This is a genomic window from uncultured Brachybacterium sp. (assembly GCF_947500705.1).
Lineage (GTDB): Bacteria > Actinomycetota > Actinomycetes > Actinomycetales > Dermabacteraceae > Brachybacterium.
The window spans coordinates 512,236-567,808 of record NZ_CANMSY010000003.1 but is presented as its reverse complement, the minus strand read 5'-3'; the positions used below and the strand labels follow the sequence as shown (position 1 = coordinate 567,808).

Genomic DNA, 55,573 nt, shown 5'->3' with positions numbered 1-55,573 from the left:
CACGGCCAGGTAGACGCCGACGTCGAAGATCATCGAGGTGGTCAGGTGCACCCCCAGCACGTAGCCGTGCAGGGGTTCGAGGAAGCCGCCCTCGGCGTACCCCAGGAAGCCGGCGCCGAGCGCTGTGGCGACGCCTCCTCCGATGAGGATCAAGGGCAGGCGGGGCGGACCGATCTGACGGTCCCTCGAGGTGGACAGGTACAGCAGGGCCACGATCGCGGAGCCGACCAGGGCGGCGATGAAGCCGCCTCCCGGGGAGTTGTGACCGCGCAGGAACAGCACGGCCGAGATCATCGCGAGGATCGGGGCGGCCACTCGCACCATGAGCTGCAGGGCTGCGGCGTTGCCCCAGGCGGAGCGGATCGCGCGATGCGCGGAGGTGCCCTCCTCGCGCAGGGCCGGACCGTGCTCGACCTCGTCGGCCGCTTCGGCGTCGACCCTCTCCGAGGGGTCGATGAACCGGTGGCGCACGCTGGAGATCACCGCGACGATCGCGACGCCTGCCATCCCCAGCACGGACAGCTCGCCGAGGGTGTCCAGGGCACGGAACTCGACCAGGATCACGTTCACGATGTTGTGCCCGCCCGTGATCTCCTCAGCATTCGCGATGTAGTACTCCGCGACATCGCTGCGACCGCGCCGGCCCATGAACAGGAACATCCCGGCACCGCTCGCGAGGCCCACCAGCACGGCGACGGCCAGTGCGCCGCGCCGACGGGGACGCTGGGTGGCGAGGAAGTTCCGCGGCAGGCGCTGCAGGACGAGCATGATGATGATGATCGTCAGCGACTCGACCAGCAGCTGCGTCAGGGCGACGTCCGGGGCTCCCAGCACCAGGATCTGCACGGTGGCGAGGATGCCGATCGCGGAGAGCGTGACAGCGGCGCCGAGTCGGTCGTGGCGCGTGCACAGGGTGATGACGGCTGCGGTCATCAGCACCAGCAGGACGACGTCGAGGGGCTGATTCATGCCCTCGGTCAGCGGGGCGAGCCCGCCACCCAGGACCGCCAGGGCACCGAGGACGACGGCCGCGAAGGCGACCAGGATCGCGCCCAGGTGGCGCATCGGATCGTCCGAGGCGATCGGCCGCACCAGTACCCGGGCGACACGTTCGGCCAGGGTGTCCACCGCGGTCAGGATGCGGGCGCCATCGATCGGGAAGGGACGAGCCTCGAGAGCGGGCAGCAGGCGCCGACGTCCCAGGGCGAGCAGGGCACCGGCCACGATCACGGCCAGGGTGATGCCCAGCTCCGGGGTGAGGCCGTGCCACAGCGAGAGGTGGGGGTGGTGCTCGCCGCCGAGGGCCGCCTCCATCGCCCGGCCGACCGGGGTGTCCAGCACGCCGACGAAGAACGCGAGGGGCAGGCCCGCGAGGATCGGCAGCGCCGCCGGCCACAGCAGCAGCGCGTCGGGGCGATGCGCGTCGGCCGACCTGATGATGGCGCCCGCCGGGTCGGTGCCGGCAGGGGCGGTGCCAGCGGCGGTCTGGGCGGCGGTGTTCGCGGCGTCGTCCCGCGCCAGCGCCGTCTCGTCGCGGCCGTCGATGAAGGCCCCGAGCACGATCTTCGCGCAGTAGGCGAAGGTCAGGACGCTCGCGCCGGCGATGCCGAGGGATACCACCCAACCGGCCCAGGCGGGGCCCTGGGTGGAGAGGGCACCGGTCAGCAACGACTCCTTGGAGGCGAAGCCGAGCATCGGGGGCAGTCCGGCCATGGACATGCAACCCAGCAGGGTGATCACGAAGGAGCCGGGCATCGCGCGGGCCAGGGCCGGCATCCGGCGCAGCTCCCGGGTGTGGACGGCATGGTCGATCACCCCGACCATCATGAACAGCCCAGACTTGAACAGGGCGTGCGCGATGGTGTGAAGCACCGCCGCGAGGATCGCGGCGTCCGTGCCCACACCGATCAGGGTGACGATCAGACCCAGCTGGCTGACCGTCGAATAGGCCATGAGCTTCTTGAGGTCGGGCTGCTGCAGGGCCAGGAATCCGCCGACGAAGGCGGTGACGAGACCGGCGGTGATCAGCAGGACGTTCCACGCGATCACGTCGTGGAACGCCGGGCTGAAGCGCAGGAGCAGGAAGATGCCCGCCTTCACGACGGCGGCGGCGTGGAGGTAGGCGGAGACCGGGGTCGCCGCGGCCATGGCGTCGGGCAGCCACACGTGGAAGGGGAACTGGGCCGACTTCGTGCACGCCGCGAACGCGACCAGCACGGCGACGAGGGTGGTGAACGCCGGGTCCATCGTCCAGACCTCGGCGGCGAGCACCTCGCTCACCGAGGAGGTGCCCAGGCGCAGGACCATCAGCGAGACCGCGGTCAGCAGCGCGAGGCCGCCGAGGAAGGTGATCAGCAGGGTCCGCATCGAGGCGGCTTGGCCCCCGCGGCCGGAGCGGGCGATCAGGAGGAACGACGCGATCGAGGTCAGTTCCCAGGTCACGAACAGCAGCACGAGATCGTCGGCGAGGACCAGCCCCACCATCGACAGCGTGAACACGGCCATCACCAGCGAGAAGCTGAGCTGGCGGCCGGGGTCGAGGTAGCGGGCCGAGTACGCGAGCACCACCGCGCCGATGATCAGTGCGATCATCGCGAAGACGATGCCGATGCCGTCCGCCTTGAGGGCGAAGTCGATGCCCCATTGCCCGGCCCAAGGGACCGAGAAGGTGGTCTGCGAGTCATCGGCGGAGCCGCTGAACACCGCAGCGGCCGCCGGGACCAGCGCCGCGGCGGCCACGAGGTAGAGCCCGGCGAGGATCCAGCAGGCGGAGCGGCCGAAGGCCCGGTCCAGGACCGGGGTGAGCGCGACAGTCGCGACAAGGATCAGCAAGGTCCATAGCACCGACACCGTCAGCACCCCGGCCCAAAGCGGTCGGAGGCATCATGGCGGGTCATGCTCGAGATCCTAGCGAGTTCTCCTGACCGCCCCAACTCAAGTCCGCTCCCCCTCCGTCGGCGGGAGTTCGCGCGCACGCGCGAGAGAAATAAGCCTCGGCGGCCCGTCGCATGGTCGTCGGCACAGGCTTCGCGTGGCGAACGTCACTGCGGTTCCGATCCGTCCGGGGCGCTTCCTTGCTGCTCATCACGTTCACCAGCGCGCAGCTCGACACGTCGCCGATCTGGATCGACAAGATCGTCATGTCGACGAGCGACACGACCTGCCCGCCGCCGCGGCGGCACCAGCGACAGATGTCGGTGGTGCCGCTCGGGGTGGTCAGCCGGCCTGGCTCATGAAGGCGATGCCCTGCTCCGCCTCGAGACGGTGCAGGAATGCGGCGGTGGCATCACGGTTCATCGGGGACAGCGGGCGATAGGTGCCGTCCCACCAGCCCTTGGTGATGCCCTCGCCCTGCAGCCAGGCGATCTCGGCCGCGTACTGGCTGCTCGCCGGGACGTCCTTGAAGGGACGCTCGGTGGGCCTGGGCACGCTGGGCGATCCTGCGTAGCGGTACACGAATGCCGCCATGGCGTCACGCGCGATGGGCTGGGTGGGGCGGAAGGTGCGGTCGGACCAGCCAGTGGTGATGCCCTGCTGGAAGGCCCAGATGATCTCCGTGTAGTGCGCCTGGCCCTTCCTGACGTCCGTGAACGGCTCGCTGCGCGGGAGGCTCACGTCGGGCGAACCCGCCAGGCGGTAGAGGAATGCGGCCATCGCGTCGCGATTGACCGGCTGCAGCGGGCGGAAGGTGGAGGTGCCGTCCGCCTCCTTCCAGCCCTTGGCGATGCCGTTCTCGAAGGCCCACAGGACCGACTCATAGTGCTCGTCGCCGGGGCCCATGTCGGTGAAGGGGTGCGCGGGCTTCTCGACCTTCGGCAGCACCTGGACGATCGTCGGCTTGGGGCCGGTGCCGTCGAAGTCGGGGAAGAACGAGGTGTGGGCGCCGTAGTCGCCGTTCTCTCCCGGATGCTGCACTGCCACGAACGCGGTGCGGTCCTGATCGCGGATCACGGGGCCGCAGGTCTCGGCATCGCGGGGGACGGCGAGGAACTGCTCGACCCGGCCTCGGGACTCCCCCTCGAGGGTGACGCGGAACAGTCCGTCGTTCTTCCCGATGCTGCCGGGTTGGCCGTCGGTGGAGATCCACAGGTTGCCCACCGAGTCGAAGGCGAGGTTGTCCGGGCAGGAGATCGGGGAGACCTGGTCCTTCGGGAAGCCCGCGAAGTAGGTGGTGTCGATCTGCTCGGGGTCGCCGCACAGCAGCAGGATCTTCCAGCCGAACTCGGTGCCCGTCGGATCGCCCAGCTCAATGGTGAAGTCCGTGGCCGACGACGGCGGCGTGAAGATGCCGAGCTTCCTCGGCTACGTGCGCTCCGCCTTCATCTACCTGGCCCCGGTGCTGCTGGCCATGATGCTGCTGTTCATCGCCGACCCCTGGTGGGCGAAGGCGCTCGGCGTGCTGACGGTCGTGCTGATCCTCGTACGCGTGCTGCGGCACGCCACCGCTCCGCCGCCCCAGGTGCTCGGTCGTGGCGACCGCCGTGATCCCTCAGAGGCCCCCGCACAGGACTGACCCAGTGCGCGGGCGCCCGGAGCACCGATCCACCCGCACCCCTCTGCAGGAGCAGTCCATGACCTCACCCTCCGCCGCCGTCTTCGATCGCGGGACCTTCCGCGTCCGCCATCCCTTCGAGGAATGGGTCACCCGGGCGATACCCGGTGGCGCCCTGCTGCTGGTGGCCACGGTGCTCGCGCTGCTGCTGTCCAACACCGCGGCGTCGGAGCTGTACTTCACGGTCCGCGACACCCACGTCGGGTTCGCCCTCGGTCCGTTCGACCTGGATCTCTCGATCGGGCATTGGGCGTCCGACGGGCTGCTGGCCGTCTTCTTCTTCCTCGCCGGGCTCGAGCTCAAACAGGAGTTCGTGGTCGGTGACCTGCGCTCTCCGTCCAAGGCGCTGGTCCCGATCGCCGCGGCCTTCGGCGGTGTGGCCGTGCCCGCGATCATCTACACCGTCATCAACCTCGCCGGCCCGGAGGGGTCCGGCAGCGGCTGGGCCATCCCGGCGGCCACCGACATCGCCTTCGCGATCGCGATCCTCGCCCTGCTGGGCTCGAGCCTGCCGCCCGCGCTGCGCACCTTCCTGCTGACCCTCGCGATCGTGGACGACCTGATCGCGATCACCATCATCGCGATCTTCTACACCTCGGATCTGCGCCTGTGGATGCTCGCCCTCGCCCTGGTGCCGATGGCCGCCTTCTGGTGGCTGACCAACAAGCGCGAGGCCTGGTTCAAGCAGCACTACTGGACCGCGTGGGTGCTGCTGCTGCCGCTCGCGCTGCTGGCCTGGGCGCTGTTCCTGAACTCCGGCGTCCACGCCACCATCGCCGGCGTGGTGCTCGCCTTCCTGATCCCCACCCGGGGGATCTCGAAGTACGGGAAGCAGCACTCCCTCTCGCACACCCTCGAGCACCGCGTCCGCCCGTTCTCGAGCGCGTTCGCGGTGCCCGTGTTCGCGTTCTTCAGCGCAGGCGTCGCCGTGGGCGGGGTGTCCGGCCTGCTGGACGCCTGGCAGTCCACGGTCGCGCTCGGCATCATCGCGGGCCTCGTGCTCGGCAAGATCCTCGGGATCGTCGGCATCTCGTTCCTGCTCACCACGTTCACCAGCGCACGGCTCGACTCCTCGCTGAAGTGGGTCGACATGATCGGCATGTCAGCGGTGGCCGGCATCGGCTTCACCGTCTCGCTGCTGGTCTCCGAGCTGAGCTTCGAGAGCGGGGATGTGCTGTACGACTGGGCGAAGGTGGGCGTGCTGACCGCCTCGCTGCTCGCCGCGGTGGTCGGCGCGGTGATCCTGATCCCTCGCAACCGGATGTACGCGAAGCAACAGCGGGAGTCGGGCGCCGAACCCGACACCTACGACCGCGGCAGCGACTGGGGCGCCGACGGCTGACCCCCGACCACACCGCCAGCTGGGCCACCACAACATTGTCCCTGGTGAGCTCTGAACGCTTCACAGCCGTTCACACCTCACCAGGAACAGGCTTCCGGCGGCGACTCCGTGCGGAAACGTCACCCGCGGCGGAGTCCCGGCGGTGGCGCCCTGTGGGGGCGGCGCCGGAGCCGGAGGTCAGCCGCGCTTCGGCAGCACCTGGATGACTGAGGGCTTGGGGCCCACGCCGTCGTAGTCGGGGAAGTAGGACAGCTGATCGCCCCACTGGCCGTCCTCGCCCGGGTGCTGCACCGAGACGAAGGCGGTGCGGTCCTCGTCATGGATGATCGGCCCGCAGGTCTCACCGTCGCGGGGGACGGAGAGGAACTGCTCGACGCGACCGCGGGCCTCACCCTCCAGGGTCACCCGGAACAGTCCATCGCCGTAGCCGATGCCCGAGGGGGCGCCGTCGGTCGAGATCCAGAGGTTGCCCACCGAGTCGAAGGCCAGGTTGTCGGGGCAGGAGATCGGCGAGACCTTCTCCACGGGGAAGCCGGAGAAGTAGGTCGTGTCGCCCTGTGCCGGGTCGCCGCAGAGCATCAGCAGATTCCACGCGAAGGAAGTCGAGGTCTGGTCGCCCTGCTCATCGATCTCGACGATGTGGCCGTCGCGGTTCTCGGCGCGCGGATTCATCTCGTCGGCCGGGGCGTTGCCGCCCACACCGCGATTGGAGTTGTTGGTGCAGGCCACGTACACGCGGCGGGAGTGCGCGGACGGCTCCACGTCCTCGCAGCGGTCCATCTTGGTGGGGCCCACCGCATCGGCTGCGAGGCGGGTGTTGACCAGGACCTCCTCGACGGTGAAGCCGGGCACCGCCGACTCCCCGCCGACGACCAGCGGCAGCCATTCGCCGGAGCCGTCGAAGGAGCCGTCGGCCGGGACCTCGCCCGAGCCGTCGATCTCGGCAGAAGGGGAGTTTCCGTCGAACTTCGCCACGAACAGGTCGCCGTTCTCCAGCAGCGTCAGGTTGTGCGCCCGGTCGCCCTCGACGTAGGTGTCGCGGGAGACGAACTTGTAGAGGTAGTCGAAACGCTCGTCGTCACCCGAGTAAGCCACCGCGCGGCCGTCCTCGGCGAGGATCACGTTCGCGCCCTCGTGCTTGAAGCGGCCCAGCGAGGTGTGCTTGCGCGGGGTCGAGGTGGGGTCGAAGGGGTCGACCTCGACGATGTAGCCGAAGCGGTTCGGCTCGTTCTCATAGCCCTCGTTGCGGGAGTCGTAGCGGTCGTACTTCGCCTCCCAGCCGCGGGCGGTGGCCCGGTCTGCCAGGCCGTAGCGCTTCTCAGCCACGGAGGCGCCCGAGGTGCGGAAGTAGCCGTTGAAGTTCTCCTCACCGGAGAGCAGCGTGCCCCACGGGGTGAGACCGCCGGCGCAGTTGCCGAGGGTGCCCAGGACGGTGGTGCCCGAGGGGTCCTCGACCGTCGTGACCAGGTCGCTGCCGGCGGCGGGACCGGTGAGCGTGAACTCGTCGGTCAGCAGGATCCGACGGTTCAGCGCGGCGCCCTGCACGTACTCGTAGGGGAAGTTCTTGTTCTTCCGCTCGAGCTCGACGACGGTGAGGCCATGGGCGGCCATGCCGATCTCGATCCGGTCGTCCTCGTCGGTCTCCGGCGGCAGCATGATGTTCTCGTTCGTGTACTCGTGGTTCACGAACATCACGGCGCGCTTGCCGTGACTGCCCGGGATCTCCTGGATCTCCGTGTAGTCGTTGTTGTAGCCGAACTGCTGCTTCTGCGCCTCGGCGCTCTGCGCATTCCAGTCGAACTCGGGAGCGTCGGCGAACAGCGGATCGCCCCAGCGGATCACCGGGTGCCAGGCGAAGCCCTCGGCGACGGTGAACTCGTCCACGGTGTAGTCCACGGGGGCGATCGCCTCGAAGCGGAGCTTGGAGCCGTTCGGGGCGAGCACGCCGGACGTGCCCTTGCCGTTGTCGGACCCCTCGCCTGCGCCCTTGCCCTTGCCCCTGCCCTTGCCGGGATCAGCGAAAGCGCCCTGAGTGCCGCCCAGAGCGATGGCGAGCGCTGCGGTGGAGCCACCGATCACCGTGCGGCGCGAGAGCGCGGAGGAGGCGATGTCCCGGAACGTCGGGTTGTCGCTGTGGTTGCAGGGGCCGGCGGCGCACTGGCTGGCGCACTTGAGGGCACAGGTCACGGCGGAGCGCTTGCCGCGCGCCGCATCCTTCATCAGCAGGGGGAGGTCGATCAGTGACATGACGGGAGTTCCTTCGCTGTAGTCAGACCGCTGCGCGAGGAGGAGCAGGGCACGGACGACCGTGCACCCGCGGGATGAGGAGATGCCAACCTGCGGGGAACGCTCAGGTGAACTCTTCGATGCGATCCGACGTCGCCACGCGAAAAGCACGAAGCCCGACCCCCTCGAAGGGTCGGGCCTCGTGCAGCGACGGGAGTGTTCGGCGCCAGGTGCGCGTCAGAAACGCGCCGGCGCGACGAATCCCTCGGGCTTGACCAGCACCACCGGCACCGGGGATTCGATCGCGACCCGCTGGGACGTGGATCCCAGCAGGATCTTCCCGATCGGGGTGCGCTTGCGGATCCCGAGCACCACCAGGATCACGTCGTCGTGCTCGATCGCGTCGAGGATGTCGTCCGCCGGATCATCGCGCTTGGGGACGGTGCGCAGCTCGTACTCGAGCCCGGTCTCCGCCAGGCGCTCGTCGAGCGGTCGTGTGTCGGTGACGCCGCGAGCCTTGCGGGGGTCCGGGGCCCGCTCGGAGGCGAGCACCAGCAGCGAGGCGTCGCGTCGCGTCGCCTCCTGGACGGCGAAGGCGAGCGCGGCCTCGCTGGTGGCACTGGGAACGTAGGCCAGCAGAATGGTGGTCATGGATTCTCCCTCGGGGAACACAGGGTGGGGCGGGCGGGGGCTGGAGAGCGGGGCGGGCGGGGGCTGACGAGCGGCGCGGGTGGGGGCTGGAGTGCGGGGCGGGCGGGGGCTGGAGTGCGGGACGGGGGCTGGAACCGGTCAGGGTCGGAGAGTGGCCGGGTACAGGCGCAGGTCAGGGCTTCCCGATGTCATCGGGACGGTGGAAGCGGGTGCGCCGGGCCTTGACCGCGCTGTTGTAGAACCAGGTGACGATGTAGAGCAGCAGACCGATCGCGAGCAGGCCACCCGCGATGACGTAGTTCTGGGCGGGCTGCGCGAGCGGGGTCACCAGCGCGAAGGAGGTGATCGCGCCGATCACCGGGAGCGCCGTCGGCGTGCGGAAGTGCCGTACCCCCACCTTGTCCTTGCGCAGCACCAGCACCGAGACGTTGACCATGCCGAAGACCGCCAGCAGCAGCAGCGCGGTGGTGCCTCCGAGCGCGGCGATCGTCTCCTCGGCGAGCACGTAGCGCACCGAGAGCACCAGGGCGAAGGCCAGCACGGTGGAGAAGATGATGCCGGCCCAGGGGGTGCGACGGCCCCGCAGGACGCCCTTGAGGAAGCCGGGCAGCACGCCCTGCTTCGACATGCCGTAGAGCAGGCGGGAGGCCATCATCATGTTGATCAGCACGGTGTTGGCGACCGCGAAGATCGAGATGAACGCGAAGATCGTGTCGATCGGGATATCCGGTGCGCCGACCTTGACCACTTCGAGCAGCGGGGTCGTGGACTCGGTCAGCTGACCGATCGGCACCACCGCGACCGCGAGGATCGAGATCAGCACATAGATCACGCCGGTGATCGACAGGCCGCCGATGAGGGCCCGGGGGAAGTTCTTCACCGGGTCCACGGTCTCCTCGGCCATGTTCACCGAGTCCTCGAAGCCGACCATCGAGAAGAACGCCAGCGCGGTCGCGCCGATGACGGCCATCATGAAGCTCTTGTCGCCCTGGGTCTCGAAGAGAACCACCTGCGAGAGGTCCGCCTGGCCGCGCCCGAGCGCGTAGAAGCCGACCACGATCACGAGCGCGAGACCGGTCAGCTCGATGAACGTGAGCACCACGTTCGCCTTCACCGACTCGGCGACGCCCCGGAGGTTGATCAGGGCCACCAGCACCAGGAAGACCAGGGCGATCCCCGTGGCGACCGCGCCGGCGGAGTCGCCGAGGGACTCCTCGAGCGCGAAGGCCTTGAGCACGTTCTCCGAGAGGAAGATCGCGCTGGTCGAGGCCGAGGTGATGCCCGAGGACAGCACCGCGAAGGTGACCATGAAGGTCAGGAAGTGGATCCCGAACGCCTTGTGGACATACAGCGCAGCGCCCGCGGCCTGCGGGTACTTGGTGACCATCTCGACATAGGACAGGGCAGAGATCATCGCGATCGCGAAGGCGATGATGATCGGGATCCAGCCGGCGCCGCCGACCTCGCCCGCGACCTTGCCGGTCAACGAATAGACACCGGTGCCGAGGATGTCGCCGACGATGAACAGCAGCAGCAGCTTGGGCGTGATCGCCTTCTTCAGCGTCGGCTCTTCGGTGCTCGACGGATCGGTCCCGCCGACGGCGGCCGACGCGGTTTCACTGGGCTCGCTCATGAGAATTCTCCAGGGAAGGGGACAGGGCCGAACGACGGGCACGAGCCGGGCCCCCGAGGCGGGACCGCGGCTGCGGGGACTCCGCACGACGGTGCAGGAACTCTACCCCCGGTGACCGGCCTCACAGGTCATTGTGCCTCTCTGCGGCGCCGTCATCTCAGCGCGAACGCTCCGGAATCTCCGGACGCTCCGAAGGCTCCGAAAGCTCAGGGACCTCCGCCGCGACCTCCCCTGCCCCTGCCGCACCGGGCGTCACGCCGGTGTCCTCGTCGGCGTCCCGACTGCGGGAATCCAGGCGCAGGGTCTGCACCCACTGCCGGGAGGCGTCGGAGCTGATCGCCATCACGCCGAGGGCCGAGGCCCCCACCCCCACCAGCAGCGAGTGCGAGACCTCCCCGCCCACCGAGGTGGCCAGTGCCAGCCTGCCGAAGGCGTCGGCCGTGAACAACGCCATCAGCGCGATCCGAGCCCAGCGGCTGCGGCGCAGCACCCCGAGCTGGAGCAGCAGCAGGGCTGCGGCGAACAGTGCGGCCGGGATGATCTCCCCCGGGGTGGGCAGCACCAGCGCGGCCTCGGGGAACCGGATCAGCAGGTCCGTGCCGGTCCCCATCGCCACCGCCTGGACGGTGACCAGCAGTGTCTGGAGCAGGGCGAGCACCCCGGTGAAGACCACCGTGGGCGGCGGCAGATGGTGGTCGGCGGCGCGGGCCATGACCTCGTGGAAGTCGTCCACCGTGCCCTGCCACTGGGCGGTCAGCTCGTCGGCGACCTCCACCCGTCGGCCGCCCGAGCTCCCGAGACGGGCGGCCGCCAGGGCGGTCTGGGTCGCGGCCCGAGCTCGGGACTTCATCACCGAGGTGCCGGTGGGGCGATGGCGCGCGAGCATGATCGCGCTGGCCCCGTCGGAGCGCGAGGCGGCTTCTTCCACGTCGATCACCGGCAGATCGCCGTCGGTCTGGAAACGATCGCCCTGGCCGTTGCGGTCGTGATACGCGGTGGAGAAGTCCTGGATCACCTCCACCTCGATCTGCGGATCGGCGTAGCGCACGGTGTCGACGAGGTAGTCGCGCTCGACGTCGATGTTCTCGTCGATGCGATGGGTGATCTGCAGGGTGAAGAAGGAGAAGCCGACGGCGCGGTCGTAGGTGCCCGCGGCGAGCCAGTCCGTGCGGTAGCCGCCGGGCAGCACGAAGTCCGGGGGCATCCGCCAGAAGCGCACATGGTGGCGCTTCTCCGTGGTGCCGCCCACCTCCTGCTGGTAGGTGAAGTCGTGGCGCCTGCCCATCAGATACAGGTTCGACACCGGTGCCGCCGGGTAGGAGCGGCGCAGCAGCGTCGAGCGGACCATCGACCAGGCCGAGGCCAGGGTCCGCTCCTCGGCGAGCACCCAGCCGGCCCTCCGCATCGCCACGTGCAGGTCGCGCTCGGGCCCATCGAAGGCGAGGTTGATCGGGTCCGAGAGCACCCCCTCGGTGGTGCGGGTGCGTCCGAAGAAGTAGTCCGGCAGATAGATCCAGGTCATCAGCTGATGCAGCCGGGGCAGCGTGATGTAGGTCAGCAGGATCCAGAACCCCAGCAGGTACAGCAGCCGCACCGGGGTCAGGGAGAAGCCCTCCACCAGGTACAGGAGGGCGAGCCAGATCGAGACGACGACGCCCGCGGCGATGAACACGTTGTCCAGCAGCGCATAGAGATCCACCCGCCGCCTGCTCGCGGTATGCCCACGGGCGTGGTCGTAGGCAGGCAGCCCTTCGGGCACCGGCCGGTCCAGGGCGACCAGACGTGGCGTGCGCATCGGCGTCACCGCGCCGGCCCCGGACTCCTTGAGCTCATGCGCCCATCGTAGGCGTGGAGCGCGCCCGTCCCCCACCCCAGGCGGGCGGCTCTGAACGTCGCGGCCCCTCGCGCTCCGGGCCTAAGGTGCGGAGAACCCGTTCCTCAGGACCTCAGGAAGGCCCTTCATGCCTGCAGCATCGCCCGCCGTCCCGCTCGTGCCGTTCCACGACGGCCATTCCATCCCCCAGCTCGGCTACGGGGTGTTCAAGGTGGACCCCGCGGCCGCCGCCGAGATGACCGCGAGGGCGCTCACCGCCGGGTACCGCCACATCGACACCGCCAAGGCCTACGACAACGAGGCGGGAGTGGGACGTGCGATCGCCGAGTCCGGGATCGCCCGCGATGACCTCTTCGTCACCACGAAGCTCGCGAACGACTCCCACGCCTTCGACGACGCGATCGCCGCCGGCGAGGCCTCGCTCGAGGAGCTCGGCCTGGACTGCCTAGACCTCTACCTGGTGCACTGGGCGGCCCCCTCACAGGGCCAGTACGTCGAGGCCTGGAAGGCCCTGATCGAGCTGCAGAAGCGCGGCCTGGTCCGCTCCATCGGCGTCTCGAACTTCCCGATCGCGCAGTTGGAGGAGATCATCGAGGCGACCTCCGTGGTCCCCGTCATCCACCAGATCGAGCTCCATCCCTACTTCCAGCAGCGTGAGCTGCGCGCATTCCACGCGGAGCACGGCATCCTCACCCAGGGCTGGGGCCCGCTCGGTCAGGGGAAGTCAGATCTGCTCGAGAACGACGTGGTCACCGGCATCGCCGAGGCGCACGGGGCGACCCCGGCCCAGGTGATCCTGGCCTGGCATCTCGCGAGCGGCTTCATCACCATCCCGAAGTCGGTCACGCCCTCCCGCATCGTGGAGAACCTCGCCGCGGCGGAGCTCGAGCTCACCGCCGACGAGGTCGCCGCGATCGACGGTCTGGACCGCGAGGACGGACGCGGGGGCACGGACCCGGCCACTCGCTGAGCTGAGGCCGCGGATCGGTCGATTCCGTCCCACGAGCAGCACGATTCCGGCTCGGAATCGGCCGATCCTGTCGTGGGACGGCTCGGCCGAGCCGAGCCGTCGCTCAGTAGTAGACGGCGAGCGGGCCCGTCGGCCCGTCGATGACCTGCACCGGGGTGTCGAACACGCGGCTGAGCACCTCGCCGTCCATGATCTCGCCGACGGGACCGGCCTCGACCACGCCGCCGTCCTTCATGGCGATGATGTGGTCCGCGTAGTGCGCGGCAAAGTTGATGTCGTGCAGGACCACCACGATGGTGCGCCCGAGCTCGCGGGCGGCATCACGCAGCCGCGCCATCATCTGCACGCTGTGGCGCATGTCGAGGTTGTTCAGCGGCTCGTCCAGCAGCACGTACTCGGTGTCCTGGGCGAGGACCATCGCGACATAGGCGCGCTGGCGCTGCCCGCCGGAGAGCTCGTCGAGATAGCGGTCCTCGAGCTCGTCGAGGTTCAGGAAGTCGATGGCCTCGGAGATCTTGTGCTCATCCAGTGCCGTCAGGCGCCCCTTGGAGTAGGGGAAGCGGCCGAAGCCCACCAGCTGACGCACGGTGAGCCGGGTGATGAAGTGGTTCTCCTGGCGCAGCACCGAGAGGATCTTGGCGAGGTCCTTCGAGGCGGTCGCGGCGATGTCATAGCCCGCGACCTCGATCGCGCCCTCGTCGATGCCGAGCAGGCGCCCCACCATGGTCAGCAGCGTCGACTTCCCGGCGCCGTTGGGACCCACCAGGGCGGTGACCCCGCCGGAGGGGATCTGCGTGGTGACCGGTCCGATCACCACGTTCCCCGAGGTGGAGGTGTACTGCTTCCGCACTGCGTCGATGGTGATCACAGGCGCCCCTTCCGCATGATGACGATGAGGAACACGGTTCCTCCGACGAGCTCGATGATGATGGACACGACGCCCTGCGCGTAGAACACGTGGTTCATGACGAAGTACGCGCCGGCGAGGACCACGAAGGCGGTCAGCGCCCCGATCGGGAACAGCAGGCGGTGGTCGTGAGTGCCCGCCAGCTGGTAGGCGAGGGTCGCCACGAGGAAGCCGAAGAAGGTCATCGGGCCCACCAGTGCGGTGGAGACGGCCATCAGCACCGAGACCAGCACCAGCATGTAGATGGTCTGGCGGCCGTGGTCGACGCCGACGTTGATGCACACATCGCGGCCCAGCGAGATGACGTTGAGCTTGCGGGCGTTCAGCCAGATCAGCAGGCCCGCCACCGCGATCATCGGGATTGCGAAAGGCAGGTACTCGACGCTCGCATTGGTGACCGAGCCGAAGAGCCGGGCGGTGAGGACGTCGAACTCGCTCGGGGTCAGCAGGCGCTGCATGAAGGTCGAGACCGCCCCCATCCCGCCGCCGATGATGATGCCCACCAGCAGCATCACCTGGATGTTCGCGTACTTGCCGCGCAGCAACCAGCCGTACAGCAGCACCGAGAGCCCCACCATCAGCGCCACCTGCACCAGGAACTGGCCGGTGCCCTGCAGAGCGACCACCCCGGCCACCCCGAGGGTGTAGACGGCGGCGGTCTGGATCACGGCGTAGAGGGATTCGAACCCCATGATCGAAGGGGTGATGATGCGGTTGTTGGTGACGGTCTGGAAGGTGATCGTGGCGATCGCCTGGCAGAACGCGACCACCGCCATCACGATCACGGAGGTGGCGCGCATCTCGGCGATCAGCCAGAAGCCCCGCGAGCCCACCGGCATCGGGTTGTCGATCGCGAGCAGGCCCAGCGCGAAGCCGGCCGCGAGCAGCGTCAGGGCGATGAGCACGATCCAGTAGCGGCGGCGGGACGTCACGTCGCGGAAGGCGCCGGAGCTGCTGCGCGCGCTGCGCGGGGCCCCGATCACCTCGAGATCGGCGACGAGATCCGCCGGGGAGGTGCTGATCGTCGCGCTCGGAGCCTCGGTGTCGACCATGCCCAGTCGGCGATCGCCGTGGGGGTGCGCGAGCGGCCGGGTGGTGGCGGCGCGCAGGGACGAGGAGCGGTGCTGGGACGAGGGGTGGCGCTGAGGCGCGGGAGTCCGCTCAGCCATGTCGACGCTGCTTCATCAGCAGGGCGATGAAGACGACCGCTCCCACGATCCCGAGGATCAGGGAGACAGGCACCTCGAAGGGCATGATGATGGTGCGGCCGATGAGGTCGCAGACGGTGACGATCGCGATGCCGAGCAGGCACACCCAGGGCAGGTTCGAGCGCAGGTCGTCACCGCGGACCATCGAGACCACATTGGGCACGATCAGGCCCAGGAACGGCAGATTGCCCACCACCACGGTGACCACGCCGGTGGCGATCGCGACCAGTCCGGTGCCCAGCAGCAGCACCCGCTGGTAGTTCACGCCGACGTTGGTGGCGATGTCCTCGCCGAGCCCGGCGACGGTGAGCCGGTCGGCCACGATGAAGACCGCGACGCCCACCAGCAGCACGATCCACAGCACCTCGTAGCTGCCGCGCAGCACGGAGGTGAAGGACCCGGCGAACCAGACCCCGAGGTTCTGCAGGGCGTCGAACTGGAGTGCGACGAAGGTGGAGATGGAGCCGACGACGGCACCGAGCATGATGCCGATGATCGGCACGATCAGCGAGCTGCGCAGGGTGACCTTGCGCAGGAACAGGAAGAACACCATCGTCCCCACGAAGGAGAAGATGATCGCGACCGTCATCCGGGTCAGCAGGCCCGCCCCCGGCACGAAGATCATCACCAGGATCAGTCCCAGCCCCGCCCACTCGGTGGTGCCGGTGGTCGAAGGCTCCACGAAGCGGTTCTGCGTCATCAGCTGCATGATCAGCCCGGACATCGCCATTGCCGCACCGGCCAGCACCAGGGCGATGGTGCGGGGGATGCGGGTGATGGCGAACATCTCCGCACCGTTCTCGGCGCCGAACACGTCGTAGACGCCGGTGAAGAGCGAGGCGACCAGCAGCAGCGCGACCGCCACGACGCCGATCACGAGCTTGCCGTCGATCAGCCGTTCACGACCGCGACGCCGCTGCGGGGGCGACACGGTGGTGCGCGAGGGAGTGGACATCAGGTCTCCTGGGAGGAGGGCAGGGGCGGCGCGAGCGCGGGGCTCCGACGGGATGGCCGTGACGCCTCCGGCGACGATACGCGCACACGCCGTGCGGCGGGCGGGACCTTGTCGGTCCTGCCCGCCGCATGGTGATCAGTGCTGGGGAACGTGGCTCAGACCTTGGCCTCGAGCGCGTCGGCCAGCGCGGTGAAGAACTCGGTGTAGGTCTGGATCGACTCGTTGGTGTAGGTGTCCGCGGGCATGTAGACGATGTTGCCCTCCGCCACTGCCGTGACTCCGGCGAGCGCCTCGGAGGTGCTCAGCAGCTCATTGGCGGGCTTGTACTCCGGATCGTCGGCGGAGACGGCCGCGTCGCGGTCCATCACCAGGATCCAGTCCGGGTTCGAGGAGGCGATCGCCTCGACGGAGATGTCATCGCCCTGGTGGTCGTCGCTCGCGCCCTCGACCTCGAGCGCGGGCACCAGGGCGAGCGCCTCGAAGGCCCAGCCCAGGGTGCGGCCCTTGCCGGGGGCGATGTAGCCGATCTCGCCACCGGAGGTGTTCACGGCCATGACGGTGTCCGAGCCGTTGTAGGCGGCGGTGACGCGCTCGATCGCGGCGTCGAGGTCGGTGCCGAGCTGCTCGGCCTCGGCCTGCTTGCCGAAGACCTCGCCGAGGACGGCGACCTGGCGCTTGAGCTCGTCGGCGAAGGGCTGGTCATCGCGAGGATCGAGCTCGAGGATGGTCGCCTCGGGGGCGAACTTCACGAAATCGTCGTGGTAGTCGGCGAAGCGCTGGCCGTTGATGATCAGGGTCGGCTCGGCGGCGACGACCGCTTCGAGGTCGGGCTCGCGATGGTTTCCGAGGTCGATGATCGACTCGTCGTCCTTGAGCGGATTGGTCGCCGGCATCAGGGTGCGGGCGGCGGCGGTGAGGGTGACGCCCCAGTCCGCGAGAGTCTCGAAGGTGCGGTTGTCCGTGGCGACCACGGACTTCGGCGGGGTCTGGACGGTCTGCGGGCCGTTGTTGTCCTCGACCTCGACGGTGCCGGCCTCGGCCCCGTCGTCACTCGCACCGGAGCCGGCTGCGGCATCGGTCTCGCCGGCGGCACCGCCACAGGCGGTGAGGACCAGGCCGAGGGCGCCTGCCGTGGACAGGGCGCCGAAGTGGCGGCGGGTGAAGGAGGTCATGGGAAGGCTCTCTCTCGGCAGATGCGGGAACCGCTGGCGGCAGGACCCCGCGGTGTGGGTTCAACTGAGGGTAGCCTCACCTCCTCGCATTACGCCACTCAAGTATTGCGATATTGATCGGAAGTCACTGTTCCGCTCTGTGACGTCGGTAACACGCTGCGGCCTGCGGCCAGGCCGCTAGGGTGATCCCCGGTGTCGCGCCGTGGGTGGCGCAGGAGGATCACACGGAAGATCACACGGAGGATCACCGCATTCCGAGGGGGACTGCATGAACGACCGTGACGGCGCGCCGGGCCCACAGCTGCCGGACTTCGCCGGTGGTGGGCACAGAGACGGAGCGCCTAAGCTGCCGGACTTCGCCGGCGGCGGGCACGACGGAGGTCGGGGCAGAGGCCCGGACGAAGGGCGGCGTCGTGGGCAGCGGGGAGGGCAGGGCCTCGACGGGCACTCCCCCGTCGGCCACGGCCCCACCGGGACCGAGCGCCCCACCGGGCGCGGCAGCAGGGGCGTCATGCTCGCGGTGCTTCTGGGCGGTGCGGGCTTCCTCGTGGTGGCCATCGCCGTGGTCGCGCTGGTGCTCTCGCAGACGCTCTTCGCCGGCGGCCCCGAGGTGCCCACCGCGGGCGGAGGCACCACCGCCACCGAGTCCGAGGACCCCGAGACGCCCGAGGAGTCCCGCTCGCCCGAAGACGTCGCCACCGAGGAGCAGACGGACGAGGCCGGTGACAGCGAGATCACCTTCGCCGAGCAGCCCACCGTCGACTGCACCGTTCACGACAACGCCGTGGCGACCGAGCAGGTCGAGGGCGTGGTGCGCGGGGGCGGCCTCGAGTTCCCGCACCTCGAGGGCTGGGAGGTGGGCGCGGACTGGAGCGGATCGAGCGCCTATACGACCGACCAGAGCTCCGCCCATCAACCCGTCGAGAGCGGCTGGTTCACGGTCGCCTCCGTCGGCGCGATCGATTATCCCGAGGAGGAGGGCGGCTATCCCGGTGCGCAGGAGACCGCTCGCGCGCTCTTCCAGTGCGGGCTCAGCCGGGAAGAGGTCAAGGAGATCTACGACGACCCGGCAGAGCTGAAGGACTACCGCGAGGAGCAGACCACGGTCGACGGCCACACGGCCTGGATCGTCAGCGCCGATGTGCAGCTCTCAGAGCTCGCCCTGGTCCACACCACCGAGGCCTGGCGGCTGACGGTGATCGTCGTGGACACCCCGGATGGACCGGCCGCATTCGACGGCGGTGCAGCCCTCGGCCACGACCAGCAGTTGGCCGACCTCGAGACGATGATCGAGAGCCTGCAGGTGCTCTGAGCTCCGCGCCCCGCTGCGGGCTGCGGGCTGCGGGCTGCGGGCTGCGGGCTGCGGGCTGCGGAACATGGGACGCCAGACACTCCAGGGCGCACATCCCTTCAGCCTGGTCGGCTGCGGAATGCGCGCCCTGGAGGGTGCCGGCCCCTGTCCGAGGGGCGTCGGGGTCAGTCCTTGGCGGGCTTCCCGTTCTGGGAGAGGACCAGTGCGGCCGCGATCGCGAGCAGCCAGCTGTCCTTCGCCACGGCGGTGCCGTCCTGGCTGGGGCGAACGCCATCGGCCTCGGTCATTCCGGGGGTGCGCAGGTACATCGAGACCATCGAGCCGGAGAAGGCGGCCAGGCCGAGGCCCGCGACCTTGGTGGGCACGAAGGGCAGCAGCAGTGCGGCGCCCACCGCGATCTCGCCGTAGCTGAGGAACTTCGCGAACTGCTCCGGGGTGAGCTTGCCCAGCGGCGGCACGCCCTGCGCGGCCATGCCCTGCATGTGTCCGGCGGTCTGGGGATCCATGCCGAGCTTGCCGATGCCCGAGTTGAGGATGAAGGCGCCGGGGACGGCGCGCAGGATGGCGGTGCTGAGGGCCATGGGGAGAGCCTTTCAGAGAGACTTGTTTTCGTTTTCAACGATAGGCGTGCCGGACGGGACTGTCGAGCCCTCCCGGGCCACAGGCGAGAGACTGTGACGATGCACATTCTGCTCCTCTGCTCCCGATGAGCGCCTCCGTCCTGGCCCTCGTGCTCGTGGCCGCGCTCTGCCACGCGCTGTGGAACCTCGCGGCCAAACGCGTGGACACCGACGGCTTCACCTTCGTGTGGTGCTACGACCTGGCCTCGGTGGTGCTGTGGGCACCGCTGGCGATCTACGCGCTGATCCGGGCGGACCTCGGGGTCACCCCCGCTCTGCTGGTGGCGCCGCTGATCTCCGGAGTGCTCCATATCGCCTATCAGCTCACCCTCCAGACCGGCTATGCCAGGGCGGATCTCGGGGTCGTGTACCCCGTCGCCCGCGGGGTCGGCCCGGTGCTGAGCATGGTGGTCGCGATCCTGGTGCTCGGGGAGCGTCCGGGCTGGGCGGCGGCGCTCGGTGCGCTGACGGTGATCGCCGGGATCGTGGTGGTGGCGACCGGCCACTCGGGCACCAGCCGCCAGGGAGTCCGTGCCGGCGTGGCCTGGGGCGCCATGACCGGCGTCGCGATCGCCGCCTACACCCTGTGGGACAGCATCAGCGTGACCACCTTCGGGCTGCCGCCGGTCACCTATTTCGTGAGCAGCTGCCTGTGGCAGGTGGTGCTGATGACCCCCGCCCTCCTGCGCCGGCACCGCGACCAGCTGAGCCCGGTGCTCCGCACCCGGTGGCGGGAGATCGCGGCGGTCGCCGTGCTGTCACCGCTGGCCTACGTGCTGGTCCTGGAGGCGATGCGCACCGCGCCGGTCTCACTGGTCGCGCCCGCCCGCGAATCGAGCATCGTGGTGGGGTCGCTGCTGGCCTGGTGGCTGTTCAAGGAGCCGAACCCGCTGAGACGGCTGCTGGGCGCGGGGATCGTCCTGTCCGGGATCGTGCTGGTCGCGCTCTGAGCATCGCGGGAGCTCGCGGCTCGTGCCTCACACGGGTCCGCTCCGAGTGCGGCGCGGCAGGAGCTCAGACCCGGGCGATGATCTCCGCGTGGAGCAGGTTGAACCAGCCGGTGGGATCCGCGGCCCAGCGCTGGAACTCCTGGGCGATCTGCTCCCGCTCGGCCGCATCGGCCCAGCCCTCGCGCTCGAGCTGCTGCGCGATCGGGGGCGAGGTGATCCGCCCCGACCAGCTCGCGGCCCAGCTCGCCCGCTCCGGTGCCGTGGCGTACAGCAGGGTCGAGGTGCTCGCGGTGACGTCGGTGAAACCGGCCTCTAGCGCCCAGGCCAGCAGGCGTCGGCCGGCATCCGGGGTGCCGCCGTTCGCCCGGGCGGCGCGCAGGTACAGCTCGAGCCAACGGTCAAGGCCCGGCAGGGCCGGCCACCAGCGGAAGCCTTCGTAGTCGCTGTCGCGCACCGCGACGATCCCGCCCGGGCGGGTGACCCGACGGAACTCGGCGAGGGCCTGCACGGGGCCGGGCACGTGCTGGAGGACCTGATGGGCGTGGACCACGTCGACGGTGCCCACCGCGAAGGGCAGCTCGTGCGCATCGCCGACCACCACCTCGACGCCGCCCAGGCCCTGAGCGTCGAGCTCCGCGCGCGTGATGGCGGCTGCCTCGTCCGAGATCTCCAGGGCGGTCACGTGCTCGGGGCCGACGATCCGGGCGAGGCCCGCGGTGATCGTCCCGGCGCCGCTGCCCACGTCCAGCAGGCGCATGCCTTCGCGCAGATGCGGCAGCAGGTGGGCGGCGGAGTTCTCGGCGGTGCGGTGGCGGTGGCTGTCGAGCACCGCGGCGCCGTAGCCGTGGGTGTAGGCAGGGCGCTCTGAAGGATCTGCGACGGGGTCAGGCATGGTCCTGGACGATACCCGGCAGGATCAGTGCGATCACGGCCGTGCCACCCACCGGTCGCAGCGGGGCGCGACCGGGAGCGGCAGGCCGGGACCTCAGCCCTCGACGCCTGCGGCGCGCCGCGTTGAGCGTCGGTCCCACAGCACCGCCGTGACGACCATCGCGATCCCGACCACCACGCCGATCGCGGTCTCGACCACGCGCGCCTCGAGCGTCGGCCCCACCGGCTGGGGATGGGCCAGCTGCACCATCAGCAGCGCGAGCGGGGTGATGAACAGCAGGGCGAAGGCGTAGTTGCGCATGACGTACAGCTCGGCGATGAACTGCAGCACCACCACCCACACCACCAGCTGCCAGGGCTCGGCGGGGAAGGAGAGCAGGAAGGCCGTGGTGACCACGCCGAGGGTCGTGCCGATCACGCGGTGCAGGCCGCGCTCGATCTGCAGCGCCCGGCCGGGGGCGGCGAGCGGCGCGATCGCGGCGATCTGCGCCCAGTAGGGGAAGGGCAGGCCCGAGGCGAGGCCCAGGACGCCCGCGATCGCGGCGGCCAGCGCGAAGCGGCTGAACTCGGCGCCCAGCTGCGCCCGGGTCCAGGTCTCCCGCGCGGGTCGCGCTTCCGCCCCGGGGTGCCGCTCCCCCGCCCAGTGCCCGAGGAGCCCGAGCCCCACGCACAGGCTCGCGCAGGAGCCGGCGATCAGGAAGGCGACCCAGACGGGCGCGGCCGGCGGCGCCGCGGCCACTGCCGCGACCGCGAACAGCGGGAAGATCGCTCCGCCCGGCTTCAGCCCTCGGGCGAGCACGAAGGTGGCGCTGAACCCGGCGATCACGGCGCCCACCAGCAGCGCCAGCCAGGACTCCGCGAGCGGCGACATCGACTCGCCGAGCTGCGCGAGGGCGGCCCCGAGCGTCACGCAGATCGTGAGCATCGCGCCGGCGAGCGACTGGCGCCGGAACCGCAGCCGGGTGGGCTCGTACTTCGAGTAGATGCCCGTGAACGCGCCGAACCCGACGTACATCGCCCAGTCGACCCGGTCCGTCAGCAGCAGCACGGCCATCGGGATCGCCAGGCCGATCGCGATCCGGAACGCGGGGATGTGGTCCACGCGTCCGGGGGCGAGGCTGACCATCCGCTGGGCTGCGGACTGGATCCGGGCCGGGGCTGAGGGCACGGGACTCCTTCCGGGATATCGCCATCAGCAGCCATGGACGGCGACGGGCAGTGGCGGATCGGCTCTGTGCTGAAGGCGGCGTTCATCCTATTCCCCGCCCCGCTCCCGGCGCCGCGCCCGGCGACCGTCGCTCTCGTGCACTTCCGTGGGAGAATTCACGGCAGTCCTCGCCTTCCCGTCGTCCGATCCCCGTCGGACCCCTCCTCCCCGGAGCTTCCATGTCCTCCCCTGAGCGCATCCCCGCCCCCATCGGTGGCGCCGGCGTCATCGAGACCGCCGGCATCGAGATCATCGCGGAGTCGGAGCGCGTCGCGAAGCCGCGCGATCTGGTCTGGCCCTGGTTCGCGGCGAACGTCTCCGTCTTCGGCATGAGCTACGGCTCCTACCTGCTCGGCTTCGGCATCAGCTTCGTGCAGGCCACCATCGTGGCGATCATCGGCATCATCATCAGCTTCCTGCTGTGCGGGCTGGTCGCGATCGCGGGCAAGCGCGGCAGCGCCCCGACGATGGTGCTCTCGCGCGCCGCCTTCGGCGTGCACGGGCAGAAGGTGCCCGGGATCGTCTCCTGGCTGACCTCGATCGGCTGGGAGACCTCGCTCGCGATCTCCGCGGTGCTCGCCACCGCGACCGTGTTCGACGTGCTGGGCCTCGCCTCCGGGCAGGCGGTCACGGTGATCGCCGCGATCCTGATCGCCGCCCTGATCGTGGGTGCGAGCGTGCTCGGCTATCACACCATCATGAAGATGCAGTCGATCCTGACCTGGGCGACCGGGGCGATGACGATCCTCTTCATGATCCTCACGATCCCCCACATCGACCTCGACGCCGTGCTCTCCGCCCCCTCAGGCTCCCCGCAGGCGATGATCGGCGCGCTGGTGATGGTGATGACCGGCTTCGGCCTGGGCTGGATCAACATCGCCGCCGACTGGTCCCGCTACCAGAAGCGCACAGCCTCTGATGGGTCGATCGTGCTGTGGAACACCGTGGGCGGCGCCGCGGCGCCGGTCGTGCTGGTGATCTTCGGGCTGCTGCTGGCCGGCTCCGACGAGGGCCTGCGCGGCGCGATCGAGGGCGACCCGATTGGTGCGCTGGTGACCATCCTGCCGCTGTGGGCGCTGATCCCCTTCTGGATCGTCGCGGTGCTGACCCTGGTCTCCGGCGCGGTGCTGGGCATCTACTCCTCGGGGCTCACCCTGATCAGCCTCGGGATCCGCATCCCGCGCCCGGCCGCCGCTGCGGTCGACGGGCTGATCCTCACCGCCGGCACCATCTGGGTGGCGTTCTTCGCGACCAGCTTCATCGGCCCGTTCCAGAGCTTCCTGATCACCCTCGGCGTGCCGATCGCGGCCTGGGCGGGAATCCTGATCGCCGACATCCTGACCCGCCGCGCGGACTACGACGAGAAGGCCCTGTTCGACCCCACCGGACGCTACGGCGCCTTCGACTGGACCTCGATCATCACCATGGTCGTCGCCTCGATCCTGGGCTGGGGCCTGGTCGTGAACGGCTTCACCGAGGACGCGCCCTGGAACAACTGGCAGGGCTACCTGCTCGAACCGCTGGGCCTGGGCACCTTCGTGGAGGACCCGGCCGGCTCCTACTGGGACGGCAACTGGGCGTACTCCAACATCGGCGTGCTGCTGGCGCTGGTGCTCGGCTTCGGAGTGACGCTCATCGCGCGGCGCGGGAAGATCCGTCGCCAGGAGCAGCGCTGAGCCGACCGCCCGGCCGTCGGGCGTGGGCAGGGGCGCCGCGAAGGCTCCGCAGGGTCCACGATGGGTCCATGCGCCCGTCCCCCGCCCATCCCGCCCTGCCGTGGCTCGCCGCGCTCGGGGTGATGCTGATGTGGGCCTCGTCCTTCCTGGTCATCCGGGTGGCCGGGCACGACTTCTCCCCCGGCGCGATGGCTCTGCTGCGGGTGGGCTCCGCCGCGATCGCGCTGCTGCCCCTGCTGCTGCTGGGACGGGTGCGTCGCCCCCGCAGCGGGCGCCTGTGGGCCGCGGTGATCGGCTGGGGCATCGCCTGGTTCGCGGTGTATCTCGTGGTGCTCAACGCCGCGGAGCTGTTCCTGGACCCGGCCACCGCGGCAATGCTGGTGAACCTCGCACCGCTGATCGTGGCGGTCGCCTCCGGGCTGCTGCTCGGGGAGGGGTTCTCCGTGCGGCTGCTCGCCGGAGTGCTGGTCGCCTTCAGCGGGATCGTGCTGATCACGGTGGGCGCCTCCACCGGGGACCTCTCCGGGCTCGGGGTGGTGCTGGGGCTGGTCGCCGCGCTGCTCTATGCCGGCAGCGTGCTCGCGCAGAAGCTGCTGCTGATCCACGTCGACTCCACCTCGATGACGGTGATCGGGGTGCTGAGCGGCGCCCTGGCCTGCCTGCCCTTCGCCCCGGACCTGATGGCGGAGGTCGGCGCAGCTCCCGTCAGCACGGTGCTCGGCGTCGTCTATCTCGGGGTGTTCCCCACCGCGCTGGCCTTCCTGCTGTGGGGATACGCCCTGACCCACACCGGGGCCGGGCTGCTCAGCTCCTCCTCCCTGCTGGTCCCCGCCTTCACCGTCGTGCTGGCCTGGCTGCTGCTGGGAGAGGTGCCGCCCCCGCTCGCGGCGGCAGGCGGAGTGCTGTGCCTGGCCGGGGCCGCCTTCGCCGTGGCGCCGGCAGTGGTCGCCGCCCTGCGTCCGCGGCAGCAGGCGGACTACGCTGACCCCACCTGTTCTGACCCCGCCGCGTGCACCGAGGCCCGCCCTGGAGAGGATCCCGCCCATGTCCCCTGCGCCTGATGCGAACCCGGCACCCTGGCTGCTGATCGTCGACCCGCAACGGATCTTCGCCGACCCCAGCTCGCAGTGGTGCTCTCCCTTCTTCCCGGCGGCGATGGAGAACATCGCCCGCCTCGCGGAGGCCGTCGGCGCCGAGCGGACCCTGGTCACGCGCTGGCTGCCGACGGCGGACCGGGCGACCGCCTGGGGCGACTACTTCCGGGACTGGCCCTTCGCGGACGTCCCGGCGGACGATCCGCGCTACGACCTGGTCGACGTCGCGCGCGGGCTGTCCGCCCACCCCACGATCGATGAGCCGACCTTCGGCAAGTGGGGCCCGCAGCTGGCCGGTCGGGTGGGATGGCCCGCGAACCCCCGCACGCACCTGCTGGTCACGGGCGTGACCACGGACTGCTGCGTGATCTCCACGGTGCTCCCGGCGGCCGACGCCGGGGTGCGCGTCACGGTGGTCACCGACGGCGTCGCCCATTCCGCTGCGGAGAACGGCCCGCCCGCCCTGCACACCATGCGCCTGTTCCCGCCGCAGGTGGATCTGCGCTCCACCGAGCAGGTGCTCACCAGCGGTGGGTGACGTCCTCCGCGAAGCCCTCGATGCCGTCGACGCAGATCCGCTCCCCGAGGTCGTCGACCACTCGGTCCCGCCCGGAGCTCACCGTCGCGAGACACTGGGCCGATGACTGCTTCTCTGCTCACCGTCGGCCACGGCACCCTGTCGCGCACAGAGCTCAGCGACCTGCTCCTCGGGGCCGGCATCCGACAGCTGGTGGATGTGCGCCGATTCCCCGGCTCCCGCACCAACGATGCCGCCGCCCGCGGAGCCGTCGAGGAGATCTGCACCGAGGCCGGGATCGGCTACCGCTGGGACGAGCGCCTGGGCGGTCGGCGCCGGCTCACCAAGGACGAGGACGCCGCCTCCCCCGATACCTGGTGGCGGGTCACGCAGTTCCGCGCCTACGCCGGCTGGACCCGCAGCGACGAGTTCCGCGCGGGCCTCGCGGAGCTGCTCGGCGACGTGGCGCGCACCCGCACCGCCGTGATGTGCTCGGAGGCGGTGTGGTGGCGCTGCCATCGCCGCCTGATCGCCGACGTGATGCTCATGGAGCATCAGGTCGAGGTCGCGGACCTCATGCCCGACGGGAAGCAGCGGCCGCATGAGCCGAGCGAGGGGGCACGGCTGGGCGAGGACGGTCACGTGGTCTGGGACCGAGCCGACGAGACGGACGGCAAGAACCGCGCCTGACCGGGCACCGGAAAACCGGTGGCCGGGCTCGCCGCTGCGCCGTACCGTCGGCCGCATGCACCTCCCCGCCTCCCCCGCCCCCGCCGCACTGCCCCGCACCGCGCTGCTCACCGGCGTCGGCCGCCGCCGCGGGATCGCCGCCGCGATCGCCCGTGGCCTCGCCGCCGACGGATTCGACCTGGCGCTGTCCTTCCACGCCCCCTACGACCGGCGAGTGCTCGGCGAGGACTCCGATGTGGAGCTGCTGGCCGAGGAGCTGCGCGCAGTGGGCCGCCGCGTCGTGCTGATCCCCGGCGACCTCGCCGACCCGCAGCTCCCTTCGCAGGTGGTCGGCAGCGCCCGGGAGGCGCTGGGTCCGCTGGGGGTGCTGGTGATGAGCCATTGCGAGTCGGTGGACTCCTCGCTCCTGGACACCACGGTCGAGAGCTTCGACCGGCACTACGCGGTCAACGTGCGCGCGAGCTGGCTGCTGCTGAAGTCCTTCGCCGAGCAGGTCGAACGGAGCGAGCCGGGCGACCCGCCCGCTGCCGCTCCCGGCGGCGCTGTGATCGCGCTGACCAGCGACCACACCGTGCACAACCTCCCCTACGGGGCGACCAAGGGGGCGCTGGATCGCTTGGTGCTGGCGGGCACCCATGAGCTCGCGGACCGGGGCATCCGCACCAACGTGATCAACCCGGGTCCGATCGACACCGGCTGGATGGACGAGGAGATCCGCGCCGCCGTCACCGCGCAGATGCCGGGCAGGCAGCTCGGCGGGCCCGGCACGGTCGCGGACCTGGTGCGCTTCCTGGTCTCCGAGCAGGGGTCCTGGATCCGTGGCCAGCTGCTGCACTCCAACGGGGGCTTCGCGACCCCGGCCGTGTGAGCGAGCGCCTGCTGACGGGCCACGGCAGGGCGCCGGGTCGTCACTCCCCGTCCGCGGAGGAGGCGCGCACCGTCCCGCAGCGCCAGCAGGGCACGGTCGGATCCTGCGCCCCCTCGCCCTCGGGCACGGCGCCGCACTCCGGGCACAGCTCACCCAGCCAGCACGCCGCATCGCCGCCGGGGACGGCGGGAATGCCAGGCCCGACGGGACGGATGGCGTCGGGCCCGACTCGGCGCAGCGGGCCCCGTCCCTCGCTCACCATGGCTCGTCAGCGGGCCTCACCGCTCAGCCCTGCCCGTCCAGCACCCCGACGGTGCGCCATGCCTCGGCGACGGCGGCCTGCTGCGCCGATCCCTCCCCGTGGCGGGCGGCCGCGGCCTCGAGCGTCGCGGCGGCGAAGGTCGCGAAGTCCGCATCCTTGGGCAGCCCGGAGCTGGTCAGCGCGTCATACCAGAGCACGCCCGCCCCCTCCCAGGAGGATCCGCCGATCCCGGTCGCCGCGAGCTGGAAGGCCCGGTTGGGGATGCCGGAGTTCACGTGCACCCCGCCGTTGTCGTTCTCCTCGTCATGCGGGAGATCGGCGTAGTCCGCCATCGAGGCGGGCTGCGGGTCCTTCCCGAGCACCGGGTCGTCGTAGGCGGTGCCGGGCGCCTTCATCGAACGCAGCGCGACCCCCTGGACCCGCTCGGTGAACAGGCCCTCACCGATCAGCCAGTCGGCCTCCTCGGCGCTCTGGCCGAGAGCACGCTGCTTGACCATCGCCCCGAAGCAGTCCGCGATCGATTCGTGGAGCGCGCCGGGCTGGGCGACGTAGATCAACCCGGCGGTGAACTGGACGACCCCATGGGTGAGCTCGTGCCCGATCACGTCGACGGCATTGGTGAAGGACTGGAAGTACACTCCGTCGCCATCACCGAAGATCATCTGCTCGCCATCCCAGAAGGCGTTCTGGAAGTCCTGGCCGTAGTGGACGGTGGCGATGAGCTCCATGCCGGCATCGTCCAGGGAGTTGCGGGAGAAGGCCTGGTGGTAGAGCTCCCAGGTGGCGCCGAGCCCGTCATAGGCCTCATCCACGGACTCATCGCCCACCGAGGCCCCACCCTCTCCACGCACCAGCGTGCCCGGCAGGGCGGTGCCGTGCTGAGCGTCGTGGATGCTGCGTCGCAGCACGGCGACGCTCTCCGTCGCAGCGTGTGCGTGCGCGGTCCTCGGCCCGGTCAGCCGCTGCTCGAGATGCGGGGGCAGCAGTCCCGTCGCGGAGCCGGGAAAGCCCGGACGTCGGGTACGGGCGGCGCGCACCTCGCGGTGGCCGGCCACCTGGCGGCCGACGGCGAGGGTCTGCTCGGCGGCCCGTGCCTGCTCCTCGTCCGCAGCGCGGGAGATCTGCTGCAGGAGGTGAGGGGGGACGATGCCGTGCACCGGCCGCGAGGATCCGGTGGTGCGGGCACGATCACGTCGAAGGCTCATGCCCCCATCCTGGACCCCGCGTCCGACGGACGGAACCCCGGGCTCGGTCGGATTCCCCCACCCGCCCAGGATCCCTCCGGCCCGGGGGCAGAGCGATCCGGCTCGGTGCTCCGTGCTCTCGGTGCTGCGTACTTTCGGTGCTCCGTGCTCTCAGTGCTCCGTGAGCGTGTTCTCCGTGTCCTCACGCTTCTCGGACTGTCTCGCGAAGATGACCGACGCGACCACCGCGACGCCCATGGCCACCACGATGAAGGCGAGCGAGAGCCAGATCGGCACCTCGGGGATCTTCTGCAGCACCGAGAAGCCGGGGATGAAGTCCAGCGGTGCCTCGTGGATGGCGTGGATCAGCAGCTTCACACCGATGAAGCCGAGGATCGCGGCGATCCCGTAGTGCAGGTAGGCGAGGCGGTCCAGGAGCCCGCCGAGGAGGAAGTACAGCTGGCGCAGGCCCATCAGGGCGAACACGTTCGCGGTGAACACCAGGAACGGGCTGCGGGTCACGCCGAAGATCGCGGGGATCGAGTCCAGGGCGAACATGACGTCGGTGAGGCCGAGGGTGATGAACACCAGCAGCATCGGGGTGAAGAGCTTCTTGCCGTCCACGACGGTGCGCAGCTTGTTGCCGTCGTAGTCGTCGGAGACGGGGAACACCCGCCGCACCGTCTTCATGATGAAGGAGTCGGAGCCCCCTTCCTCCTCCCCCTGCGCCTGCTTCCAGGCGGTCCACAGCAGGAAGATTCCGAAGAGGTAGAAGACGGCGGTGAAGTTCTCGATGATCACGGCGCCGGCCAGGATGAACAGGCCGCGTGCGATGAGGGCGATGATGATGCCCACCATCAGCGCTTCCTGCTGGTAGCGCCGCGGCACCGCGAACTTCGCCATGATGATGATGAAGACGAACAGGTTGTCGATGCTCAGCGAGTACTCGAGCAGCCAGCCGGTGACGAACTCCGAGGCCGGCTGCATGCCGCCCACGAAGTAGAGCACCACGGCGAAGACGAGCGCCAACCCCACGTAGAAGCCGATCCAGGCCGCGCACTCCCGAAGGGAGGGGACGTGCGGACGTTTGATGACCAGCAGCAGATCGGCCACGAGGATCGCGCAGAGCACGACCATCGCACCGATCTCGAAGCCGAGGTGGAGTTCTCCCATGGGGCGATCCTTCAGGGGTGACGGGCTGTCGGCCTCGAGGAGCCGAGGCCGGTCTGCACCGGGCAGACCGGTCACAGGCTACTCGCAGGTTCATCAGTTGACGCCCGGAGTGAGCACCCTCTCGTCGCCGTGCGTGCTCGTCTCCTGGTGCCGCCTCCTCACCGGGCCCTGCAGATGGCCCCGGCGGGCGGCGAGGACGAGCATCAGGATCCCGGCGACGAACCCCAGGAGAACGGTGAGGAGCGATCCCTCGATGCCCATCGACCCGCCGGTCAGCCAGGTGGGGCCGGAGACCTCCGCGACGAGCAGCCCGCTCTGCGTGCCGGACCCGGAGACCGCGGAGGAGAACACCCCGGCCAGCAGCGTGTTCCACACGATGTGGAGACCGAACGCCAGCCAGAGCCGACGGGTCAGCAGGTACGCGGCCCCCAGCAGGACCCCCGCCTCGATCACCAGGCCGAGCGCGGTGAGGATCGACGCCCCGGGATTCATCAGGTGGATCAGTCCGAACAGGAGCGAGGTGATCGCGAGGGCGGCCCAGCTGCCCAGCCACGTCTCGAGCACGCGCAGCAGGATCCCGCGGAACACGACCTCCTCGACGACCCCGGCCCCGATGCCGATCGCAAGCGGTGCCAGCAGCTGCGGGGACGCCGAGATCCCGGTGACGCGATAGCCGCCGAAGAGGGCGATCACGCCGACGGCGAGGGTCAGCAGGGCTGCGCCGAGTGCGAGGCCCAGCGCCAGCTCGGCGAGCTTGCCGCGCCCCCGCAGGCCGAGCCCGGGGCGGCCGCCGATCGATCCGACGATCAGGAGGTAGCCGCCGACGGCGAGGGCTGCGCCGACGAGCGCGCCGATCAGGGTCGATGCGGGACCACCGATCAGCCCGGCGACGGTCGCCATCACGAGCTGGGCGACGAGGAACAGGGCGATGCCGAGCAGCAGCTGGAGCCCGCGTCGGCGATCGCCGCGGTCGAGGGGAGGGGTCTCTGAGGAGTTCATGCCACCGAGCATGCGCGCAGGTGAGGACGCTGTCACGGCCCGCGGGCAGAGTGTCGGGGCACCCCGACACCGGCGGGCCGGCCACCGGGTGCGAGGCTGTCCGGCACCCTTCTCGGGACGGGCCGGGCGCCCTCAGGCGAGCCGGCCGGTGACCTCCTGGACCGCCGCCAGCACGGTCCCGTCCAGCAGTCGCGCCTCGGCCTCGGCGATGTCCGGGGCGAGGAAGCGGTCCGGGCCGGGACCCTGAACGTTGCGGCGCAGCACGGCGATCGCCGCGGCGGAGGCGGCCGACGGGGTGAGCGGGCCGCGCAGGTCGATCGCGCGGGCGGCGGTGAGCAGCTCGATCGCGAGCACCCGGCGCAGGTTCTCCACGCTCGTGCGGAGCTTGCGGGCGGCGTGCCAACCCATCGAGACGTGGTCCTCCTGCATCGCGGAGGAGGGGATGGAGTCCACGCTCGCCGGCACCGCGAGGCGCTTCATCTCCGAGACGAGGCCGGCCTGGGTGTACTGGGCGATCATGAAACCGGAGTCCACGCCGGGGTCGTCGGCCAGGAACGGGGGCAGGCCGTGGGAGCGGGACTTGTCGAGCATCCGGTCGGTGCGGCGCTCGGCGATCGAGGCGAGATCGGCGGAGACGATCGCGAGGAAGTCGAGCACGTAGGCGACCGGGGCGCCGTGGAAGTTGCCGTTGGAGGTGACGGTGCCGTCCTCGAGCACGACGGGGTTGTCGATCGCGGCGGCGAGCTCGCGCTCGGCGACGGTGCGGGCATGCTCGATGGTGTCGCGCACGCCGCCGGCGACCTGTGGGGCGCAGCGCAGCGAGTAGGCATCCTGCACGCGGGAGCCCTCGGCGGCGACATCGGCGATGATCCCGGAGCCCTCGAGCAGCGCGAAGATGTTCGCGGCCGACGCCTCCTGGCCGGGATGCGGGCGCAGCGGCGCATGCAGCTCCGGCCGGAACACGGAGTCCCGCCCGCGCAGGCCCTGCACGGACATCGCAGTGGTGAGGTCCGCGGTGCGCACCAGCTCGTCGAGATCCGCGATCGCCATCAGCAGCATGCCGAGCATGCCGTCGGTGCCGTTGATCAGCGCGAGGCCCTCCTTCTCCTCGAGCAGCACCGGCTCGATCCCGGCCTCGGCGAGCAGCTCGGGCACGGGGCGCTCGACGCCGTCGCGGTCCCGCGCCCGGCCCTCCCCCATCAGCACGATCGCGCAGTGGGAGAGCGGGGCGAGGTCCCCGGAGCAGCCGAGGGACCCGTACTCGTGGACGATAGGGGCGATCTGCGCGTTCAGCAGCGCGAGGATCGTCTCGACCACGACGGGGCGCACACCGGTGCGGCCGGAGGCGAGGGTGCGGGCGCGCAGCAGCATCAGCGCACGCACCACCTCGGTCTCGACCTCAGGCCCGGCGCCGGCGGCGTGGGAGCGGATCAGGGAGCGCTGCAGCGCGTGGCGCATGCTCGGCGGGATCGCGGTGTCCGCGAGCGCCCCGAAGCCGGTGGAGACGCCGTAGACGGGGGTGTCCCCGGCGGCGAGCGCATCGATATGGGCACGGACCGAGGCGACCTGCTCGCGGGCGGCGGGATCGAGCTCGACGCCGGCGCGGTGGCGGGCGACGGAGAGGACCTCCGCGGCGGTGAGTCCACTGCTGGACAGCGTGATGGTGTGGTCGGTGACTGCGGCGTCGGTTACTGCAGAGTCGGTCATGGGGCTGGTCATGGAGGTCCTTTCGGGACAGAGGGAAGGGACGGAGGGAAGGGTCAGAGCAGCAGGTGTGCGAGCGGCGCGGCGATCAGGATCGTGAGCACGACGCGGAGGAACCAGAGCACCACCAGCTGTCCCACGTTCACGGGGATCTTCGTGGCCAGGATCGAGGGGACCAGGGCGGAGAAGAACACGATCTGCGAGACCGCGACGACGCCGACGGTGAAGCGCAGCACCAGGGACTCGTGGCCGGCCACCACGGTGGCCGGCAGGAACATCTCGGCGATGCCCACGGCGACGGCCTTGCCGGCGAGCGCCGGGTCGGGCAGCTGCACGAGGTAGGCGAAGGGCACGAAGAGCCAGCCGAGCAGGTCGAAGACCGGGGTGTAGGTGGCCAGCAGCAGGCCGGCCAGGCCGATGGACAGGATCGAGGGGACGATCGCGGCAGCCATCAGCACGCCGTCCTTGAACGTCGCCCAGCTTCCCTTCACCACTCCGGGAGCGATGGCCAGTGCACGCATCGCCTCATCCCAGGCCTGGCCGAAGCGGTTCCCCTGGGAGACCGGCTCAGCCAGGTGCCGGGCGCCCTCGAAGGGCGTGTCGGCCACCCGGCTCAGCGGCGGGATCCGGACCGTGATCGCGGTGACCGCGAAGGTGACGGCGAGGGTGAGGAAGAAGTAGAGCGTCCAGTGCTCCATCAGATCCAGCGTGCTGGCCACGATCACCATGAAGGTCGCCGAGACGGTGGAGAAGCCGGTGGCGATGATCGCCGCTTCCTTGCCCGTGTACCTGCCTTCGCGGTAGACCCGGTCGGTGATCAGGAGCGCGAGGGAGTAGGAGCCCACGAAGGAAGCGACGGCGTCGACCGCTGCGCGGCCGGGCACCTTCCACAGCGGGCGCATGATCGGCTGGACCAGCACACCGATGAACTCCATCAGCCCGTAGTTGATCAGCAGCGCGAGGAAGACCGCGCCGACGGGCACGATGAGGCCCACGGGGATGCCGAGCTTCTCCCACAGGAAGGGCCCGATATCGGGGTTCGCGAGCGGTCCCGGGTAGTACCCGGAGGCCGCGCACACCGCGACCACCAGGCCGACGATGTTCGCGACGGCGAAGACCGTGCGCAGGGCGCCGTTCCTCCAGGAGCCGGTGACGAAGGGGCGGAGGGTGCCGAAGGCGACCAGCGCGACCACCACCCAGGGGACCGCGGCGCCCAGCGCCCACCTCACGAAGGTCAGCGCGTGGTCCACCAGGATCGTGGACTTCCCGCCGATCTCGACGGAGACGAAGAACATCACCAGACCGATGGCGCTGTAGAGGAAGAACCGCCAGCGGTGGGGCGGGACCGGGCGCTCGGTGCCGTCGACACCGATCACGGAGCCGGCGCGGCCCGTGGCGGAGCCCTCGAAGAGCGGCCGCTCGGCCCCTGGGCGGGAAGCATCACGGCGGGGGTCGTGCATTGCGTCGGACGTCGTCATCATCGAGATCGTCCTTTCGGGTCAGGGGGAGAACGGTGGGTGGCACTGCTGGGTGGAACTGCTGAACTGCGGGGTGGAACTGCGGGGATCAGGCGCTCCGGATCCCGGACCGCCACACCTGGTGGGTGAGCGGCATACCGGGCCGATAGGCGAGGTGGATGGCGGCGGGGGCGTCGAGCACGTGCAGGTCGGCGCGGGCGCCGATCCCGAGGTGGCCGACGTCGGTGCGGCGCAGGGCGAGGGCCCCGCCGCGGGTGGCGGCGCGGAGCGCTTCGGCCAGGGTCAGGTGCATCTGCAGCACGGCGGTGGTGACGCAGAAGCTCATGGAGCTGGTGTAGCTGGTGCCGGGATTGCAGTTCGAGGCGATCGCGAGCGCCGCGCCGGCGTCCAGCAGCTCCCGGGCCGGTGCGAGCGGGGCGCGGGTGGAGAGGTCGCAGGCGGGCAGCACGGTCGCGACCGTCGGCCCGGCGTCCACGGCGAGCACCCCCGGCCGGTCCCCCGTCGCGGTGGGACGCGACGCCGTGGCGGCGAGCGCCTCGACGTCGGCCGCAGCGAGGTGGTTGACATGGTCCACGCTCGCCGCGCCGAGCTCGGCGGCCAGCGCCACGCCGCCCGAGCGGCCCAGCTGGTTGCCGTGCACCCGCAGCCCGAGCCCGGCGGCGGCGCCGGCGCGCAGCACCCGCCCGGACTGCTCGGGATCGAAGGCGCCCTCCTCGCAGAAGACATCGACCCAGCGCACGTGCGGGGCGACACCGGCGAGCATCTCCCCGCTCACCAGGTCGACGTACTCCTCGACTCCGGGCCGGCCCTCGCGGCCGTCGAACTCGGCGGGCACCAGGTGAGCGCCGAGGAAGGTGGCCTCGTCGAGCTCGCCCGAAGCGATCAGGGAGGACAGCAGCGCCGCGGCCCGGGTCTCGTGCTCGACGGTGAGGCCGTAGCCGGTCTTCGTCTCGAGCGTGGTGGTGCCGCCGGCGACAGCCTCCGCGATCCGGCCGCGCACCAGGGAGAGCAGGTGCTCGTCGGACGCGGAGCGGGTGGCTGCGGTGGTGACGCCGATCCCGCCGGCGCTGTAGGACTCCCCGGCCATCCGGGCCTCGAACTCGGCGGCGCGGTCGCCGTCGAAGACGAGGTGGGAGTGGGAGTCCACCCAGCCGGGCAGCACGGCGCGGCCTTCCACGTCGACGACCTCGTCAGCCGACGGCGCCTCCGCAGCCGGACCTGTCCAGGCGATGGTTCCGTCCTCGATGACCACGGCCGCATCGCGGAGGACCTGCTCCTCGGTCGCCCCGCCGGGGCGGGCGGGATCGTCGAGCGCGGGATCGAGGGTCCACAGCTCGCTGATTCCGGTGATCAGGGTGCTCGTCATGATCAGTCCCGGCGCACGGGCGTCATCGGCACGCGCACGCCGCGCTCGTGGGCGACCTCGTCGGCCCGGGAGTAGCCGGCGTCGACGTGACGGAGGACGCCCATGGCGGGGTCGTTGGTCAGCAGGCGCTCGAGCTTCTGGCGGGCGAGGTCCGTGCCGTCGGCGAGGCCCACCTGGCCGGCGTGGATCGAACGGCCGATGCCCACCCCGCCGCCGTGGTGGATCGAGACCCAGGTGGCGCCCGAGGAGGTGGAGGTCAGGGCGTTCAGCAGCGGCCAGTCGGCTATCGCGTCGGAGCCGTCGAGCATGGACTCGGTCTCGCGATAGGGGGAGGCGACGGAGCCGGAGTCGAGGTGGTCGCGGCCGATGACGATCGGGGCCCTGACCTTGCCGTCGCGCACCAGGTCGTTGAACAGCATCCCGGCCTTGTGCCGCTCGCCGTAGCCGAGCCAGCAGATGCGTGCGGGCAGGCCCTCGAACTCGACGTGCTCGTTCGCCGCATCGAGCCAGCGGTGCAGGTGCTCATTCTCGGGGAAGAGCTCCTTGAGCGCGGCGTCGGTGACCTTGATGTCCTCGGGATCGCCCGAGAGCGCCACCCAGCGGAAGGGTCCCAGCCCCTCGCAGAACAGGGGGCGGATGTAGGCGGGCACGAAGCCGGGGAACTCGAAGGCGCGGTCGTAGCCGGCGTGACGGGCCTCGTCGCGGATCGAGTTGCCGTAGTCGAACACCTCGGCGCCGGCGTCCTGGAACTCGACCATGGCCTGGACCTGGCGGGCCATGGACTCGCGGGACTTCTTGGTGAAGCCCTCCTCGTCGGCCTCCGACTCGCGCTGCCAGTCCTCGACGGCGACCTCGAGCGGGAGGTAGCTCAGCGGGTCGTGGGCGGAGGTCTGATCGGTGACGATGTCGATCTGCAGGTCGCCGGCCCGGTGCCGTTCGAGCAGCGCCGGGAAGACCTCCGCGGCATTGCCGACGATGCCGATCGAGAGGCCCTTCTTCTCGGCCTTGGCGGCGTTGGCGCGGGCGATCGCATCATCGAGGTCGTCGGCGATCTCATGGCAGTAGCGCTTGGCGACGCGGCGCTCGAGCCGGGTGCGATCCACATCCACGATCAGGCACACGCCGTCGTTGAGGGTGACGGCCAGGGGCTGGGCGCCGCCCATGCCGCCGCAGCCGCCGGTGAGGGTGATGGTGCCGGCCAGGGTGCCGCCGAAGCGCTTGGTGGCGATGGCCGCGAAGGTCTCGAAGGTGCCCTGGAGGATGCCCTGGGTGGCGATGTAGATCCAGGACCCGGCGGTCATCTGGCCGTACATCGTCAGGCCCTCGGCCTCGAGCTTGCGAAACTCGGGCCAGGTGGCCCAGTCGCCCACGAGGTTGGAGTTCGCCAGCAGCACGCGCGGGGCCCACTCGTGGGTGCGCAGCACGCCGACGGGTTTCCCGGACTGGACCAGCAGGGTCTCGTCGTCCTCGAGGTCCTCGAGGGTCTTGACGATCGCGTCGAAGGCCTCCCAGGAGCGGGCGGCGCGGCCCGTGCCGCCGTAGACGACCAGGTCATCGGGGCGCTCAGCGACCTCGGGGTCGAGGTTGTTCATGAGCATCCGCAGCGGGGCTTCGGTCTGCCAGGACTTCGCGCTGAGGGTCGTGCCGCGGGCGGCGCGGACGGGGCGGGCTCCGGGGAGGGTCATCTTCGGCTCCTGGGGTCGAGGGCTGCGGGGTGCTCGTTCCAGGACACCACCGCCGTGGGGACCGGTCGAGGGGCCCTGCGGCAATGGTGTCCGGGATACCGGACCGTGGCTCGCGGCGCGGACGCCGGACGGGCTTCTGCCGGTGGAGCTCCCCGAGCGGCCCCAGAGGGCGCCTGCGCTGCGGGGCCCCAGCCCGTTCCGCCGGCCCCGCTCCTGCGCCGTGCTCTCGCTCACATCGGTTGTGCACAACTCAGTTGTGCGCAATGCTTTCTGCATGCCGATCGTCGACCACATGGTGTGCTTCTCCCTCTACGCGGCAACGCGCGCGACCACCCGGGCCTACGCGGAGCTCCTCGCCCCGAGCGGGCTCACCTATCCCCAGTACCTGGTGCTGGTGGTGCTGTGGACCGACGGCCCGCGCTCCGTGCGCGAGCTGGGTGAGCTGCTGCAGCTGGACTCCGGCACGCTCTCCCCGCTGCTGCGGCGGATGGAGCAGAAGGAGCTCATCACCCGCACCCGCGACGGCGCCGACCACCGGGTGGTCACCGTGACCCCGAGCGCGCGGGCAGCCTCGCTGCGCACCGAGCTCGGGCACATCCCCGCCGCGATCGCACAGGCCACCGGCCTGCCGGACGAGGCGGCGGCCCGCGAGCTGATCGACACACTGCGCCGGCTCACCACCGCGATGGAGGAGAGGACGCCGACGACGGCCTGACTCCACCGCCCCCGCAGCATCCTCCTCCCGGGCGCCGAGTCGCCCACCACAGAAAGGCAGATCCCATGGATACCCTCTACACCGCAGAAGCTCTCTCGACCGGCGCCGGCCGTGACGGCCGCGTCGTCACCTCCGACGGCACCCTCGATCTCACGCTGGCACCCCCGAAGGAACTCGGAGGGTCCGGAGACGGCACCAACCCCGAACAGCTCTTCGCCGCGGGCTACGCCGCCTGCTTCCACTCCGCCCTGCAGGGGGTCGCGCGCCAGCGCAAGATCGTGATCCAGGATTCGAGCGTCGGCGGCCGCGTGCGGATCGGCGCCAATGGCGAGGGCGGGTTCCAGCTCGCCGTGGAGCTCGAGGTGGTCCTGCCCGGCATCGGGCCCGATCAGGCTCAGGAGCTCGCCGACGCCGCCCACCAGGTGTGCCCGTACTCCAACGCCACCCGCGGCAACATCGACGTCACCGTGCAGGTGTCCGATGACTGAGCACCGCCCGGGACGCGGCGCCCGGCTGCTCGCACCAGCGGCACCCACCTCCCTCCCCCGCACCCTGGCGCGGATCGCGCTCGGCGGCATGCTCGCCTTCGCCGGGATCAGCCATCTGACCGTTGCCCGCGAGGAGTTCACCGCCCAGGTGCCGAACTTCGTGCCGTTCAGCGAGGAGACCACCGTGGTCGCCTCCGGCATCGTCGAGATCACGCTGGGCAGCGCACTGATGCTGCTGGCCCGTCGACGGATCCCGATCGGGTGGGCCGCGGCCCTGTTCTTCGTCGCGATCTTCCCCGGCAACATCGCCCAGTGGGTCCATGCCCGGGACGGCTTCGGACTGGACACGGACACCAAGCGCTTCGTGCGGCTGTGGTTCCAGCCCGGCCTGGTCGCGCTCGCGCTGTGGTCCACCGGAGCCTGGCGGGACCGGCCGCGGCGGCGGCGCGATCGCGGCTGAGCCGCGCCACCACTGCTCAGTCCCGCTGCTCAGCCGCGTCGGCCTCGCAGCCGTCGGCTGATCTCGTCGGCCGCATCGCGCACCGCCGCCGCGCAGTGCTCCCGGCGGGCCGCATCCGTGGCCCGCTCGACGAAGGTCAGTGCCACTGCCGCGGCCGGCCACCCCGCGTGGTCCCGCACCACCGCGGCGACCGAGGCCAGCTCCTCGGTGACCTCCCCCGCCTCCCGGGCCACGCCCTCGCGCCGCACCTCGACCAGCAGCTCGCGCAGCTCCTTCGGGCGGGACGGTCCGGGCACCTCGGTGCGCGAGGTGAAGTCGGCGGCGTGCCCGTACAGCGTCCTCAGCTGGGCCGGCGGGAGCTCGGCCAGGATCGCGCGGCCGCTCGCGGTGAGGTGGGCGGAGATCCTCACCCCGACGTCGGTGACCAGGCTGGGCCGGTTCCGGGCCCGCTCCTCCACGATGTAGAGCACGTCCCTGCCGTGGAGCACCGCGAGATGCCCCGACTCGCCGACCTCGTCGACCATCGACTCGATGACGCGCCTGCCGATCCTCACCAGCGGCTCCTGGCGCAGGTAGGCGCCGGAGAGCTCATACGCCGCGGGACCCAGCCCGTACAGCCGCTCCTGCTCCAGATGCATCACGTAGCCGTGCTCCACGAGGGTGGTCAGCAGGTCATAGGTGCGCGAGCGGGGCAGGGCGAGCTGCTCGGCGATCCGCGCGGCGGGGACCGGGGAGCGGCGAGAGGCGAGGAAGGTCAGCAGGCGCAGCGTCGCGTCGGCCGCCGGAACTTTCGGGGGTGCCATGATCCGCAAGGATGCCACTCGAGGGGCCCGTCCGGGCCCAGGAGGCGCGAGGTCAGTCCGACGAGGAGCGCTGCGCGGCCCGCTCCTCGGTGATCAGCTCCCAGGTGCGCACCAGGCGCGGGAGGGTGAGCATCACCAGGCCGCCGGCCATGTTCAGCGGGATCACCCAGGCGAACCAGATCAGCCACTGCAGGTAGGTGTCCTCGGCGCCGGCGTGCATCGCCCCGAAGATCACCGCCGAGCTCAGCGCCCCGTGGAGCATCCCCAGGCCCACCACCAGCAGCCCCGAGATGAGGGAGTTCGCGAGTGTCGCGATGCCCTCCTTCGAGCCCTGGTTCATGCGGGTGACCAGCGTGATCGTGAAACCGGCGAGCACAGCGAGCGCTGCCGTCTCGAGGGTCAGGCCCTTCTCCATGTAGCTCGTGGACGCCTCGATCAGCTCGTCGTCGAACTGCGGGAAGGCGGCGACCACGACCCAGGTGAAGGCCCAGCCTCCGACGAGGTTGGTGATCAGGGTCGTCACCCACAGCCGCAGCAGCTGCCCCCAGGTCCCGTGCCCGGCGACGATCGCGTTGATCGGGACCAGGAAATCCTCGGTGAAGAGCTCCGAGTGCGCGAGCCGCAGCGCATACAGACCGATGCCGAAGGCGAGGCCGCCCAGCAGCTTCGATCCCGTCGCATCCAGCACCGCGAGCATCGCCAGCAGTCCCAGGCCCACATCGATCCCGCCGAACAGCCCGGTGATCACCAGTGCCCGCCAGGTGCGGTTCAGGCGGTGGGCACCCTCGGTGACCGTGTTCTCGAACTCCTCTGCCAGGGCGTCCTCGACGGGCTCGTCGCTGCTGCCGAGCCGGCGTCGTTCCTGCGCCGCACCATGCCGTTCTCGCTGGGTCATCGGGTCTCCCTCGGTCGGATCGGCAGGGATCGGGCGGGCAGTGCGCCGGGTGGCGCAGAGCTGCCGCTCGACGGCGTCCGGTAGGCCGGACCCGGCCTCGTCGTGAGGCGGTCCGTCCACCCGTGACGGGTGCCATGATGGGTGAACCTACTCCCTGATGCGCCGCCGAGGAGCCACGATGACGACCTTCCCCGTTCGCGATCCTTCCTGGGGCGGGCGCCACGACGGCGAGGGGCCCGACCACGCGCGCTGGCACCAGGCGGTGCAGGTGGTGGAGTCGGTGCAGTCGGTGCAGTCGGTGCAGTCGGTGGAGGGTGAGCAGTCCTCGGCCGACGCCACGCAGCCAGATGCCGCGCAGCCCCACGTCGCGCTGCTCGGCTTCCGCTCCCACGAAGGTGTGCGCCGCAACCGGGGCCGGGTCGGGGCGGCCGACGGGCCGGCCGCGCTGCGCCGTGCCCTGTCCCCCCTGGCCCTGCACGGCCCCCTCGCCCGGGGCGAGCTGGGCCTGCACGACCTCGGGGACGCCGAGACGATCGGTGAGGACCTCGAGGGAGGGCAGGACACCGCCGCGGCTCTCACTGCACGGGGCTTGGACCGTCCCGGATCGCGGCTGACGGTGGTGCTCGGCGGCGGGCACGAGACGGCCTGGTCCTCGTACAACGGCCTGATCAGCTCCGGGACCGGACCCAGCGCGGGGCAGCGCTGGGGCGTGCTGAACCTCGATGCCCACTTCGATCTGCGCGAGGAGCCGCGCCCCACCTCCGGCACCCCTTTCGCGCAGATGGCGGTGGCCGAACAGGCCGCCGGCCGGGGGCTCACCTATGCGGTGCTCGGGATCGCCGAGGCCTCCAACACGGGGGCGCTGCTGGCGAAGGCCGAGCAGCTCGGCGTGCGGTGGTGGACCGATGAGCAGTGCCTCGCCGCCGGGGCCGAGGGGATCACGCGCTTCGTCGAGGAGTTCACCGCTGCGCTGGACGTCCTCTACCTCACCATCGATCTGGACGTGCTGCCGGCCGCCGTGGCTCCGGGTGTCTCGGCACCTGCCGCGTACGGGGTGCCGCTGCCTCTGATCGCCGCGGCCGTGCGCGCCGCTGCAGGCAGCGGGAAGCTCGCCCTGCTGGACGTGGTGGAGCTGAACCCCTCCCTGGACATCGACCATCGCACCGCCCGCGTCGCCGCCCGCCTGATCGACGACGCCGTGCGCACCGTCGCTGCCGGGCCACTGAACCCGTCATCCTGACCGACCCCGCTGCGCGGGGCCGGACCGGGCGAGGATCAGGCGGGCTCCGTACCCGGCTGCCAGTGCGGGTCGACCAGCTGGAACAGGCGGCAGTCCGCCCAGTCCCCGCCGAGCCGGAGATAGTCCCGGGCCAGGCCGTACTCGGTGAAGCCGCAGCGCTCGAGCACGCGCACCGAGGCGTCGTTGCCGACCTTCACCTCGGCCTGGAGCCGGTGCAGGCCCAACCCGCCGAAGGCCACCGCGATCGCGCTGTGCACCGCGGCGGTGGCGACACCGCGGCCGGTGACGGCGGTGTCGACCCAGTAGCCGAGCGAGGCCGAGTCGAAGGCACCGCGGATGATGGTCGAGAGGTTGAGCCGGCCCACGATCCTCGTCGCGCCGTCCTCCTCGAGCCGGATGGTGAACGGGAGGCCGCCCCCGGCCTCGCGGTCGGCGACGGCGTGGGAGATCGCGGTGCGCTGTCCGGCCTCGGTGAACCAGTCCTCCGCCCGGGCCGGAGCGCCGGCCATCAGCTGCTCTCGATTGCGGGTCTCGAGCTCCGCGAGCACGGGGGCGTCCTCGGAGGCGAGGAGGGTCAGGGTGACCTGGAGGGGAGAGACGGGCTGTCGCTGCGCGGGCGGGCGCCGGTGCGGCGCGGGGGTGTCGGGCATGCCCTCCAGTATCCGCCTCGGCGCCTGGCCCTCGCGTGCTCCCCCGCCGGGCCAGCTCAGCTCAGCAGCAGGGTCTGCACCAGCGTCACCGCAGCCACGCCGCCGAGCAGCATCGAGAACAGCAGCGTGAGCGTGGAGGGACGGGCCTTCGCCGAGAGCGGGCCGCCGAGAATCCCTCCCACCGCGGAGCCGGCGGCGAAGATCAGCGTGACCGTCCAGTCGATCTGCACGTCGGTGCCGAGCCGGGCGAGCAGGCTCGTGGAGGTCGCGATGACCATCACCAGCAGGCTGGTTCCGGAGGCGTGGCGCATCGCCAGGCCCAGGGCGATCACCAGCATCGGCACCACGATGAATCCACCCCCCACGCCGAAGAATCCGGTCAGGAAGCCGGTGAGGGTCGCGGCCGCGACCACCACCAGCATCTTGGGGGCGGGCGACGGCGCGGGCAGCAGCGGCAGCTCGGGCTCGCCGTGGAAGTGATGGATCCCGTCCGCGGTCTCGACGGTGTCCGGGCCGGGCTGGTCCAGCACCGGGTCGTCGTGGGTCGCCACCGGCTCCTCGGTCTCCTGCGCCGCGGCGGAGCCGTGAGCGGCGGCCTCGGCGCGCTCGGAACGGCGGGTGCGCAGCGCCCGGCGCAGCATCGCGAGCGCGACGCCCACCAGCATCACCCCGAACAGGGTGAGCAGCACCTGTCCGGGCACCAGCGCGGACAGCCGGCTGCCGACGACCGCACCGACCACCGAGACTCCCGCGAACACCAGCCCGTTGTTCCACTGCACGTTCCCGTGCCGGGCGTGGTGGGGAAGGCTGAACAGCGCGGTGATCAGCACGATGATCAGGCTCGATGCGGTCGCAGCATGCGTCGGCATTCCCAGCAGGAACACCAGCACCGGCACCGCGAGGATGCCGCCGCCGGCGCCGAGCGCCCCGACCACGATCCCCACGCCGACGCCCACGACGACCGCGAGCAGGGCGAGTTCCATGAGCGATGTCCTTGCGAGAGACGGAGCGGCGGGCCGACGAGCCCGGACGGCGAGGCCCCCAGACGGTCAGGCACCCGAACCCGGCAGGTCCCCAGGGGTGCCTGACCATGCTAGACCGCCCCTGCCGCCGGTAGGATGATGGCACCGACCACGAGGAGCCCGATGGTCCCCGACCAGCCTGAACCGCCCTCCACACTGCTGGATCCCGCCTCCACCGCGATGGGCGAGCTGCTGGCGGAGGCGTGGCGCGAGGGCACGCTGGTGCTCCCCCTGCGCGAGGACGCCTCCCCCCTGCGCCTGCCCGGCCTGCACAAGTCGGTGCTGCCGGCCTCGCTGTCGGGGCAGGCCCGGGTCACGCTCGCGGGCGTCGGCGAGCGCTTCGCCGCCTGGCGGGTCATCCCGCAGCAGAACGCCCCGGTGATCGTGCGGATCCCGCACGTCACCCCGGCGGAGCTGCACCAGGATCTGGCCCATGAGATCGCGGCGCTGACCCTGCTCCCCGCGGAGGTGGGTCCGGAGCCGATCGCCGTCCACGACGATCCCGCCACCAGCCCGATCGGCCATCCGTATGTGGTGACCTCCGAGATCCCGGGGACCGCCGCCTCCCCCGCGACCTGGACGGGTGCGCATCTGCAGGCCCACGCCGGGCATCTCGCGCTGCTCCATGCCGTTCCCGCTCCGGGCCGCGGGCCGGTGTCGCTGGGCACGGACCCGTGGGCGGCGGTGGCCCCGGGGCCTCAGCATCTGCTGCCCGAGGTCGAGGCGGAGATCGAATCCTGGCAGCTGGCCCATGGCGCCGCGATCCAGGAGCACGGGATCGGCCCCCTGCTCGAGGCCGCCCGCGCGGAGGTCGCCGCCGTCGACGGTGAGATCGCGCAGCTGGACGGCTTCGTCCTGGCCCACGGCGACCTCTGCGCCACGAACATCCTCTGGCACGGCATCGACCAGGCCACCGGGGCACCGGGGGTGCAGTACATCGACTTCGAATGGGCGCAGGGCGATGATCCTGCCCGTGACCTGGCGAACCTGGGCGGCGCCGTGCACGGCGGGCCCTGGTACGTGCCGCTGGCCGAGGAGCAGGTGGATGACTTCGTCCGGGCCTATGTCCGGGCACGCGGCGAGCGCGGGGAGCTGCCCGCCTCCGTGTCCGATGTGGCCTCCCTGCGCCGGCGGATGCGGGCCTGGACCGCCTACGAGCGCAGTGCGATGCTCGTGCATGTCGCCTCCCGCGCTTCGACCCGCTCCACGCATGCACGAGTGCTGCCGACGCTGCGGCGCACCCTCGCCGCGACGCTCGGCATCGCCGTCTGAGGCGGGACAGCAGGACCCGAGGGGATGCCGGAGAAAAGGGCCGACGGGGCCGTCCCGGCGACCGCTCGCACGCTCCCGGCCGTGCCTCGCGACACCCCTGGTGGCGCTTTCGGTGGAGGCCCTGCGTACGGTGGCCCCATGAGTGACTTCGTGAAGCATGCCGAGAATGCGCCCAAGGGCTACGTGGCGGCCGAGGCAGCCGGACTGCGCTGGCTCGCAGAACCCCAGGTGGTGCCGGTGGTCCACGTGCTCGCGGAGGAGAAGGACGCGCTGCACCTGGAGCGTCTGGACCCTGTCCCGCCGACCCCCGAGGCCGCCCGCGAGCTGGGCCGTGGACTCGCCCGCCTGCACGACGCCGGCGCGGAGGCCTTCGGCTGGACCCCAGCTGATCCCGCCTTCTTCGGTCCTCTGGAGAGCCCCTTCGCGGTCGAGACCGCGTCGCGCACGGATTTCGTGGACTACTGGGCCGAGGACCGCCTGCGCCCCCTCGCCGATGCGGTGACCCGTGTGCTCGGCGCCGACGGCCACGACACCGTCGATGAGGCGATCGATGTGATCGCCGACGGCGCCTTCGACGGCATCAGCGGGCAGGGCACCGAGCAGCCGGCGCGGGTCCACGGCGACCTGTGGTCGGGCAATCTGCTGTGGACCGCCGACGGGGCGACCCTGATCGATCCCGCCGCCCACGGCGGGCACCGGCTCGAGGATCTCGCGATGCTGTCCCTGTTCGACACGCCCCACCTCGAGGAGATCTTCGAGGGCTACGAGGCCGAGCACCCCCTGCCCGGCGGCTGGGAGCTGGACCTCCCCGCCCACCTGTTCTTCGGACTGCTCGCCCATGTGAAGCTCTTCGGCGAGGCGTACGTGGACCAGACCGTCGCGACGGCCGAGGCGATCATCGCCCGGGCGGAGCGACTGGGATTCTGAGCTCCGGGGCAGACCCCGGGGTCATCTCCAGCGGGCGGCGAACTCGCCGGGGGTGAGGCCGGTCGAGGCGCGGAAGTCCCGACTGAAATGGGCCTGGTCGGCGTAGCCGAGCCGGATCGCGAGATCGGCGAACGACTGGACGCTGCGCAGCCCGGCCGAGGCATCGTGGAGCCTGCGTCGGCGGATCAGCCAGAGCGGGGTGAGCCCGAGGCGTCGCACGGTGAGCCGCTGCAGAGTGCGCTCACCGATACTCATGCGTTCGCTCAGCTGCGCCACCGTGAGCAGGCCGTGGTCCTGCTCGACCAGGTCGACCACGTCGTTGATCAGCAGGTCCTCCTCGTCCGGGGCGCCGAGCCGTGCGATGCGGTCTTCGAGCAGGGCGCAGCACCGCGCATGGATCTCAGGGTCCTCGGGCGCCTGCGCCATCAGCGTGCGCACGGGGCCCGTCAGGCCCGCGAAGGCGGACACCTCGTCGAGGTCGCACCAGCTGCCGGCCAGGTCCCGCACCGGCTGGCCGAACAACTTCGCCCCGGCGGCGGGCGCGAACATCGTCCCGAACCCCCAGGACCTCCCCTCGAGCACGGTCCTCGACACTCCGGGGTGGGGGCCGACGAACCGGGAGTACGCGGGGGTCGTGATGGACAGGCACACCGGGTACTGGAGCACGGTCTGCTCGGAGGTCTCTCCCTCCGGGACGTCCCATACCGGGATCCAGTAGCGACGGATCCACGCGCGCAGGTGATCCGAGGGCGGGCGGCGAGCGATGGTGTGCGTGCGCTCCGCAGGGTCCTGCAGATGGGCGCGCCCGATGCTGTCGGTGTCGTCGGGCTCCATGACCATGCGGAGAACAGTAGCCGTGTCGGAAATGTTCAAGACGCGCGATCTCCCGCTCCGTACTCTCGTCGGCACCGGTGGGAGCTCCCCACCGCGCCCATCCGAGGAGCACCCATGACCATCGACCAGCAGACCCCAGACATCCAGCCTCCTGCCCCGGCCTCGCCCGATGCTGCCTTCCGGGACCGCGCGCAACCGTTCACCGCCGTCGTGGACGCCGTGGCGGACTGGGACGCCCCCAGCCCGTGCACGGGCTGGTCGGCGCGCGACGTGCTCGAGCATGTCCTGTCCACACAGCGTGAGTTCCTCGCCGCTCGTGGCCACGCGCTGAGGAGCGGCACCGAGAGCGACCCCGCCCACGCCTGGGTGGTGCACCACGGCGAGGTCGAGGCTCTCCTCGCCGAACCCGCCGTCGCCGAGCAGCCCTACGACAGCGCCTTCGGACCCTCGACCCTGGGCGCTGCCCTGATCGAGTTCTACGGCTTCGATCTGATCGTGCACCGCTGGGACATCGCGCGCTCACAGGGCCTCGACGAGCGGTTCACCCCGCAGGAGATCGCTCTGATCGACGCCGCCGTGGACGGCTGGGGCGAGCACGCCTACGCGCCCGGGATCTTCTCTCACGCGCTGCCGGTCGCGCCCGGGGCCGACGAGCAGGCCCGGGTCCTGGCCCGCATGGGCCGCAGCAGCTGAGCCGACCGCTGCACCTGGCGACAGGACGGTCCCTGCGGCGGCAGGGGTGCAGAGCCCGTGCGCGAACGGTGCAGGTCTGGGTGATCGGCCGGGAGGCGGGCTGAGCCTCGGCTAGCGTGCGAGCGTGTCCCGCACCCTCGCTCCGCCCCGCGCACGCGATGTGCGCCGCGCCTACGGGCTCCGGCCTCCGGCCGTCGGTGTCCTCGCCGCCGCGCTGGTGCTCGCCGGGATCGTGGTGCTGCTCGTGGTCGGGCTCTGGGCGAGCCGCCTCGGAGACTCGCCGGAGTGGGCATGGGACTGCAATGACACCACCTGCACAGATCTCTGGGCCGACGCGCGAGGCCACTACCTGCGGGTCGCAGCGGGCGCGGGACTCACGACCCTGCTCGGAGCGGCGCTCTGCAGCGTCGCCCTGCCGCGGCAGGCAGTGCCCCGCCGGGAGGGATCGCGCCGTGCTCTGCTCCGGCTGATCGCCCCGATGCTCCTCGCCGCGGTGATGCTGTGGGGCGCCCTCTGGTTGGCCCTGGCGGTGTCCCGCCCCGTCGGCCTGGCCGTGGCGCTGCTCGCGCTGCTGCTCGCGACCCTCACCGCCTGGCGATGGCAGCGACCCGGGGCCGAGAGCGACCGGACCGCCTACCTGTCAGCGGGCCTCGGAGTCATGGCGCCGGCACTCGTCGGCGGGGTGCTGGCATTCCATCCGCCGGGTCTCCTCGCCGCCGTCCTGCTGCTCGGCTCCCCCTGGCTCGGAGCGGTGGTCCTGGCCTTCGTGCTCCTGGCAGGGAGCGCCCTCATGGGCCGGCTCCTCCCCCGCACGCAGGATGTTCCGCGGGCCGATGCCGCCGCTCAGGCCCCTGCCACCGGCCCCCCACCCGACACGGCACGTAACGCCGCAGCGGAGGAAGCAGCAGCAGCGGACGCCGGCACAGCGGCGAGTCCCCGTCGGCGCTTGAGCGTCCTCCTCACCTCCGCAGCTCTCGCGGCGATCCTGGTGGCCTCCGTGCTCGCCGCCCGGCCGGTGGATGCCCCGTCAGCCGACGCCTGGAAGTATGCCGGAGCATCCGGCTCCGAGACCGGGAAAGAGACCGGGACCGGGAACGAGACCGGAGCCGGCGACTCCGGAGCACCTGGAATCGAAGGCACCCCGGACATCAGCGCCGAGGGGTCGTCAGGGGCCGCCGGCGACCGTGTGCCCTCCGCCCCCGCCCTCGCCGGCACCGCTGCTCCCACCGCCGTGTCCGAGATCGACGCGGCCGGGCTGCCGCCGTGTCGGTCGCAGTCCCTGCAGCTGGGCACCGAGGGGTGGGACGGCCTCATCGGGAACTCCGTCGCCACCCTGCGGGCCACCAACGTCGGTGCCACGAGCTGCGCGCTGCGCGGAGTGCCGGAGCTGATGCTGACCCAGGGCGGTGAGGAGATCGACCTGCGGCCCGAGCCGCTCGCGCACCTCGAGCCCGCGGTGGAGAGGGCCGACGGCATCGGTCTCGCCCCGAGCAGCTCCGCCCGCTCGCGCCTGTACTGGCCCGGGTACCGCACCGCCGCTGATCAGGAGACCCCGCAGACCCTCACCGTGCGCACCGACGCGCTGGAGGTGCCGGTGACGGTCAGCTTCCTCCCGACCTCGTCCGGGGACGACCCCGGCCCCGCCCCCTTCGACCTGCAGGCCGGGGTGGAGGGCGGGGCCGTGATCGAGATCGGCTCGTGGGAGGCGTCACCGAGCCCGGAGGGCTGACGGTCGCGGGTTCAGTGGTCGCGGGTTCAGTGGTCGTGGCCCTCGTGGTCGTCAGTTCCGGGCGCGATCTCGTACTCACCGGAGGCGGTGCCGGTGGTCACCTGGATCTCGTGCGGGACGACGGGCAGCTCGAGCTCGCGGTAGCTCTCTCCGCTGGCGACATCGACCATGACCAGCTTCTTCGCGGCAGGATCGACCACGAAGGCGGTGCCGTCGGCGACGGCCATCATCGGGGCGGCCTCCTGCCACTGCTCGGGCTCGGCCCACTCCCCCGTCACCGGCACCTCATGGAGCATCTCGCCGGTCTCCGGATCCAGGATGTTCAGCTCGCCCTCCGTGGTGAGCACCAGCGCCTCACCGTTCGGTCCGCGATCCAGGGAGCGGAACCAGTACTCCGAGCCCAGGTCCACGATCTTCTGGGTCGCGTCGCGGGTGTCGATCAGCGCGATCTCCGTCGGGCGCTCGATGCCGCCCTCCGGCTCCGCCTCGACCTTGTGGTCCGCGAGCACGATGGGTGAGTCCGCATGGCCCTTCTGGTTGCCCGAGCGCTGGTAGTCACCCTCGATCGCGACCTTGTGGAACTCGCCGTCGCGGTAGATCACGGAGCCGTTCTCGCAGCCCAGACTGATCACGTCCCCGGACGCGGTGGGCAGTGCGGCAGCCTCGCCGTGCACTCCCGGGCAGTCGGTGGTCTCGGCGGTGACCTCACCGTCGGCGTCGAGCACCTGGACCGTGCTGCGCGCGTCCTCGGTGCCCTGCGTGAGGAGCAGCCCCCCGTCGGACAGCGGCACCGCCACCCCGTGGTGCGGGCTCTCGGTGACCGTCTCCTCGAGCACCCCGAGGTCACCCTCGGCGAGCGCCAGGGGGTCGAGGAGGGTGATCGCGCCGGTGCCGTCGGCGAACAGCGCAGTGCGGTCCCCGTGCGGGACCACGTGGCCCGGCATCGGGGCCTCGATCGCGAGGCCGGTGAGAGCAGGATCCTGGACGTAGTAGTGGAAGTGGTCGCCATGGCCCTGGGCGAGCAGGCCGGTGTCGTACATGGTGATCGCATCGGAGGCGCTGACGGCCACGTGCCGGCCGTCCCCTGCCGGGTTCAGGCGCACGTAGCCCTCGACCTCGGCGGTGCCGAGCGTGGCGCCGTCAGCGGAATCGAGCGTGGTCACCCCGCCCTCGTGGGCGAGCACGATGCGTGGGGTGAGCGCACCGACCTCGGTGCGGTCCGAGGCCGGTGCCGCTTCGGCTCCCCCCGCGTCCGAGGCCCCGCTGCTGCCGCTGCCCCCTCCGCCCTCGCCGCCTCCACAGGCGGAGAGAGCGAGCACTCCGACGCCCAGCAGGGCGACGGCCCGCCGCTTCATGACAATGGTTCTCATCAGGTTCATGACAGGAAACTATCAGTTGATGATAATCATTCCCATCACAGGACCGGTGAGCTGAGTCACTGCAGCTGCGCTCCTCCGAGCAGGAGATCTGGCCGACGCACGACAAAGGCCCCTCGAGCGGACGACCCGCACGGAGACGGGTCGACCACTCGAAGGGCCCAGGTGCGCACCGGCGAGCGGCCGGTGCGCAGGGCGATCGGCTCAGATCACGCCGAAGGCGATCATCGCGTCGGCCACCTTGCGGAAGCCGGCGACATTGGCACCCAGTGCATAGTCGCCGGGGCGCCCGAACTCGTCGGCGGTCTCCAGGCAGGTGGCGTGGATGCCCTTCATGATCTGGGTGAGGCGCTGCTCGGTGTGCTCGAAGCTCCAGGCGTCGCGGCTCGCGTTCTGCTGCATCTCCAGGGCGGAGGTGGCGACGCCGCCGGCGTTCGCCGCCTTGCCGGGACCGAAGGCCACCTCGGCCTCGCGGAACACGCTGACAGCTTCCGGCGTGGAGGGCATGTTCGCGCCCTCGGACACCGCGAGCACGCCGTTCTTGACCAGGGTGCGGGCGGCGGCGATGTCGAGCTCGTTCTGGGTGGCGCTGGGCAGGGCGATGTCCACCGGGACGTCCCAGACGCTGCCGCCGGCGACGAAGCGAGCGCCGCTGCCGCGACGGTCCGCGTAGTCGGTGATGCGGCCGCGCTCGACCTCCTTGATCTGCTGGAGGAGCTCGAGGTCGATCCCGTTCTCGTCGACCACATAGCCGGAGGAGTCCGAGGCGGTGACCGGGATGCCGCCCAGCTGCTTCGCCTTCTCGATCGCGTAGAGCGCGACATTGCCCGAGCCGGAGACGGAGACGCGGCGGCCGTCGAAGGAGGAGCCGCGAGCCTTGAGCATCTCGTCGGCGAAGATGGCCGCGCCGTAGCCGGTGGCCTCCTTGCGCACGAGGGAGCCGCCCCAGTCCAGTCCCTTGCCAGTGAGCACGCCCGCCTCGTAGCGGTTGGTCAGGCGCTTGTACTGGCCGAAGAGGTAGCCGATCTCGCGCGGGCCCACACCGATGTCACCGGCGGGGACGTCGGTGTACTCGCCCATGTGGCGGTGCAGCTCGGTCATGAAGGACTGGCAGAAGCGCATGACCTCGCCGTCGCTGCGGCCGGCCGGGTTGAAGTCGGAGCCGCCCTTGCCGCCGCCGATGGGCAGGCCGGTCAGGGAGTTCTTGAAGATCTGCTCGAAGCCGAGGAACTTCACGATGCCGAGGTTCACGGAGGGGTGGAACCGCAGGCCGCCCTTGTAGGGGCCCAGCGCGGAGTTGTACTCGACGCGGAAGCCGCGGTTGACCTGCACGACGCCCTGGTCATCGACCCAGGGGACACGGAAGATGATCTGGCGCTCGGGCTCGCTCAGACGCATCAGGATGCTGTGGTCCTGGTACTCGGGGTGACGGGACTGGACGACCTCCAGCGACTCGAACACCTCCCGGACTGCCTGGTGGAACTCGGGTTCGCCGGGGTTGCGGCGGAGCACCTGATCGAATGTGTTCTGGAGCGTCGAGTCGAGCATCGCGGTCCTTTCAGGGGGCCCGGGGGCTCCCGATTCACGGGGGCTCCGCGGAAGCGGAGGTCACGGCGTCGCCCAGGGTACGCGGCGCGGGCCCGAAGCGGCACTGAGCGTTCGGTGCGTGAACATGCAGGCGTCTGTCATGCCCATGCACCTGGGAGAACACACCCAGAGGCATTGTCGCGCAGGTCACAGCCGAAGAGCCGGGCGTGATCGTCGGGCACCGGTTGCAGCGACCCACGCCCAAACATATGCAGGAGAACGCATAGGCACCGGGCGCGGGTGGCGGGGCACCACGGGGACGCGGCTCAGGAGGCTATGGGCCCCTCCTCGTCGGGCACGAAGATCTCCTCGATCGGGCACTCGAAGAGGGCGGCGAGCTTGAACGCGAGCGGGAGCGAGGGGTCGTACTTGTCGTTCTCGATGGCGATCACCGTCTGCCGGGAGACGCCGAGGGCCTTGCCGAGCTCGGCCTGGGACCAGCGGCGCTCAGCGCGGCGGGCCTTGAGGTCGTTGCGCATGACCAACTCCTCTCAGCGGTAACGGACGGCGGAGACGACGGTGCCCACGAGCCACGAGAGCATCAGGATCGAGAAGGCGAAGATCCAGTTCATCTCCGGCAGCAGGAAGAACTGCAAGAAACCGACGGCGAGGATCAGTCCGGTGGAGACCACGAAGGCGAGCATCACGGCTTCGGCGATCTTGCGGCGCTCGAACTCGTCCCCGCTGCGGTACATGCTGATGTTCGACCAGGCCATGAGAACTATGGCCGGCACCACCAGGAGCGCCGGGATCCAGGCGGGGAAGCCTGCCCCCTGGGCGAGATAGGCGAGGAAGAGGCCGATGAGGTAGAGCGCCATGCCCACGGCGAAACGGACGGCGAAGGCGCGGTGCGCGCGGGTGCGGGCGGCGGGGGTGCGGGTCGTTGTCGTCATGCCCCAAATGTAAGAGGTCCTTGACATATGAGTCAAGGGTTCTTGACAGAAAATGTCAAAGCTTCTCGACTTCACAGGTCACGCGATCTTGACCCGTCGCGCATGGCCCTTCCGCAGCCGGAGGAGGCGGCGAACCGCCGATGTCCTCATCCCAGGCGGACGTCGAGCTCCCGCTGCAGCCAGGCAGGGTCATCGGTGGTGATCGTGTCCACGCCGCAGGCGAGAGCGACATCGAGCTGCGTGACGGAGTTGACCGTCCAGGGATTCAGCGTCAGCCCCGCCTCGTGCACGGCCTCCGCGGCGCGGAGGCTGAGACCGGCGATCGCCGGGCCGATCCCTGCCGCCCCGAGCTCGCGCGCGGTGATGATCGCCTGCTCATCGATCTGCCCCACGAGATACGAGACGGCGACCTCGGAGCCGCGACGGATCTCCGCGAGGGCGTCGGCGTGGAAGGAGATGACGGTGGAGGCGGCGGCCGGGGAGCCGGCAGGCAGGGCGCACAGCAGCGCGGCGACCGCCGTCGCTGCTGCGGCGACCTTGACCTCGATGAAGACGGGGACGGTGGTCATCTCCAGCAGCTCCGCGAGGGAGGGGACGCGCTCCCCCTCATCCAGCACCACGGTGTCCAGCTCGGCCCTCGTGAGCTCACCGATCGCCCCGGTGCGCAGCGGGGAGTCCTCGGCCGCGGTGCGGTCGATGGTCTCGTCGTGCATCACCACCACCTGCCCGTCGGCGCTCAGGTGCACATCACACTCGAGCAGCTGGGCGCCATCCTCGATCGCCCTCCGGAACGCGAGCAGCGTGTTCTCGGGGGCATGGGCGGAGGCGCCGCGGTGGCCCACGATGGCGGGACGCTGCGGCAGGGAGGGGACGGACTGCGGGGTCATGACACTCCTGGGAGATTGGGGCCGACGGGAGGGAACTGAACAAGAGAGGACTGCACGGGACGGACGCGGACGGGCAGACGCTGGAGGTGCCGCAGCGCCGTCGAGGGCGGCATACGGCGGAACCCTGGACGACCAGGATGGCCTGCGCCACACTGTTCCCCTGCACTCCGACACGGGGTGCGATGTCCGTCGGACCGGGCGGGCACCGACCGGGCAGACCGCCCGGGAAGGGGATCCCGATGGCCAGGAACGGAAACGAGAGCACGCCGAGCGCAGCATGCATCGGCCTGGAGGGCCGTTCGCGCGCGTCCCGCACGGTGCGAGGGAGAGGGTGCCGACGGCTCCTGTCACCCCTCGCGGGCATCGCCGCCGCGGCGGCCCTCATCGCCGGGTGCGGAGGCGCCGGCACCGAGGAGCCGGCCGGGGAACCCGGCGGAGAGACGACCGAGGCCGCTCCGACCTCCGAACAGTCCACGGAGCCCGCACCGGAGTCGAGCGACGGAGGCGGCGGGACCAGCGACGATCCGGAGGCCGACGAGCCCGACGACGGCACGGATGACGGTGACGCGACGGATGAGAACCTCTTCGAGGGGAGCTGGGGTTTCGGGCATGACACCAAGGTGCTCAGCGCCGAGGAGCTCGCGGCCCTGCTCGAGGCCGAGGCCGAGAACCGCGGCCCGGAGGAGATGAGCCTCGACGTCGAGTGCGGTGACGGCGTGGACACCGGTGTCGCGGACTACGACGCCGAGTGCATCGCCTATGCCGACGAGGGCGTCGAGCACCTGTGGCTGGTCACCGTCGGCCCCGCCGATGCCGGGCTGGAGATCGAGGTCGAGAACGCGAGCTGATCCCCGCCGCGGCGCTCCACCTCCGCGGCGGAGCGGCCCAGGCAGGCGTGAGCAGCACCCCGGTAGGCGCAGTTCAGACAGCGACGCGCTGCGCCATCAGCGCGAACGCCCAGGCGGGGTCATCCACCGTGATCGTGTCGCAGCCGAGCTCGAGGGCACGCTCGAGCTCCTCGTCGGCACGCGCGGTCCACAGATTCAGCGTCGCGCCCAGCTCTGCGGCCCGCTCGACGTCAGCCTGACGGGCATCGGCGATCCGCACTCCCACATGCGAGACCTGCAGCTGACGGCAGGACTCCCACCATTCGGCGGAGGTGGCCGTGGTGGTGCGCATCAGCGGGATCTGCGGGGCGAGCTCGGCGGTGCGGCGCAGCGGCTCCTCGTGGAAGGAGAGCACGACGGCGGGGGCGCCTGCCGGGTCCAGCCAGGCGGCCTCGTCGAAGTGCTGCAGGAGGATCTGCACCACGAGGTCCGCGGCGGCGGGGGCCTTGATCTCCACCAGCAGCGGCACCCGGGTGCCGTCCTCGCGCACCGCCGCATCGAGCACCTGGGAGAGGCTGGGGATGCGCTCGTCCTTGCCCACCAGCACCCGGTCCAGCTGGTCACGGGTGAGGTCGGCGACCGCGCCGGTGCGCAGCGGCGAGTCCGGCTGCGCGGTGCGGTCCAAGGTCGCGTCGTGGATGATCACGTCCTGGCCGTCGGCACTGAGGTGCACATCGCACTCGAGCCACTGGGAGCCCTCGGCGACTCCGCGCCGGAAGGACAGGACCGTGTTCTCGGGCTCCACGGCGGCGGCGCCACGGTGGCCGACGATCTCAGGCTGCTGGGTGGTCATGGTCTGGTTCTCCTCGGTACGGGCTCGTGGCCCTTCGATGCGGGCTCGTCGCCCTGGCCGTCCGTGGCCCGGCGGCCCGGTGGCCGCGGCCCCGGGTGGCGTGCACCTGGGGCCGCGGAGTCATGCGGGAACTGCAAGGTCTGCGGTGACTGCAGTGACTGCAGCAGCTGAAGCGAGGATCAGTTCCAACCCTCGAACTGCACGGCCTCGTAGTCCTCGCGGTTGTCGTCCAGGGTCTCCTGGAGGGTCGGGGCGAGGGCGTCGAGCACCGTCTTCGCCTCCGCGTTGTCACCGAA

Annotated in this window: 51 protein-coding genes and 1 pseudogene (2 of these 52 running past the window's edge); 20 read left to right on the top strand and 32 right to left on the bottom strand. The window is 70.9% G+C overall.

Going from position 1 to position 55,573, the window contains the following annotated elements; genetic code table 11:
• Positions 1-2,832, bottom strand: the 5' portion of a protein-coding gene (locus tag Q0937_RS08670) for a DUF4040 family protein (RefSeq protein ID WP_363323215.1). The gene continues 222 nt to the left of window position 1, outside the view; 2,832 of the gene's 3,054 nt are visible here — the first part of the coding sequence; it begins with the start codon at positions 2,830-2,832; its stop codon lies beyond the left edge, outside the window.
• 242 nt (positions 2,833-3,074) lie between these two features.
• Here Q0937_RS08670 and Q0937_RS08665 point away from each other — a divergent pair, with 242 nt between their 5' ends.
• Positions 3,075-3,236, top strand: a complete 162-nt coding sequence (locus tag Q0937_RS08665; RefSeq protein ID WP_299302388.1) for a hypothetical protein — start codon at positions 3,075-3,077, stop codon at positions 3,234-3,236.
• Here Q0937_RS08665 and Q0937_RS08660 read toward each other — a convergent pair.
• Positions 3,217-4,248 (bottom strand): annotated as a pseudogene (locus Q0937_RS08660) (S-layer homology domain-containing protein); the annotation flags it as partial. The gene Q0937_RS08665 and the pseudogene Q0937_RS08660 sit on opposite strands and share 20 nt — an antisense overlap.
• Before the next feature lie 13 nt (positions 4,249-4,261).
• Between Q0937_RS08660 and Q0937_RS08655 the strand changes: the two are divergent.
• Together Q0937_RS08655 and nhaA are read left to right on the top strand one after the other, a co-directional pair.
• Positions 4,262-4,513 (top strand): hypothetical protein, encoded by a 252-nt coding sequence (locus Q0937_RS08655; RefSeq protein WP_299302386.1) that lies wholly within the window; start codon positions 4,262-4,264, stop codon positions 4,511-4,513.
• A 58-nt stretch (positions 4,514-4,571) separates the two neighbouring features.
• Positions 4,572-5,894 carry a Na+/H+ antiporter NhaA gene (gene nhaA / locus Q0937_RS08650; RefSeq protein ID WP_299302383.1) on the top strand — a complete coding sequence of 441 codons (1,323 nt, stop codon included), beginning with the start codon at positions 4,572-4,574 and terminating at the stop codon, positions 5,892-5,894.
• Positions 5,895-6,071: 177 nt separating this feature from the next.
• On the opposite strand, the gene Q0937_RS08645 is transcribed toward nhaA, so the two are convergent.
• The 4 genes from Q0937_RS08645 to Q0937_RS08630 form a co-directional block, all read right to left on the bottom strand.
• The gene (locus Q0937_RS08645; protein WP_299302380.1) at positions 6,072-8,141 is read right to left on the bottom strand and encodes a PhoX family phosphatase; all 2,070 of its coding nucleotides are present in this window, start codon (positions 8,139-8,141) and stop codon (positions 6,072-6,074) included.
• 216 nt (positions 8,142-8,357) lie between these two features.
• Complete coding sequence (locus Q0937_RS08640) at positions 8,358-8,771, bottom strand: universal stress protein (RefSeq protein ID WP_299302377.1); 414 nt, start codon at positions 8,769-8,771, stop codon at positions 8,358-8,360.
• A gap of 172 nt (positions 8,772-8,943) precedes the next feature.
• Complete coding sequence (locus Q0937_RS08635; protein ID WP_299302373.1) at positions 8,944-10,404, bottom strand: APC family permease; 1,461 nt, start codon at positions 10,402-10,404, stop codon at positions 8,944-8,946.
• Between the two features lie 157 nt (positions 10,405-10,561).
• A complete protein-coding gene (locus tag Q0937_RS08630; protein WP_299302370.1) occupies positions 10,562-12,199 on the bottom strand; it encodes an LssY C-terminal domain-containing protein in 1,638 nt (545 codons plus the stop codon).
• 166 nt (positions 12,200-12,365) lie between these two features.
• Here Q0937_RS08630 and Q0937_RS08625 point away from each other — a divergent pair, with 166 nt between their 5' ends.
• A complete protein-coding gene (locus Q0937_RS08625) occupies positions 12,366-13,208 on the top strand; it encodes an aldo/keto reductase (protein ID WP_299302367.1) in 843 nt (280 codons plus the stop codon).
• Between the two features lie 103 nt (positions 13,209-13,311).
• Here Q0937_RS08625 and Q0937_RS08620 read toward each other — a convergent pair whose 3' ends face one another.
• From Q0937_RS08620 to Q0937_RS08605, 4 genes are all read right to left on the bottom strand, one after another.
• On the bottom strand, positions 13,312-14,076 hold the full coding sequence (locus Q0937_RS08620; protein ID WP_299302364.1) for an ABC transporter ATP-binding protein: 765 nt from the start codon (positions 14,074-14,076) through the stop codon (positions 13,312-13,314).
• The gene (locus Q0937_RS08615; RefSeq protein WP_299302506.1) at positions 14,073-15,167 is read right to left on the bottom strand and encodes an iron chelate uptake ABC transporter family permease subunit; all 1,095 of its coding nucleotides are present in this window, start codon (positions 15,165-15,167) and stop codon (positions 14,073-14,075) included. The genes Q0937_RS08620 and Q0937_RS08615 overlap by 4 nt, the downstream gene beginning before the upstream one ends.
• Positions 15,168-15,276: 109 nt before the next feature.
• On the bottom strand, positions 15,277-16,278 hold the full coding sequence (locus Q0937_RS08610) for an ABC transporter permease (protein WP_299302361.1): 1,002 nt from the start codon (positions 16,276-16,278) through the stop codon (positions 15,277-15,279).
• 155 nt (positions 16,279-16,433) lie between these two features.
• Positions 16,434-17,450, bottom strand: a complete 1,017-nt coding sequence (locus tag Q0937_RS08605) for a siderophore ABC transporter substrate-binding protein (RefSeq protein ID WP_299302358.1) — start codon at positions 17,448-17,450, stop codon at positions 16,434-16,436.
• A 268-nt stretch (positions 17,451-17,718) separates the two neighbouring features.
• Between Q0937_RS08605 and Q0937_RS08600 the strand changes: the two genes are divergently transcribed.
• Positions 17,719-18,762 (top strand): hypothetical protein, encoded by a 1,044-nt coding sequence (locus Q0937_RS08600; RefSeq protein ID WP_299302354.1) that lies wholly within the window; start codon positions 17,719-17,721, stop codon positions 18,760-18,762.
• Between the two features lie 164 nt (positions 18,763-18,926).
• On the opposite strand, the gene Q0937_RS08595 is transcribed toward Q0937_RS08600, so the two are convergent.
• Entirely contained in the window at positions 18,927-19,343 is a 417-nt protein-coding gene (locus tag Q0937_RS08595) for a DoxX family membrane protein (RefSeq protein WP_299302350.1), read from the bottom strand.
• A 125-nt stretch (positions 19,344-19,468) separates the two neighbouring features.
• On the opposite strand from Q0937_RS08595, the gene Q0937_RS08590 reads away from it, so the two are divergent.
• Positions 19,469-20,332 carry a DMT family transporter gene (locus tag Q0937_RS08590; protein WP_299302347.1) on the top strand — a complete coding sequence of 288 codons (864 nt, stop codon included), beginning with the start codon at positions 19,469-19,471 and terminating at the stop codon, positions 20,330-20,332.
• Positions 20,333-20,396: 64 nt separating this feature from the next.
• On the opposite strand, the gene Q0937_RS08585 is transcribed toward Q0937_RS08590, so the two are convergent.
• Both Q0937_RS08585 and Q0937_RS08580 read right to left on the bottom strand, forming a co-directional pair.
• Positions 20,397-21,224, bottom strand: coding sequence for a methyltransferase domain-containing protein (locus tag Q0937_RS08585; protein WP_299302344.1), 828 nt, complete (start codon positions 21,222-21,224; stop codon positions 20,397-20,399).
• A 93-nt stretch (positions 21,225-21,317) separates the two neighbouring features.
• Positions 21,318-22,391, bottom strand: a complete 1,074-nt coding sequence (locus tag Q0937_RS08580) for an FUSC family protein (RefSeq protein WP_299302342.1) — start codon at positions 22,389-22,391, stop codon at positions 21,318-21,320.
• 218 nt (positions 22,392-22,609) lie between these two features.
• Here Q0937_RS08580 and Q0937_RS08575 point away from each other — a divergent pair, with 218 nt between their 5' ends.
• The 5 genes from Q0937_RS08575 (at position 22,610) to Q0937_RS08555 (ending at position 27,275) form a co-directional block, all read left to right on the top strand.
• Positions 22,610-24,106, top strand: coding sequence for a cytosine permease (locus tag Q0937_RS08575; protein WP_299302339.1), 1,497 nt, complete (start codon positions 22,610-22,612; stop codon positions 24,104-24,106).
• A gap of 68 nt (positions 24,107-24,174) precedes the next feature.
• The gene (locus Q0937_RS08570) at positions 24,175-25,167 is read left to right on the top strand and encodes a DMT family transporter (protein ID WP_299302336.1); all 993 of its coding nucleotides are present in this window, start codon (positions 24,175-24,177) and stop codon (positions 25,165-25,167) included.
• Complete coding sequence (locus Q0937_RS08565; RefSeq protein ID WP_299302333.1) at positions 25,151-25,738, top strand: cysteine hydrolase family protein; 588 nt, start codon at positions 25,151-25,153, stop codon at positions 25,736-25,738. The genes Q0937_RS08570 and Q0937_RS08565 overlap by 17 nt, the downstream gene beginning before the upstream one ends.
• A gap of 102 nt (positions 25,739-25,840) precedes the next feature.
• Positions 25,841-26,407 carry a DUF488 family protein gene (locus Q0937_RS08560; protein WP_299302330.1) on the top strand — a complete coding sequence of 189 codons (567 nt, stop codon included), beginning with the start codon at positions 25,841-25,843 and terminating at the stop codon, positions 26,405-26,407.
• 55 nt (positions 26,408-26,462) lie between these two features.
• On the top strand, positions 26,463-27,275 hold the full coding sequence (locus Q0937_RS08555) for an SDR family oxidoreductase (protein WP_299302327.1): 813 nt from the start codon (positions 26,463-26,465) through the stop codon (positions 27,273-27,275).
• A 285-nt stretch (positions 27,276-27,560) separates the two neighbouring features.
• Here the strand turns inward: Q0937_RS08555 and Q0937_RS08550 are convergent, their stop codons facing one another.
• The 7 genes from Q0937_RS08550 to hutU all read right to left on the bottom strand — a co-directional run bounded on the left by Q0937_RS08550 (position 27,561) and on the right by hutU (position 37,126).
• Positions 27,561-28,742 carry a M4 family metallopeptidase gene (locus Q0937_RS08550; protein ID WP_299302324.1) on the bottom strand — a complete coding sequence of 394 codons (1,182 nt, stop codon included), beginning with the start codon at positions 28,740-28,742 and terminating at the stop codon, positions 27,561-27,563.
• 150 nt (positions 28,743-28,892) lie between these two features.
• Entirely contained in the window at positions 28,893-29,894 is a 1,002-nt protein-coding gene (locus Q0937_RS08545; RefSeq protein ID WP_299302321.1) for a TerC family protein, read from the bottom strand.
• 93 nt (positions 29,895-29,987) lie between these two features.
• Positions 29,988-30,893 carry a CPBP family intramembrane glutamic endopeptidase gene (locus tag Q0937_RS08540; RefSeq protein WP_299302318.1) on the bottom strand — a complete coding sequence of 302 codons (906 nt, stop codon included), beginning with the start codon at positions 30,891-30,893 and terminating at the stop codon, positions 29,988-29,990.
• A gap of 132 nt (positions 30,894-31,025) precedes the next feature.
• Positions 31,026-32,612, bottom strand: a complete 1,587-nt coding sequence (hutH, locus tag Q0937_RS08535; RefSeq protein ID WP_299302314.1) for a histidine ammonia-lyase — start codon at positions 32,610-32,612, stop codon at positions 31,026-31,028.
• Between the two features lie 41 nt (positions 32,613-32,653).
• Positions 32,654-34,078: a YjiH family protein gene (locus Q0937_RS08530; RefSeq protein ID WP_299302311.1), complete on the bottom strand. Its 1,425-nt coding sequence runs from the start codon at positions 34,076-34,078 to the stop codon at positions 32,654-32,656.
• A gap of 85 nt (positions 34,079-34,163) precedes the next feature.
• Positions 34,164-35,441 (bottom strand): imidazolonepropionase, encoded by a 1,278-nt coding sequence (gene hutI / locus Q0937_RS08525; RefSeq protein WP_299302308.1) that lies wholly within the window; start codon positions 35,439-35,441, stop codon positions 34,164-34,166.
• Between the two features lie 2 nt (positions 35,442-35,443).
• Positions 35,444-37,126: a urocanate hydratase gene (gene hutU, locus Q0937_RS08520; RefSeq protein ID WP_299302306.1), complete on the bottom strand. Its 1,683-nt coding sequence runs from the start codon at positions 37,124-37,126 to the stop codon at positions 35,444-35,446.
• Between the two features lie 274 nt (positions 37,127-37,400).
• Between hutU and Q0937_RS08515 the strand changes: the two genes are divergently transcribed.
• The 3 genes from Q0937_RS08515 (at position 37,401) to Q0937_RS08505 (ending at position 38,789) form a co-directional block, all read left to right on the top strand.
• Entirely contained in the window at positions 37,401-37,841 is a 441-nt protein-coding gene (locus Q0937_RS08515; RefSeq protein WP_299302304.1) for a MarR family winged helix-turn-helix transcriptional regulator, read from the top strand.
• A gap of 65 nt (positions 37,842-37,906) precedes the next feature.
• On the top strand, positions 37,907-38,329 hold the full coding sequence (locus Q0937_RS08510; protein WP_299302301.1) for an organic hydroperoxide resistance protein: 423 nt from the start codon (positions 37,907-37,909) through the stop codon (positions 38,327-38,329).
• Positions 38,322-38,789: a hypothetical protein gene (locus Q0937_RS08505; RefSeq protein WP_299302298.1), complete on the top strand. Its 468-nt coding sequence runs from the start codon at positions 38,322-38,324 to the stop codon at positions 38,787-38,789. Before Q0937_RS08510 ends, Q0937_RS08505 begins: the two co-directional genes overlap by 8 nt.
• 29 nt (positions 38,790-38,818) lie before the next feature.
• On the opposite strand, the gene Q0937_RS08500 is transcribed toward Q0937_RS08505, so the two are convergent.
• Together Q0937_RS08500 and Q0937_RS08495 are read right to left on the bottom strand one after the other, a co-directional pair.
• The gene (locus Q0937_RS08500) at positions 38,819-39,592 is read right to left on the bottom strand and encodes an IclR family transcriptional regulator (protein ID WP_299302295.1); all 774 of its coding nucleotides are present in this window, start codon (positions 39,590-39,592) and stop codon (positions 38,819-38,821) included.
• A 52-nt stretch (positions 39,593-39,644) separates the two neighbouring features.
• Positions 39,645-40,487, bottom strand: a complete 843-nt coding sequence (locus Q0937_RS08495; protein ID WP_299302292.1) for a formate/nitrite transporter family protein — start codon at positions 40,485-40,487, stop codon at positions 39,645-39,647.
• 178 nt (positions 40,488-40,665) lie between these two features.
• Here Q0937_RS08495 and hutG point away from each other — a divergent pair, with 178 nt between their 5' ends.
• Positions 40,666-41,727: a formimidoylglutamase gene (hutG, locus tag Q0937_RS08490; protein ID WP_299302289.1), complete on the top strand. Its 1,062-nt coding sequence runs from the start codon at positions 40,666-40,668 to the stop codon at positions 41,725-41,727.
• A gap of 35 nt (positions 41,728-41,762) precedes the next feature.
• Here the strand turns inward: hutG and Q0937_RS08485 are convergent, their stop codons facing one another.
• Both Q0937_RS08485 and Q0937_RS08480 read right to left on the bottom strand, forming a co-directional pair.
• Positions 41,763-42,377, bottom strand: coding sequence for a GNAT family N-acetyltransferase (locus tag Q0937_RS08485; protein WP_299302286.1), 615 nt, complete (start codon positions 42,375-42,377; stop codon positions 41,763-41,765).
• Positions 42,378-42,433: 56 nt separating this feature from the next.
• On the bottom strand, positions 42,434-43,360 hold the full coding sequence (locus tag Q0937_RS08480; RefSeq protein ID WP_299302283.1) for a sulfite exporter TauE/SafE family protein: 927 nt from the start codon (positions 43,358-43,360) through the stop codon (positions 42,434-42,436).
• A 162-nt stretch (positions 43,361-43,522) separates the two neighbouring features.
• On the opposite strand from Q0937_RS08480, the gene Q0937_RS08475 reads away from it, so the two are divergent.
• Positions 43,523-44,671, top strand: a complete 1,149-nt coding sequence (locus Q0937_RS08475; RefSeq protein ID WP_299302281.1) for a phosphotransferase family protein — start codon at positions 43,523-43,525, stop codon at positions 44,669-44,671.
• A gap of 138 nt (positions 44,672-44,809) precedes the next feature.
• A complete protein-coding gene (locus Q0937_RS08470; protein ID WP_299302278.1) occupies positions 44,810-45,598 on the top strand; it encodes a fructosamine kinase family protein in 789 nt (262 codons plus the stop codon).
• Positions 45,599-45,619: 21 nt separating this feature from the next.
• Here the strand turns inward: Q0937_RS08470 and Q0937_RS08465 are convergent, their stop codons facing one another.
• Complete coding sequence (locus tag Q0937_RS08465; protein ID WP_299302275.1) at positions 45,620-46,438, bottom strand: helix-turn-helix domain-containing protein; 819 nt, start codon at positions 46,436-46,438, stop codon at positions 45,620-45,622.
• A gap of 108 nt (positions 46,439-46,546) precedes the next feature.
• On the opposite strand from Q0937_RS08465, the gene Q0937_RS08460 reads away from it, so the two are divergent.
• Together Q0937_RS08460 and Q0937_RS08455 are read left to right on the top strand one after the other, a co-directional pair.
• Complete coding sequence (locus tag Q0937_RS08460; protein WP_299302272.1) at positions 46,547-47,125, top strand: maleylpyruvate isomerase family mycothiol-dependent enzyme; 579 nt, start codon at positions 46,547-46,549, stop codon at positions 47,123-47,125.
• Positions 47,126-47,249: 124 nt separating this feature from the next.
• Positions 47,250-48,854: a DUF4232 domain-containing protein gene (locus tag Q0937_RS08455; protein WP_299302269.1), complete on the top strand. Its 1,605-nt coding sequence runs from the start codon at positions 47,250-47,252 to the stop codon at positions 48,852-48,854.
• A 26-nt stretch (positions 48,855-48,880) separates the two neighbouring features.
• Here Q0937_RS08455 and Q0937_RS08450 read toward each other — a convergent pair whose 3' ends face one another.
• From Q0937_RS08450 to Q0937_RS08430, 5 genes are all read right to left on the bottom strand, one after another.
• Positions 48,881-50,224, bottom strand: a complete 1,344-nt coding sequence (locus tag Q0937_RS08450) for a hypothetical protein (RefSeq protein WP_299302266.1) — start codon at positions 50,222-50,224, stop codon at positions 48,881-48,883.
• A 210-nt stretch (positions 50,225-50,434) separates the two neighbouring features.
• Entirely contained in the window at positions 50,435-51,778 is a 1,344-nt protein-coding gene (gene gdhA, locus Q0937_RS08445) for an NADP-specific glutamate dehydrogenase (RefSeq protein ID WP_299302263.1), read from the bottom strand.
• A gap of 305 nt (positions 51,779-52,083) precedes the next feature.
• Complete coding sequence (locus Q0937_RS08440) at positions 52,084-52,296, bottom strand: helix-turn-helix transcriptional regulator (protein WP_299302260.1); 213 nt, start codon at positions 52,294-52,296, stop codon at positions 52,084-52,086.
• A 12-nt stretch (positions 52,297-52,308) separates the two neighbouring features.
• On the bottom strand, positions 52,309-52,710 hold the full coding sequence (locus Q0937_RS08435; protein WP_299302257.1) for a hypothetical protein: 402 nt from the start codon (positions 52,708-52,710) through the stop codon (positions 52,309-52,311).
• A 146-nt stretch (positions 52,711-52,856) separates the two neighbouring features.
• Positions 52,857-53,597, bottom strand: a complete 741-nt coding sequence (locus tag Q0937_RS08430) for a glycerophosphodiester phosphodiesterase family protein (protein ID WP_299302254.1) — start codon at positions 53,595-53,597, stop codon at positions 52,857-52,859.
• A gap of 239 nt (positions 53,598-53,836) precedes the next feature.
• Here Q0937_RS08430 and Q0937_RS08425 point away from each other — a divergent pair, with 239 nt between their 5' ends.
• On the top strand, positions 53,837-54,445 hold the full coding sequence (locus tag Q0937_RS08425) for a hypothetical protein (protein WP_299302251.1): 609 nt from the start codon (positions 53,837-53,839) through the stop codon (positions 54,443-54,445).
• Between the two features lie 73 nt (positions 54,446-54,518).
• Here the strand turns inward: Q0937_RS08425 and Q0937_RS08420 are convergent, their stop codons facing one another.
• The gene (locus Q0937_RS08420) at positions 54,519-55,277 is read right to left on the bottom strand and encodes a glycerophosphodiester phosphodiesterase family protein (RefSeq protein WP_299302248.1); all 759 of its coding nucleotides are present in this window, start codon (positions 55,275-55,277) and stop codon (positions 54,519-54,521) included.
• 179 nt (positions 55,278-55,456) lie between these two features.
• On the bottom strand, positions 55,457-55,573 hold the end of the coding sequence (locus tag Q0937_RS08415) for an ABC transporter substrate-binding protein (protein ID WP_299302246.1). 1,278 nt of this gene lie beyond the right edge of the window; the window shows 117 of its 1,395 coding nt (coding positions 1,279-1,395); its start codon lies off the right edge, out of view; it ends in the stop codon at positions 55,457-55,459.

Bases quoted from the DNA above. Each gene is read 5' to 3' on its own strand.
- Q0937_RS08450 (WP_299302266.1), bottom strand. From the start codon at position 50,224: ATGAGAACCATTGTCATGAAGCGGCGGGCCGTCGCCCTGCTGGGCGTC.
- Q0937_RS08545 (WP_299302321.1), bottom strand. From the start codon at position 29,894: ATGGGAGAACTCCACCTCGGCTTCGAGATCGGTGCGATGGTCGTGCTC.
- Q0937_RS08615 (WP_299302506.1), bottom strand. From the start codon at position 15,167: ATGGTCGACACCGAGGCTCCGAGCGCGACGATCAGCACCTCCCCGGCG.
- Q0937_RS08630 (WP_299302370.1), bottom strand. From the start codon at position 12,199: ATGCGCACGCCACGTCTGGTCGCCCTGGACCGGCCGGTGCCCGAAGGG.
- Q0937_RS08480 (WP_299302283.1), bottom strand. From the start codon at position 43,360: ATGGAACTCGCCCTGCTCGCGGTCGTCGTGGGCGTCGGCGTGGGGATC.
- Q0937_RS08530 (WP_299302311.1), bottom strand. From the start codon at position 34,078: ATGATGACGACGTCCGACGCAATGCACGACCCCCGCCGTGATGCTTCC.
- Q0937_RS08640 (WP_299302377.1), bottom strand. From the start codon at position 8,771: ATGACCACCATTCTGCTGGCCTACGTTCCCAGTGCCACCAGCGAGGCC.
- hutG (WP_299302289.1), top strand. From the start codon at position 40,666: ATGACGACCTTCCCCGTTCGCGATCCTTCCTGGGGCGGGCGCCACGAC.
- Q0937_RS08555 (WP_299302327.1), top strand. From the start codon at position 26,463: ATGCACCTCCCCGCCTCCCCCGCCCCCGCCGCACTGCCCCGCACCGCG.
- Q0937_RS08560 (WP_299302330.1), top strand. From the start codon at position 25,841: ATGACTGCTTCTCTGCTCACCGTCGGCCACGGCACCCTGTCGCGCACA.
- Q0937_RS08500 (WP_299302295.1), bottom strand. From the start codon at position 39,592: ATGGCACCCCCGAAAGTTCCGGCGGCCGACGCGACGCTGCGCCTGCTG.
- Q0937_RS08470 (WP_299302278.1), top strand. From the start codon at position 44,810: ATGAGTGACTTCGTGAAGCATGCCGAGAATGCGCCCAAGGGCTACGTG.
- Q0937_RS08605 (WP_299302358.1), bottom strand. From the start codon at position 17,450: ATGACCTCCTTCACCCGCCGCCACTTCGGCGCCCTGTCCACGGCAGGC.
- Q0937_RS08645 (WP_299302380.1), bottom strand. From the start codon at position 8,141: ATGTCACTGATCGACCTCCCCCTGCTGATGAAGGATGCGGCGCGCGGC.
- nhaA (WP_299302383.1), top strand. From the start codon at position 4,572: ATGACCTCACCCTCCGCCGCCGTCTTCGATCGCGGGACCTTCCGCGTC.
- Q0937_RS08610 (WP_299302361.1), bottom strand. From the start codon at position 16,278: ATGTCCACTCCCTCGCGCACCACCGTGTCGCCCCCGCAGCGGCGTCGC.
- Q0937_RS08460 (WP_299302272.1), top strand. From the start codon at position 46,547: ATGACCATCGACCAGCAGACCCCAGACATCCAGCCTCCTGCCCCGGCC.
- hutI (WP_299302308.1), bottom strand. From the start codon at position 35,441: ATGACGAGCACCCTGATCACCGGAATCAGCGAGCTGTGGACCCTCGAT.
- Q0937_RS08540 (WP_299302318.1), bottom strand. From the start codon at position 30,893: ATGAACTCCTCAGAGACCCCTCCCCTCGACCGCGGCGATCGCCGACGC.
- Q0937_RS08505 (WP_299302298.1), top strand. From the start codon at position 38,322: ATGACTGAGCACCGCCCGGGACGCGGCGCCCGGCTGCTCGCACCAGCG.
- Q0937_RS08575 (WP_299302339.1), top strand. From the start codon at position 22,610: ATGTCCTCCCCTGAGCGCATCCCCGCCCCCATCGGTGGCGCCGGCGTC.
- Q0937_RS08485 (WP_299302286.1), bottom strand. From the start codon at position 42,377: ATGCCCGACACCCCCGCGCCGCACCGGCGCCCGCCCGCGCAGCGACAG.
- Q0937_RS08495 (WP_299302292.1), bottom strand. From the start codon at position 40,487: ATGACCCAGCGAGAACGGCATGGTGCGGCGCAGGAACGACGCCGGCTC.
- Q0937_RS08570 (WP_299302336.1), top strand. From the start codon at position 24,175: ATGCGCCCGTCCCCCGCCCATCCCGCCCTGCCGTGGCTCGCCGCGCTC.
- Q0937_RS08625 (WP_299302367.1), top strand. From the start codon at position 12,366: ATGCCTGCAGCATCGCCCGCCGTCCCGCTCGTGCCGTTCCACGACGGC.
- Q0937_RS08585 (WP_299302344.1), bottom strand. From the start codon at position 21,224: ATGCCTGACCCCGTCGCAGATCCTTCAGAGCGCCCTGCCTACACCCAC.
- Q0937_RS08515 (WP_299302304.1), top strand. From the start codon at position 37,401: ATGCCGATCGTCGACCACATGGTGTGCTTCTCCCTCTACGCGGCAACG.
- Q0937_RS08475 (WP_299302281.1), top strand. From the start codon at position 43,523: ATGGTCCCCGACCAGCCTGAACCGCCCTCCACACTGCTGGATCCCGCC.
- Q0937_RS08565 (WP_299302333.1), top strand. From the start codon at position 25,151: ATGTCCCCTGCGCCTGATGCGAACCCGGCACCCTGGCTGCTGATCGTC.
- Q0937_RS08435 (WP_299302257.1), bottom strand. From the start codon at position 52,710: ATGACGACAACGACCCGCACCCCCGCCGCCCGCACCCGCGCGCACCGC.
- Q0937_RS08465 (WP_299302275.1), bottom strand. From the start codon at position 46,438: ATGGTCATGGAGCCCGACGACACCGACAGCATCGGGCGCGCCCATCTG.
- hutH (WP_299302314.1), bottom strand. From the start codon at position 32,612: ATGACCAGCCCCATGACCGACTCTGCAGTAACCGACGCCGCAGTCACC.
- Q0937_RS08425 (WP_299302251.1), top strand. From the start codon at position 53,837: ATGGCCAGGAACGGAAACGAGAGCACGCCGAGCGCAGCATGCATCGGC.
- gdhA (WP_299302263.1), bottom strand. From the start codon at position 51,778: ATGCTCGACTCGACGCTCCAGAACACATTCGATCAGGTGCTCCGCCGC.
- Q0937_RS08595 (WP_299302350.1), bottom strand. From the start codon at position 19,343: ATGGCCCTCAGCACCGCCATCCTGCGCGCCGTCCCCGGCGCCTTCATC.
- Q0937_RS08420 (WP_299302248.1), bottom strand. From the start codon at position 55,277: ATGACCACCCAGCAGCCTGAGATCGTCGGCCACCGTGGCGCCGCCGCC.
- hutU (WP_299302306.1), bottom strand. From the start codon at position 37,126: ATGACCCTCCCCGGAGCCCGCCCCGTCCGCGCCGCCCGCGGCACGACC.
- Q0937_RS08590 (WP_299302347.1), top strand. From the start codon at position 19,469: ATGAGCGCCTCCGTCCTGGCCCTCGTGCTCGTGGCCGCGCTCTGCCAC.
- Q0937_RS08510 (WP_299302301.1), top strand. From the start codon at position 37,907: ATGGATACCCTCTACACCGCAGAAGCTCTCTCGACCGGCGCCGGCCGT.
- Q0937_RS08550 (WP_299302324.1), bottom strand. From the start codon at position 28,742: ATGAGCCTTCGACGTGATCGTGCCCGCACCACCGGATCCTCGCGGCCG.
- Q0937_RS08440 (WP_299302260.1), bottom strand. From the start codon at position 52,296: ATGCGCAACGACCTCAAGGCCCGCCGCGCTGAGCGCCGCTGGTCCCAG.
- Q0937_RS08600 (WP_299302354.1), top strand. From the start codon at position 17,719: ATGAACGACCGTGACGGCGCGCCGGGCCCACAGCTGCCGGACTTCGCC.
- Q0937_RS08635 (WP_299302373.1), bottom strand. From the start codon at position 10,404: ATGAGCGAGCCCAGTGAAACCGCGTCGGCCGCCGTCGGCGGGACCGAT.
- Q0937_RS08430 (WP_299302254.1), bottom strand. From the start codon at position 53,597: ATGACCCCGCAGTCCGTCCCCTCCCTGCCGCAGCGTCCCGCCATCGTG.